Raw genomic sequence first — 57,671 nt, forward strand, 5'->3', positions numbered from 1 at the left:
AAACAGCGTTGATTCGATGCTGGGATCCGCGGACAGCTGGGTGATCTCCCAGAAGCCGCGCACTTCGTAGCAGAACGGTAGGCCCAGGCGCCGGGCGGCAATCAGCCCGGGCAGCGCGATCTGAAAATTTGAAGCCGCAATGACGATCTGAGGGCGCAGGGCGCGCAGGCGGGCCTCCAGAGTATGTGCGGCGGCGGTCAGATAGGCGGAGAACCCGGAAAACCCTTCCAGGACCGGCAGGGCTTCGTGCAGGTATTCGACGTTCGCCACCTGGTCTGCGGGGCGGAAAGCCCGTGGCGGGGAGCGGTCGAGGGGAAAGCCTGGCCGGGTCAAGCACACCAGATCAACCCCATGATTCTGCAGGGCGGTGGCGATGGCCTGGCTGCGCAGAGTGTAGCCGTTTGCCACTTGCGGCAGGGCGTAATTCAACAGGTAGACTGCCCGGCCGGGAATGGAATTCAGCGGCGCGGGGGCCGGGGGGGGAGGCTTTCCGCCATGAGCAGGGCGGCAACCGGCTCTTGAGCCAGATAGCTGAGTGCTTCGGCAGCCGCCGCCCCTTGCTGAGGTTCCAGGACCGCGATGAGATCCCGGTAGACTGCGAGCGCGCTGCCGGTGTCGCCCGCGTCTTGGGCTTGGTGAAGAAGGCGCCACATGCTGGCGGCATCAGCGGCAGATTGAAAGGCCTGCCGCTGCAGCTGCTGCTCTGATGCAGCCCGGCCGCAGGCCCGCAGAGCCTGTGCGGCAGCCAGCAAACCGGAACGGAAACTTTCCGGGCTGCGGCTCACCCGGCCTCTGCGACCGTCTGCGCCACGTTGGTCACCACTTTCTGCAGCAGCGCCTCATCCGGACTTTCGCCCATCACCCGGATCAGCGGCTCGGTGCCGGATTTGCGGATCAGCAGGCGGCCGCTGCCGTTCAGGTCGGCCTCGCCGCGGCGGATCGCCTCCTGTACCGCGGCCTGGTCCAGCGGGTTCCGGCCCGGCGTGTAGCGGATGTTCTGCAACAGCTGCGGCACCGGTGTGAATTGACGGGTCAGGCGGCTGGCTTTCTCGCCGGTTTCCTTCAGGAGCGCCAGCACCTGAAGACCGGCCAGCAGCCCGTCGCCGGTGGTGGTGTTGTCGGTGATCACGATGTGCCCGGATTGCTCGCCGCCCATGTTGAAACCGTTGCGGCGCATTTCCTCGACCACATAGCGGTCGCCGACCGCGGTGCGGCGCAGGGTGACGCCCTGGTCCGCCAGATAGGTCTCCAGGCCGAGGTTCGACATCACCGTGGCCACCAGCGTATTGTGGTTGAGCTGGCCCTTGCGGGCCCAGTAAGAGGCCAGCAGCGCCATGATCTGGTCTCCGTCCACCACCGTGCCGGTCTCATCCAGCATAATGATGCGGTCGGCGTCGCCGTCCAGGCAGATGGCTAGATCGGCGCCGGTTTCCAGCACCGTCCTGGCTGCCAAGCCGGGATTGGTAGAGCCGCAGCCATCGTTGATGTTGTAGCCGTTCGGGGCCACGCCGACCGGAATGACCTCGGCGCCCAGTTCCCAGAGCACTTCCGGGGCGGCTTTGTAGGCGGCGCCATTGGCGCAGTCGATCACGATTTTCAAACCGTCCAGCCGGGTCCGGCCCGAGAGAGTGGTTTTGGCATATTCGACATAGCGTGCCGCGGAGTCGTTCAGCCGGGTGACTTGGCCGAGATGGTCCGTGTCCGCGGTACTGGTCCCGGCGTCCAGGATGGCTTCGATCTCCTGCTCGGCCGCATCAGACAGTTTGAAGCCGTCGGGGCCGAAGAATTTGATGCCGTTGTCGTGGTGCGGGTTGTGGCTGGCCGAGATCATCACCCCCAGATCCGCGCGCATCGAGCGGGTCAGCAGGCCCACGGCCGGGGTCGGCAGCGGCCCCAGGGCGAAGACGTCCATGCCGGCCGCGGTGAAGCCGGCCGTGAGAGCATTTTCCAGCATGTAGCAGGAGCGCCGGGTGTCTTTGCCGATCACGACGCGGCGGGTTCGAGAAGTGGCGTTGAAATACTGGCCGACGGCGGCGGCGAGCTGGACCATGAAGGGGGCGGTCATAGGACCTGTGTTGGCCCGGCCACGGATGCCGTCGGTGCCGAAATACTGTCTTGTCATCGCTGCTGATCCTCTGTATCCGCTTGCCTGCAGTCCGGTTCCGGGCCGGGTATTCCGGCTTTACTAGCGGCAGGGCAAGCGCTCCGCAATCCGCTGGGCTTGCTTTTGCGCAAATCTCCGCCAAAAAATGGCTGGTTGTAATTCAAACCAGAGTTGCTAAAAAATGCGCGTTTCCAACGCGTTTCAAAGAGGGTCTTAAGTTGAAAATTCTCATGGTGTTTGGCACCCGTCCGGAAGCCATCAAAATGGCGCCTGTTGTGAAAAAACTGCAGGCAACTGAAGGGCTTCAGGTGGACGTGTGCGTGACCGCACAGCACCGTGAAATGCTGGACCAGGTGTTGCAGCTTTTTGGCATCACACCGCGATTCGACCTGAACGTGATGAAACCGGGTCAGGATCTGACCGATATCACGTCCAGAATCATCCTGGCGTTGCGTGATCTTCTGAAGGAATATCATTACGACCGGCTGCTGGTTCACGGTGATACCACCACCACGATGGCAGCAGCCATGGCGGCGTTTTACGCGCAGGTGAGCGTTGGCCATGTCGAAGCCGGGCTGCGCACCGGGAACATCTATGCGCCCTGGCCGGAAGAGATGAACCGCATGCTGGTGGGCCGGATGGCAGACCTGCATTTTGCCCCCACCGAAACCGCCCGCCAGAGCCTGCTGGCCGAGAATGTGGCGGATGAGAACATCGTGGTTACCGGCAACACGGTGATTGACGCGCTGCAGCAGGTGGTGGCCCAGTTCGACAATGATACGGCGCTGAATGAGGAGATGCAGGCCCGCTTCCCCTTCCTGGAAGAGGGCAAGCGGATGGTCCTGGTGACCGGCCACCGGCGGGAAAACTTCGGCCAGGGGTTTGAGAACATCTGCCATGCGCTGCGCGGGATCAGCGAAGAGAGCGATGTGCAGATCGTCTATCCGGTGCATCTGAATCCCAATGTGCAGGAGCCGGTGAAGCGGATCCTCGGAGATGCCACGGCGGTGCATCTGATCGCGCCGCAGGATTACCTGCCTTTTGTCTGGCTGATGCAGCGGTCGCATTTCCTGATTACCGACTCCGGCGGGGTGCAGGAAGAGGCTCCGAGTCTCGGCAAACCGGTTCTGGTCATGCGCGACACCACCGAACGCCCGGAAGCGGTCGATGCAGGCACCGTGCGCCTGGTCGGAACCGACCCGGAGAAGATCCGCAGCGAAGCACTGCGGCTGCTGACGGATCCGCAGGCCTATGACGAGATGGCCCGCGCGATGAACCCCTATGGCGATGGCAAGGCCTCCGAACGGATTGCCGCAGCACTGACCCGCGGCTGAGCAGAATTTCAGATCTCTGGATAATGAGGATAAGATGTTTAACCGTATCTCTATGATTGGTTTGGGCTATATCGGCCTGCCGACTGCAGCCCTGTTTGCCGCCCGGGGCATTGAAGTCATCGGCGTTGATGTCTCCCCCAAAGTGGTGGAGACGATCAATGCAGGCAAAATCCACATTGTTGAGCCGGAGCTGGACGGGATCGTGCACAAGGCGGTCACCGACGGCAATCTGCGCGCCACCCTAACGGCAGAGCCGGCCGAGGCCTTTGTCATTGCGGTGCCGACCCCCTTCAAGGAAGACTATGAGCCGGATCTGAGCTATATTCAGTCGGCGGCCAATATGATTGCCCCGGTGCTGAAGGTGGGCGATCTGGTGGTGCTGGAAAGCACCTCGCCGATTGGCGCTACCGAGCAGATGGCCGTCTGGCTGGCCGAGGCGCGCCCGGACCTGAGCTTCCCGCAGGATGCCGGCAATGAGGCGGATGTGCAGGTGGCCCATTGCCCCGAGCGGGTGCTGCCCGGTCACGTGGTGCGCGAACTGGTGGAGAATGACCGCATTATCGGCGGCATGACCGAACGTGCCAGCGAAATGGCAATTGCCATGTACAAGAAGGTGGTGCAGGGCGACTGCATCGTCACCGACGCCAAGACGGCGGAGATGTGCAAGCTGACCGAGAACAGCTCGCGCGATGTGCAGATCGCCTTTGCCAACGAGCTGTCGGTGATCTGCGACAAGTTCGGCATTGACGTCTGGGAGCTGATCTCGCTGGCCAACCGCCACCCCCGCGTCAATATCCTGCAGCCGGGCGCCGGTGTCGGCGGCCACTGCATCGCTGTGGACCCCTGGTTCATCGTGGCGTCGGCGCCTGAGGAAGCCAAGCTGATCCGTGCCGCCCGCGACGGCAATGACGGCAAGCCCAAATGGGTGATGCAGAAGGTGCGCGATGCAGTTATGGATGTGCTGGCGGCGGAACCGTCCCGGTCCATGGAGGACATCAAGGTTGCCTGTCTGGGCCTGGCGTTCAAACCGGATATCGACGACCTGCGTGAAAGCCCCGCCCTGGGGGTTACCTCGGAACTCAGCAAGCTGGGCTGCCAGGTGCTGGCGGTGGAGCCGCATATTGATGCGCTGCCGCCCAAGTTGGGCGAAGGCAGTATCGTGCTTTCGGACCTGAAAGAGGCGCTGGCTGTTGCCGATGTGGCCTGCGTGCTGGTCAAGCATTCTGCCTTTGACAGTCTCAAAGACAAACTGCCAGAGGGGCTGAAGCTGATCGACGTGGTGGGGCTGGCGTAACCTGCATGGGCTTGCGGCGGCTGGCTGAGCCGCCGTAGCGCACGCGGTGATTGCGCGCCTGCCTTGGACCTGCGAACCTGCGGCAAAGAACAGGCACAGGCAATCGCAGAGGCAGCGCAATGATACATCCCATCCTTCTTTGCGGCGGTTCCGGCACCCGGCTGTGGCCCCTGTCGCGCAAGAGCTACCCCAAGCAGTTTGTGCCGCTGACCGGGGAGCAGACCCTGTTTCAGGCCTCGGCGGCGCGGTTGTCGGGGGAAGGCTTTGCGCCGCCCCTGGTGCTGACCAATTCCGATTTCCGTTTCATTGTCACCGAGCAGCTGGCCGGTGCCGGCATTGACCCCGGTGCCGTCCTGATTGAGCCTGCAGGGCGCAACACGGCGCCTGCGGTGCTGGCGGCGGCCTTGTGGCTGGAGAAACAGGATCCAGACGCGTTGATGCTGGTGGCGCCCTCGGATCATGTGGTGCCGGATGCGGCGGCGTTCCGCGCGGCTGTCACGGCAGGCGAGGCAGCCGCACGTGCCGGGCAGCTGGTCACCTTCGGCATCAAGCCGGACCGGGCGGAAACCGGTTACGGCTATCTGGAACTGGTGACGGATCCCGGCGATTTCACCCCGCGCCCGATCGGGCTGAAACGGTTTGTCGAAAAGCCGGATGCACAGACTGCGGCGCAGATGCTGGCCTCGGGGCAGTACCTGTGGAATGCGGGGATTTTCCTGTTTTCGGTGAAAACCATTCTGGCGGCGTTCCGCGCCCATGCGCCGGATCTGCTGGCGCCGGTGCAGGCTGCGGTGGATCAGGGCCAGCCGGATCTGGGCTTTTTGCGGCTGGACCCGGCGGCCTGGCAGGGGGCGGCGGATATCTCGATCGACTATGCGGTGATGGAGAAGGCAGCCAATCTCAGCGTTGTTCCCTTTGCGGGCGGCTGGTCCGATCTGGGCGGCTGGGATGCGGTCTGGCGCGAGAGCGGTCCGGATGCGGCGGGCGTGGTGACGTCCGGGCCTGCCACCGCGATCGACTGTGCGGACAGCCTGTTGCGGTCCGAAGGCGAAGGGCTGGAGCTGGTCGGTATCGGGCTGGAAAACATCATTGCCGTGGCGATGCCGGATGCGGTGCTGGTGGCGGCGGCAGACCGCGCCCAGGATGTGAAGCAGGCTGTGGCGGCGCTGAAGGAAAAACGGGCCAAGCAGGCCACAGAATTCCCCATGGATCACCGCCCCTGGGGTTGGTTTGAAAGCCTGGCCGTGGGCGATCGCTTTCAGGTCAAGCGTATCCATGTGCACCCCGGTGCGGCGTTGTCCTTGCAAAGCCATCACCACCGCTCGGAGCATTGGATTGTGGTCGAAGGCACCGCCAAGGTGACGGTGGATGGCAGCGAACAGCTGGTGACCGAGAACCAGTCGGTCTACATTCCGCTGGGCGCGGTGCACCGGATGGAGAACCCGGGCAAGGTGCCGATGGTGCTGATCGAGGTGCAGACCGGCAGCTATCTGGGTGAGGATGACATCATCCGCTACGAAGATGTCTATGCCCGCGGCCAGGGCGCCAAAGGGTAGGGCGGCAAAGGGCAAAGGGTAAAAGGCGGGGGCTCCCGCGCCAGCGGCGCCGGGCCCAACGGGGAGGATCAATCTGTGATTGATCCGGGACGGGCGGGAGCCTGCCGCCCAAAGAGGCGCTCGAAAGAGAGGCCGGAAGATCCCGCCGGTTTTCAGCGGACCAGCCATTCCTCGACCTCTGCCGAGACCTGCCGCATTCGGATCCAGTCCGGCGCCACGGGCTGGCCTGTCCTCAGCCGCAGCTTGCCGGTCAGTCCCAGCAGCGCCCATTCCGGGCGGGCGGCGCGCGGCAGGTAAGGCTGTGATGGATTATAGGCGGGGTTTTCCTGCGGGCGGCCTGAGGCATCGCGCAGCAGGCTGCCATAGGCGTCGCGCAGCCAGCGGTGTTTCCACTCCCCCATGTCGCCATCGCCGATCACCGCCGGATTGCCGCTGATCACGCCGATGGGGGCCTCATTGGGCTGTGCAGGGCGGATTTTTGCGCCTTCCAGCACTACCGAGACCCCGCGGCGGTCCTCGGCCTTTGGGTTGCCATCCGCCCATTCGAACCATTCGGCGTAATCGGCGCCGCCGCCGGACCAGGCGCCGGAGCAGCTGCCGTTGCCGTCCGATCCCAGCCGGAATTCGGCGCTGCCGTCGCCTGCCAGCAGGTAATCGGCGCTGCCGCCCAGGATTTCCAGATGCGCCGCCGGGCTGGCGGTGCCGAAGCCTGCGCGCCCGTCTGCGGTCAGCGCCAGCGCGGTGCTCCAGGCGCTGCCGTCGGCGGAGATCTTGATGGAGAAATCGTCAGAGCCCGCCAGCCCCATTTCGGCCCGGCCGCTCCAGTTCGACTGAAACAGCAGCGCGGCGGTGTCGGCGGCGGCGGCCTTGTTCACCTTGAGCTGATGGCCCGCGCCGCCATGGGTCAGCAGCGTCGCAGGCCCCGCAACCGACAGCGGATTGGCGGCATCCGCGGCGGTGCCCACCCCGAGGCGGCCGAGATTCTGGGTTTCAGCGGGCGGCAGGATCCAGCTGCTGCCGTCCCAGACCCTCAGCTCTGCGTCCGCCAGGCTCCAGGCGCGCCAGCCGGGGAGGGCGCCAGGAACAGCCAGCCCTCGCCCTGCCAGACTGCAATCTCGGCCCCGTGGCCGGCCCAGGCGCCGGTTGGCGCTGCCGCCAGCGCATGGGTCTCGCCCACGGCGGGGCCGGCGGGCGGGGCGGCGGCATCGAACCCTTCGACGCGGAGCTGCACCAGCGCATCCAGCATCTGCAGCGCCTCGTTATGGGTCACATGTTTCTGCGCCTGGGCAGGCATCAGATAGGGCAGGGCAAGGATCGGCGAGGTCTGGGTCATGAGCAGGGCTCCGGCAGCAGCAAAAAACGGGTTCCGCGCCAGAGTGCCAGAGCCGCGTCAAACTGCGGATAACGGGGCGTGCGCTGCTTGCGCAACGGCGGATCGGGGGGCGGGGAGCGGGCAAACAGGGCAGGAGGCATGACCGCAGCTGTTCCCGGCCCGTTTCGGGCCTGTTGCGGGTCTGTTCGTTCAATTGTCGTCAATCTGTAAACAATGTCCCTGATTTTGCCCGCTTTGCTTCCCGCTTTGCGCCCCGCCCCCGGCCAGTTTCAGCCCCGGGCCTCAAGCGCAAGGGAGCGGGTTATGGCACTGGCATTCACCGGACGGTTCGGCACGGACGACATGATTTTCGGCACTGACCTGCGTGATCTGGAAATCGCCGTGCAGGACGGCCAGGCGGTGCTGTATGCGGCCACCGGCATGAACGGCGGCATCAGCCGCTGGCAGCTGGATGGCACTGGCGCCCTGCCGCAGCTGGCGGGCCAGCAGCTGCATGGCCAGGCCGGGATCCGCACCGGGGATTTCCACCTGGCCGAGGCCGGCGGCGGGCTGCGGCTGCTGCAGGGCGGAACCGGCCAAAGCGCGCTGACTTTTTATGAGCTGGCGGAGGATGGCAGCCTGGGCAGCCAGGACAGCGATGCGCTGGCAGGCGCTGATGCGGGCGGCTTTGGCGCGGTGGCGGTGCTGCAGCTGGCAGATGGCAAATCCGCGTTTTATGCGGTGGGGGCGGCCAGCGGCGGTCTGCAGGGCTGGCAGCTGGATGCGGCGGGGGATGTGCAGGGCCAGGCCGGTGCTGCGGGCGGCCATGCGGCTTATGGCCTGGATCCGGCGGCGCTTTTGGCGTTGGTGCAGACGGCGGGCGGCCCGGTGCTGCTGGCGGCGGATGCGCGGGGGCTGCACAGCTTCCGGGCCGATGCCGCCACCGGCGCGCTGAGCCCCGGCAGCGACCTGGGGGCGGACCAGGGGCTGGCGGTCTCCGGCGTTACCGTGCTGGAAGGGTTTGAGGCCGGCGGCAAGGCCTGGGCGCTGCTGGGGGCGGCGGGCAGCAGCTCGCTTACGCTGATGCAGGTGGGCGCGGATGGCGGGCTGCAGGTCTCAGCCCAGCTGCAGGATACCGCGATGACCCGTTTCGGCGGCCTTAGCGCGCTGGAGGTGGTGGAGGCAGAGGGCCATGTGCTGGTGCTGGCGGCGGGCAATGACGGCGGCCTCAGCCTGTTCACCCTGACCCCGGGCGGCGCGCTGATCCATCTGCAAAGCCTGGAGCACACACCGGGGCTGGGCTTGCAGAATGTGACCGCGCTGGAGGCGGCGGCGGTTGGCGGCCAGCTGCAGATTTTTGCCGCCTCGGGCGCGGCCGGCGGCATCAGCCGGTTCACCCTGCCGCTTGACAGCCTGGGCGAGTTGCAGCTGGCGGCGGCGGGCGCGGCGCGGCTGGACGGCAGTGCCGGCAATGACGTGCTGGAGGGCGGCCGGAGCGGTGCAAACCTCTATGGCCAGGCCGGCGATGATGTGCTGATTGCGGGGGCGGAAGGCGGCTGGCTGACCGGCGGCAGCGGCGCCGATACCTTTGTCATCAACCCGGCGGCCGGGGCGGTGACGGTGCGCGATTTCACCCCCGGCGAGGACCAGCTGGACCTGTCGCTGTTCGAAGGGCTCTACAGCACCGGCCAGCTGGATGCGCAGGCGCGCAGCAGCGGCATGGTGATGGAAGCGGGGGGCACCCGGATCGTGCTGATCAGCGATGCGGGCACGCCGCTGGAGCTGGCGGATGTGTTCGGCCCGGATCTGCGGTTTTCCTTTCCGCAGCGGCAGGAGGCGGGGGAGACCCTGCCGGGCGGCAGTTTCTACGGCGGCAGCGGCGCCGACCGGCTGGACGGCACCGGCGGCGATGACCTGCTGAGCGGCGAGGGCGGCAATGACCGGCTGGACGGGGGGCGCGGCAATGACAGTCTTGAAGGCGGCAGCGGCGCCGACAGCCTGAAGGGCGGCAGCGGTGATGATCTGCTCGACGGCGGCACCGGCAACGACCGGCTTTATGGCGGCGGCGGCAGCGACAGGCTGAAGGGCAGCAGCGGCAACGACCTGCTGAAAGGCGGATCCGGCGATGACCGGCTTTATGGCGGCAGCGGCGCTGACAGTCTCAAGGGCGGCGGCGGTCAGGACCTGCTGTCCGGGCAGGGCGGCCGCGATCTGCTGCAGGGCGGCGGCGGCAGCGACACCCTGTCCGGCGGCGGCGGCAAGGACCAGCTCAAGGGCCAGGGCGGGCATGATGATTTGAAGGGCGGCGGCGGCAATGACAGCCTGAAGGGCGGGGCGGGGCGCGATACGCTGGACGGCGGCAAGGGCCGCGACCAGCTGTCCGGCCAGGGCGGCGATGACCGGCTGGAGGGCGGCAAGGGGCATGATCTGCTCAGCGGCGGCGGCGGCGAGGATGTCTTTGTCTTTGCCCGCGGCCACGGGCGCGACACCATTTCCGACTTCCGCCCGGGCCGCGACCTGATTGATCTTGAGGGGGCCGCGGCGGACGGGTTTGCGGATCTGGACATCAGCCGCCAGGACGGCGGAGCGCTGATCCTCACCGGCTCGGGCAGGATCTTTCTGGAAGACCTGAACCCGGGCCGGCTGGATGCGGATGACTTTTTGTTTTGAGGATGGCCGGGGCTGAATGTGACACTGGCAGGATATGCCGAACGTATACACTTTTGACATTGGGGGTCCTGCGGCGGCGGAACCTGGCGCCGGGCCAGCTGCCGGCGCGCTTTCTTGGGGCAGATCAGTTGTGTGATGCAAGGAGAAGCAGGGGCAGTCGTTTGCCGGGCTGTTGGCGGCAGCCCTTTAGCGGCATCAGGTGATGCTGCACTTGCGCCGGGTTTCCGTTTTTAGGAGGCGCAATTGAGGTTATATTACATAATACGCATTACGCTTCAGCGTAAGTTCACAGCGGACACATTCTAGATTGGGTTGTGACAATTCCCCTATCTTGCTGGAAAGCAAGGAGAATGGAAGATGGCCCACATAGAGCTGGATTTGCGTGAACGGCGCGCAATTGAGGATATGCTGAACGCAAAGACGCCCGTGAGCAAGATTGCGACTGCGCTCGGCAGGTATCGCTCTACTGTCTACCGCGAGATCAAGCGCAACCGTTTTGAAGACCGTGAACTGCCATATCTGAACGGCTACTACGGTGTGAACGCACAGAGAACCGCGGCTGCCAGACGCATGCGCCGCCGCAAACTCGTGCGATTGAAAGAACTGCGCAAAGCAGTGATCACCCAATTGAAGGAAGGCTGGTCACCAGAGCAGATTGCCGGTCGTCTTTGGTTTGAAGGCCAACCGGTGTGCGTGAGACACGAGACCATTTACGCTTACGTCTATGGCCCCGATGGCCAATCCGAAGAACTGGCGGGCCACCTGCCGAGCGGGCGCAAGAATCGGCAGCCGCGCTATGCGCGCAGGCGGCGCGGCCTTGTTTTTCCGCCGGAGCGCTCCATTCATCAGCGCCCGGAGTACGTGAAGTCCCGCGAGACATTCGGAGAATGGGAAGGCGATCTGATGATCTTCGAACGCGCCCAGGGCAATGCCAACGTGGCCACGCTTGTAGAGCGAAAGACGCGGTTTGCCGTCTTGTTCAGAAACCAAGACAGAAGCACCACACACCTGATGAACCGGCTGATGGACGTCATGGAACCCCTGCCCCAGCCGGCGCGGCGGTCCATCACCTTCGACAGAGGGATCGAGTTCCGAAACTGACGCAAGCTCAAGCCTGGGATCGGAACGGAGGCGTGGTTCTGCGATCCCCAGGCGCCCTGGCAGGAAGGATCCGTCGAGAACACGAACAACAGGCTGCGAAAGTACCTGCCCCGCTCGACAGAACTGACGGCACTGACAAATCGATTTTTGAGGTCGATTTGCCACCGCCTCAATTCCACGCCGCGCAAATGCCTCGGCTACCGAACGCCCGCCGAGGTCTTCTGGGAAAAGATGCTGGAGGAAATGAGGTGAGCCACCTACCCTGAAGCCAGACAAGAGTCGCGGTTCAGGTATCGCTCACATGCCGTAACGACCCTTGAGTCTTCGACAAAAAGAAAAAACGTGCCGCTCCGCGCCATCGCCCCATGTTGCTAATGAGGTTTAAGGGATTTTACAGTGCGGAGACCGCAATCGGGCCGGACGCTGTAGTGCAAGTGGTGAAAGTCGGTGAAAAACATCTCGGGGTATTGGGACCAAAACGTTTCGAACTGGAAAGTGGCCAATCATCTGCAGATTGGGACGCAGGCCTTCTTTGAGGAGGTTGAGCGCTATCGCTTCGAGAAACTTGACTATTTGCCTGCCGCGGCGGGATTTGATCGCTATTGCGGCCGGAAAGTGCTGGATATCGGGTGCGGCCTTGGAACCGATACATCGCGCTTTGCATCCCATGGCGCCGATGTCACCGGCATAGATATCTCACCGCAGGCAATTGCATTGGCAAAAGAAAACTTCGGATGGCGGAGGGTTCCGGGGCAGCTCCTGATCATGAACGGTGAAACGCTGGATCTGCCAAGCAATGAATTCGATTTCGTGTACTGCCACACGGTGCTGCATTTCACGCCGTCGCCCGGGAAAATGGTGCGCGAGATTCACCGGGTTCTGAAACCTGGCGGCACAGCGCTCCTCATGGCAATCAACAGGCGCTCGTGGCTGTATTTCCTGCACCGCATTGCCGGTGTGAAAATCGACTACATGGATGCGCCGGTCTTTCACAAAATGGACCTGAGGGATTTCACGGAACTGACCGCCCCGTTTCCTGATAAAGAAATAAAACTATACCGTTTTCCAAAAAGAACCGAGGTGCATAAAGGCTGGAAGGCCGCCGTCTATAACACTCTTTTTGTCGACCTGTTTCACGCTCTTCCAGCGCGCATGACCCGGAATACCGGGTATCACATGCTGGCCTTTGTGCGGAAAACGGACAGTGTTGGGTAATCTATGAGGCGCGACTTATCCCTTTTGCAGAACCGCCGTTTTGATGTGGTGGTGGTCGGCGGCGGCATCCAGGGGCCTGTGTGGCACGGGACGCGGCCTTGCGGGGCCTGAGTACCGCGCTGATCGAGCAGGCGGATTTTTGCAGCGCGACCAGCCATAATTCCTTGAAGACCATTCACGGTGGCATCCGCTACCTCCAGCATCTGAACTTCAGGCGCGCCATTGACTCCATCCGCGAGCAGCAGATTTTCCTGAGGACCGCCCCGCATCTTGTTCAGCCTTTGAATTTCCTGATGCCCGCCTACGGATACGGCATGAGAGGGCCGCTGGCACTGGGGGCCGGGATCGGCCTTTTCGAACTGCTGAACGCGCTTGTGTCGCTCCGGGACGGCAACAGGCCGGGATGGCCGAAGGGCAGGCTGATGCGGGCCGCCGCCTGCCGGGCGCTTGCCCCGGCATTGACCGGCACGGCCTGAGCGGCGGCGCGGTCTGGGCCGACGCTCAGGTTGGTTTCGCTGACAAGGCTGTTCTGCAGATCCTGCAGCAGGCGGTGGATCACGGGGCTTGCGCCGCCAACCGCGTGCAGGCTGAGCAGCTGTGTTTCAGCGCGCCGGACCGCGGTTCCGTTTGCGGTCTCAAGGCAAAAGACATGCGCACGGGCAACCGGTTCGAAATACAGGCGCGGTCGGTGGTAAATGCAACAGGGCCCTGGGCCGCGGATTGGATCAAACAGGCCGGAGGCGCCAGGCTGTCGCTGAAGGTTGGACTGGTTAAGAGCATGAACCTTGTCACCAGCAAACCCGCATTGCCCTATGCCCTTGCCGTAAAGAGCGCCCGCGCCTCCGATTCCCGGGTCGACAGGGCCAAGCGGATGTTCTTCGTGGTGCCCTGGCAGGGCAAGGCGGTTATCGGAACGACCCATTTCACATACCGCGGCAGCTCCAGCGGCATGGAAACCGACCCGGAGGAAATCGCCGCATTTGTCGATGAATTCAATACCGCCTGCCCGGCGATGGGCCTGACGCTTGACGACATCCTGTATTGCTACCAGGGGCTTACCCCGGGCGACGGCAAGGCGGCCGAAGACGGTGCGAAACTGCATGAAAGCAAGATCGTCGATCATGCCGCCACGGATGGTATCGGCGGAATGTTCAGCATCGTCAGTATCAAATGGACAACCGCCCGGCTGACCGCGGAACAAACCGTTGACCGGCTGCTGCGCCAATGGAATGAGCACCGCAGCTGCCGGACGCGTCAGACACCTCTCCCGGATTATCCGGATATGCCGCATGACATATGCGGATTGTCCGGCGCGCAGCTGCGCGGTTTCGTGGCGGCGCATATCGAACACACCCAGGCATTCCGCTTCAGCGACATCGTCCTGCGCAGAACAAACGACCTCGTGCTGGGCAAAATGCGCGCGGAACAGTTTGCTGTGATTCTGCAAACGCTGGCGGATCATTTCGATTGGCCGGCCGAACGGCGGCGCGAAGAGGCGCAGCAGGTCTTGGACCGCCTGTCCTCTTCGGCCTTCAAAAGAACATTGATCAACGGGTTGGAGACGGTGCGATTATGAGTATTGGCAGGGGCGATATTGTATTGGTTACCGGCGCGACCGGGTTCACCGGCAAGCATCTGGTCAGGGCATTATGCGCCACCGGCGCCACAGTGCGCGCGATTGTCCGCAAATCCTCGCAGCGCGATGGCATCAACGATCTGCCGGTCGAGATCTTTCAGGGCGATGTGTTTGATGCGGATACCGCAGTCCGCGCCGCTGAGGGCGCGCATTATGTCTTCCATGTCGCAGCGGCATACCGGGAAGCCCGGATCAGCGACGATGTCTACTGGAAAGTGCATGTGCAAAGCACGCAGCATCTGGCCAGAGCGGCGATGCGGAATCCCGGCTTCAAGCGGTTTGTCCACGTGTCAACCATCGGCGTTCACGGCCATATAGAAAATCCGCCCGCAAACGAAGACTGCCGCTTTGCGCCCGGGGATCTGTATCAGGATACCAAAGTCGAAGCGGAACTGTGGATCAGGGATTTCGCGCAGACCGAAGGATTGCCGCTCACGGTGGTCCGGCCCGCCGCCATCTACGGCCCCGGAGACCGGCGTTTGCTGAAGGTCTTCAAGATGGCGAAGAAACCGGTGGTGCCGATCCTGGGATACGGGTGCAAGGGATTGTACCATCTGATCCATGTGACCGATCTGGTGCGGTTCATGATCCTGTCGGCAACCCATGAAAGGACCCTCGGCGAGGTCTATATCTGCGGTGCCCGGGATCCCATCAGCATCGAGCAGATGATCCGCGTCATTGCCGGGAATCTGCAAACGGCGCCCAAGATCCTGCGCTTGCCCGTCACCCCGTTTTTCATCGCCGGCGATCTGTGCGAATGGATTTGCAAGCCTCTGGGCATCGAGCCGCCGATTTACCGGCGGCGTGTCGCCTTCTTCACCAAGGACCGCGCGTTTGATACGTCGAAACTGCGGCAGCATACCGGGTATGAGTATCTTCACACCAACGAAAGCGGGCTGGCGGACACTGCGGACTGGTATGTCAGAGAGGGGTGGCTCTGATGGCGGACCGGCAGACAGGGCAGACAGGGGCGCGCGCGGATATGCTTGTCGTGGCGCCGCACCCGTTCTTCACCCCCCGCGGCACCCCGTTCAGCGTCTATTACCGGACCCTTGTTCTTGCCCAGGAAGGCGTCAGGATCGATCTGCTGACCTACCATCCCGGACAGGATGTGGATATTCCGGGCGTCCGTATCGTGCGGATCCCGCGCATTGCGTTTCTCGAACCTGTGCCGGTCGGCCCGTCCGTCAAGAAGCTGTTTCTGGACATCTTTGTTCTGATCTGGACCATCGGGATGCTCATCCGGCACCGCTACGGGCTGGTGCATGCCCATGAGGAAGCGGTGTTCTGGTGCCGCGCCCTGAAGCCCGTCTTCCGGTTCCGCCTGATCTACGACATGCATTCCAGCCTGCCCCAGCAGCTGGAGAATTTCGGATTTACAAAATCAAAGATACTGATCGGGATCTTCCGCTTTCTGGAAGACAGCTGCCTGAAGGCGGCTGATGCGGTGATCACCATCTGCCCGGACCTGCGGGACTATGCGCTGCAGCAGGGTGTCCGGAAGGATAAGCATTTTCTGATCGAGAACTCGATCTTCGACGATGTCAGGCTGGCGGCGCCCGCCAACGCGCCCGCGGCCGTGGATCCGGATGCGGAGGATGTCGTGTTTTCCCCCCGGAACCCGACGATGGTCTATGCCGGAACATTTGAAAAATACCAGGGCATCGACCGCGTCATCAAGGCGTTTGCCCGGATCACCGGCCAATACCCGGCTGCCCGGCTGGTGCTGGCCGGCGGCACCCCGGAGCAGGTTGCGGCCATGAAGGCGGTGGCGGCCGGCGCAGGCTTGTCCGGTCAATGCGTGTTCACGGGAAGGGTTTCGAAAAAGACGGCGCTGCGGCTGAACCGGGAGGCGGATGTGCTGCTGTCCCCCCGCATTGACGGCACCAACACCCCGTTGAAAGTCTACGAGCAGCTGGCAAGCGGAAAGCCTTTGATTGCGACCAGGATCTGGTCGCACACGCAGGTGCTGGATGATGAATGCTGTTTTCTGGCCGCGCCGTCACCGGACTCGATTGCTGACAGCATGCGCGACGTGCTGAGCAACCCGGAGGAGGCCAAGCGGCGGGCTGAAAATGCGCGCAAGCTCTATGACCGGGCCTATGCCCGCCCGATCTATGAGGCCAAAATACGGGCGCTGCTGGCGGAAGTCGGCTTCAAGGGCGCCGGACCCGCGCCCTGCGCTCCGGGAAAGCGCCGGGCAGGGCCGGCCTCTTCCGGTCCGGTTTGAGTGCTGACGGCCATATAATCCGGCCTGCGGCCCGCCGGTTCCGTCACTGGGAGCCAGCTTCGCCTTGCGGCGTTTTCGGCCTTTTTGCGCCGCCGCTGCGCGTCCACCCGCCTTCCTTTAGAAGCTCCTGGAACCGGGTTTGGTCCTCTTGCAGCAGAGCGGCCATTGTCTCCTTTAGACCAGCGGTGAAGGGTTCGGCCTGACGTGACTTTGCCCCTTTGCTTATCAGCTTCTTCAGAAGGCCGAAGGCCGGACGTGACAGCAAACGCTTCAGCAAAGAAGCCAGCCGGGTTTCACGGAACGCAAAAACCCAGAGCGGCAAACGCGCCAGGGTCTCGGAAGAATTGGCGGCAATGGTTCCGGCCTCGTGCCATTCATCGCGGATGCCGAGGAACCCGGCCACGGTGCTCAGCAATTGCCTTGGCTCGCGCACAAGGTCCTCAAAATGCAGGAACAGGAAATTTTGACGCGGAAATAGCGCAAGATATGGCTCGATCTGTGTCGCATAGCTGCTGGTCTCCAGCAAATGCTGCATCGTGCGAGAGCCTGGCAGATCTGCGACGGCCGGCACATCCGCGCCGCTCAGTACCGCATGGCGGTAGTGGCTCTCGGCGCGCTTGACCGGGTCGCGGACCAGAAAGATGAACTTGCAATCCGGGATCATCTCCGCGATCCGCTCGGGTACCCCAGGGAAAAGCTCCCGTTTGGTGTAGTTGGGCGAGGCTTCCGCATAGACGCTGTATCCAGGCGAAAACTGGCTGTGGTACCAGCCCGGGCCGCGTGTCCAGTTCTTGCTGGACACAAAGAAATCCAATTCCTTCTCTGCCGAAACCCCGATCTGGCTGTGTCCGGCCATGTATTCATAAAGGCTGGTTGTCCCGGCCTTCATTGCGCCGATGACAATCACATCGGGAATGATCTTTCTGCTCATCGGTGCGTCCCCTAAGCGGTTCTCTCCGGGTGGTCCAGGTTGAAAGCTAGTGCATGGGCGGCCTTCGATCCACTGGGATGAGTGCCGCTTGCTCAGCTGGGCGGCAGCCCGGGGGAGGGTCTTGGCGTTTCCCGGCTGAATGGGGGCTGGTTCTGGCATCTGCGTCGGTGGAGGCTACCGGGCCAGGGGCGTGTTTTTCCATTCGTCCATGGAGATCTTCAAGGCGGACAATGCTCCGATCCAGAAAAGCATGTGAAAGATGATGAAGGGCAGGAAGAAGTCCGCTTCAGTGGCGGTGCGGACCAATACAGCCAAGGACTGCGACAGGAAATAGATCTGCGGCATCGCCGCTGCACCCAAGGCGCCCCGGAAGACCCGGGCGAGCGCCCAAAGCGCCGAGAGAATCACAAGCCCCAATCCAATCAGGCCCTGATGCACGGCGATTTCGTAAAAGCTGCTGTGAAAATTAAAGACGTCCCGCGGCCCCTTGTAATATTCCTCGTAGATCCGCTTCACCAGAGGGGAAGAGTGATAGCGCCAGAAACCGCCGGCCCCGACTCCAAGCAGCGGTTCTTTGGCAATCTGTTGTTCTGCATAGGACCAAAGGCCCGTGCGTCCGGTTAAACTGCGGTCCTTGCCGAAGGCGTCCAGCACTTTTTCAACCGGGTCGATGCGGGAATAAGGCACCACCAGACTGAGGGTGCCGAGGCTGGTGCCGAGCATCAGGCACAGAGCCGCCATCCGCCCGGCCCGCATCACTCCGCCCCGCAGAATGACAGCGCCGAACAGATTAGCCAGCCCCGTCCCGGTAAGCAGAAGAACGGCGGTGGCGGAACTGCTGAGAAGGGTCGTATAGGCGGCCAGGGCCGCGGCCCCTGCGGCGGCCCAGCGGTACCGGCGGAGCGACCCCGGATCCAGTGCTACAGCCGAGGCCACCACCCAGGCCACCACCATGTTCTTGCCCATTGTGTTCTTCTGAGCAAAGATCCCGTTCGGGTTGCCGCCTGGCCCATAGATGTTCAGGAAGTTGATCACCACGATGAAAGAAGTGGCCAGCAGCACCGCATGCATAATCTGCCTCGGCGACAACCGGGTTGCGGCTTGGAAGCAGATCAGCATCGTCAGCGTCACATAAAGCGCTAGTTTGAATGCGGTGACCGGTTCCGCGGCCCAGAGCGGTGATATCAGGCACCAAAGCGGGAAGCTCAGCAGGATCCAGGCTTTGCGCAGAAGATTAATGATCTGCCTTTGGTTCTTCCAGGCCGACCATGTGAAGTAGAGTGTGAGCGGGTACAGCAGCAGTTCGTCGAAGCGAAACTGTACAAATGTCACGAACACCCATAGGGTGAAAGCCACAAAATCCCGCGGGACTGCTGCGGCAGATGCGGGGCCGTTGCGAATTTTGGCGGTGGCAATCGTGGCGGACATCGGCAGGCTGCCTTTCATGAACTGCCGCCATTTGAACACGACCCGCCTGCCGCAATCCAGTTCCCGTATGACAAGAGAATGCAGAGTGTGGCGGCATTGACGGCTTTCCTTGCCGGGGGAAATTCTGGGGTGCGGACCCCGGCAACTGGCCGGGGCGGGGGTGTTGAGGGAATTGCATGAGTGAATGGATTTTAGCCGATGGCCATGTGCACCTTTATGCCTGCGCTGACCGGGACCTGTTCCTGGAGGCCGCCTGGCGGAATTTATCGGCGGGAGCACGCGGCTTGGACGCGGCGCGGTGGGACGCCTGCTTGTTCTTCACCGAAACGGCCCGGGACAATGCCTTTGACACGCTTTGCACGGCAGAGGCGGCGGCACTGCCTGCGGGCTGGAGGCTGCGGCGGCTGCCGGAGGATTCGGCCGCGGCGGTTCTGCTGAGAGAACAGGATGGCGCTGCCTTGACAGTGATTGCAGGGCGCCAGGTGATTTCTTCCGAAGGGATCGAGGTGCTGGCGCTGGCAACGGTGCGGCGCTTTTGCGACGGTCGGCCGGCCGCCGCGCTGCTGGGGGAGCTGCAGGCTGCGGGCATTCCGGCTGTGCTGCCTTGGGGGGTTGGTAAATGGCTGGGCCGCCGCGGTCGGCTGGTGGCGGAGCTGCTGCAGACGCAGGCTGCGCCGGGCCTGTTTCTGGGGGACAATGCCGGCCGCCCCCGGGCTGGCCAGTGCCACCCCTGTTCCGGCGCTGGCCGGCGATTCTTCCGGGAACCGACCCGCTGCCCCTGCCGGGGGCAGAAGCGGGTGTCGGACGTTATGGTTTTGCCCTGGAGGGCGCACTCAGCCCGGACCGGCCGGCCGCAGATATGGCAGCGCGGCTCATGACGCTTGCAGACCAGCCGCTTACCATCGGCCGCCGCCGCAGCCTGGCCGCTGTGCTGGCTGAGCAACTTGCGTTGCGTCGCAGCAAACGCCGCCGCGGGCTTGGCAGAGCCGCCGTATGAAGCGGGCTGGCGGCAAGCCAGTGAGAGGGGTGTTTACTTTTAATGTGCCTGCGGTAGGCTGAAGTAAGAAATTTTTGCTTTTGTCCAGCATGTTGAAGGGTTTTGTCCGGTGCGTGGTTTCTGGAAGGGGATGGAACAAGCGGCTCTGAGCCTATTCTGGAGAGGGCTGGCTTGGAAGGCGAAGGATAGGACAGCGGCAGCATCCGGACGGTCCTGCCTGGTGCTGGCGCCGCATCCCGATGATGAAACCCTCGGCTGCGGCGGCATGATCATGCAAAAACTGGCGGCAGGCGCGCGTGTCGGTGTGGTGGTGGCGACCGACGGGGGCGCCTCTCATCTCGATGACCCTGCCCGCAAGACATCGCGGCATGCTTTGGTGGAGATGCGGGAGCAGGAAACTCTTTTGGCCTGTGCCGCATTAGGGCTTGGGGCGGAGCATGTGTCTTTCCTGGGGTTCCCCGACGGAGCTTTGATGCAGCATGCTGAAGCTCTGCGCGAGCGGCTGGCCGCAGTGATCGCGTGCCATCGCCCCAGCGAAGTCTATGTCTGCGCCCTGGGCGACGGGCACCGGGATCACGTAGCGCTTGCGCAGGCGGTGCAGGAGCTGGCTGCAGCCGGGCGGATGGGCGATGCTGAGCATTGGGAGTACCCGGTCTGGAGCTTCGATTTCCGGTCCTGGCGGCCGCCAGGCCGGACTAACAAGGCGGGTTATGTGCTGGGCGTGATGGGGATGCTGCACACATTGCACAAAGCCCGGGTCTCGTCTGTGTCGCTCAGAGGGCTGCAGGACCGCAAGCGCAGGGCGCTCGACTGCCACCGCTCGCAGCTCGGGCTGTTGGAGAATGAGCCGGACTGGCCTGGCCTGCCTGAGCAGTTCCTGTCTTTTTTCTTCCGCGACCGCGAATTGTTCTTTCACATCCCACCGGGCCGGATCCTTCGGTGACGGGGGTTGTTTTGATCACCCGCGAGACTCCGTTCGGACATCACATGGCCGCGCGCATGGCCGCAGCGCTGGCCGGGGGGGACAGCCCGCTCTTGGCGGTGATGGTTCTGAGCGGGCCTCCCGCACCGGCGCCGCGCCAATCCAGTCTCGTCCGGGCGCTGCGCCTGAATACGTTCAAGCGCCTGGTCTCGCGGCAGGCGCGGCAGTCCTACCGGCTGTGGCACCTGCAGCAGGAGGCTAATGCGGAATTCGCACGCGGCGCCGGGCCGGTGCCGGACTGGCCGGCGGAGGTGGAACGGCATCATATCCCCGAAGACCAGATCAACGCTGCCGGCACCGCAGCCTGGCTGCGCGCCCGGGCGCCGCGGCTGCTGGCGGTGGCTGGCAGCCCGATCCTAGGCGCTGCTCTGTTGAGCGTGCCCTGCGATGGCACGCTCAACATGCACAGCTCGCTGCTGCCGCGTTACCGCGGCACGCGGGCCGAGTTCTGGCAGGTGCATAACGGAGACTTGGATTGCGCCGGGATCACCATCCATTTCGTCGATACCAGCGTTGATAGCGGCGATATCCTCCGCCGCCATCCGCTGAACCCCGCGCCGGGTGACAGCCCTTGGCTGATGCGGGCCCGCAACCAGCTGGGCGGGCTGGCAGTCTATCCCGAAACCGTATGCGCGGTGCTGGAGGGACGGGCCGCACGCCAGCCGCAACCGCCCGTGCGCGAACGCGCCTACCGCTATGCCGACATCACCCCCGAGGCCACCCGCACCGTGTTGCGGGTGCTGCGGCAGGCCCGGCAGCGTCCGGCATGAAAGCAAAGGAGTATATTTGACATTTGATCTGGCGGCGGTGTGCCCCAGTTCATTTCCCCAGATACGGCAAGCCTAAGAACGGGAAGTTTTGCATGAGACTTAAATCTGCCATCGAGTCGATCCTCCGGGTGTCACCGCCGCTCTATCGGCTCGGGTCGCATGTCTATCACCGGTTCAATTCCGGTTTCAGGACGCTGAGCCCAGGTGCCCCCGGAGCGATCCGGCTGGCCTTCGAGACCAGTCGGCAGGACGCGGATGCAAAGCGGTTTGACGGTGACTATTATGAGTTCGGTGTCTTTCGCGGCGGAACGTTTCTGGCAGCCAGCCGGGTGCTGGGCGATCTGGGCCTGTCCGGTACAACCCTTTACGGATTCGACAGTTTCGAAGGCTTGCCGGAACCGGAAGGCATAGATTCAACTGACACCCGGTTTTTTGAAGGCCAATTCGCCTGCTCGCGGGCCGAAGTGGAAAGGAACCTGTCCGGGAACGGCATGAATATGGACAGGGCGGTCCTGATCGAAGGGTTTTACGAGGAGTCTCTGACCGAAAGTCTCCGGCAGGCGCATCCGTTCAGGCCCGTCGCTGTCGCCCTGCTGGACTGCGATTACTATTCTTCGACCAAAGTCGCCCTGGACTGGCTGCTGCCGTGTGTGCGGGCCGGTTCGGTGCTCTTGTTCGATGATTGGTACAGCTATGGCAAGACCGATGAGCTGGGCCAGCCCAAGGCCTATACGGACTGGCTGGCCGAAAATTCGCAGTTCCGGTCCGAGGATTTTTGCGAATTTCAACACAACGGGCGCGGTTTTATTCTCAGAAACGCCTGATAGCCCCAAAACCCAGCAGAAAAGCCGGCATGAAACCCGAACCGTCCCCGATCAAGAAGCAGCGCATTATTTCCGACATTTCCGCGGATGGCTCGCCGTTGCAGAAATATTCCGGCTTCTTTGTGGGAAAGCCGGGTCTGGGAGCGCTGCTGTATTACGAGCTGGTGGCATTTGCGGCAGCGGGCACCCGGGGGGCGCTTGGCTATGCGCTGCGCAAGGCTCTGTTTCCCGGCCTGTTCGGGGCGGTGGGCGGTGGCGCGAATTTCGGTCGCAATATTGCGCTGCGCTGCCCGTCCCGAATCGAACTGGGCGCGCGCGTCGCCATCGACGACAATTGCATGCTGGATGCCCGCGGCATCCGGGCGGGCGAACATTTCAGGATCGGTGCCGGATCGCTGGTGGCCCGGGACAGCATCCTGCTGACCAAAAGCGGGTCAGTCGCCATTGGAGAGAACTGTTCGATCGGAGCGCAATGCTTCATCGGAAGCGTCAACGGGATCAGCCTGGGCGACGATGTTCTGATGGGCGGGCAATGCTATGTGGGCGGCGGAAGGTATTTGACGGCCCGCGATGGGACACCGATGGCGATGCAGGGTATGGTCAGCAAAGGGCCGATCGAAATCGGAGATGATGTCTGGATCGGGGCCGGCGCCAAAATTCTCGATGGTGCAATGATCGGCAAGGGGGCCATTGTCGGCGCCGGGGCGGTTGTGACTGGCATTGTGCCGCCATATGCGATCGCTGCCGGGATACCGGCCCGGGAAATCGGTCAGAGATCGTGAGGCCATGGCCGGGTACGCAGGGCCATGCTGCGGGCGGGCGGTCCCGGGGAGGCACCGCTGGGGTGGAATCGGACTGGTAATTTTTGAGAGGGTTCTGTGGCGCATGTAACGAAGCAATGCCTTGAATTTCTGCGGCGCCCGCGCACGCTGAAATTCCTTGTGACCCTCGTACTGCTTACCGCTTTGGGAAGCCTGGTGGACTGGCGCAAGGTTGCGGCCACCGTGACGCAGGCGTGGCCGGAATGGCTGCTGGCCGCTGCTGGATGCCTCCTCCTGGCGTATATGGTCATCGCCTGGCGTTGGATGCTGCTCATGCGTGTCTCGGCCAATGCGCCGGATCAGGCCCGTCGGTACTGGCCGGTTTTTGTGATGGTGTCAGCCGGAATTGGATTTGGCGCCATCCTACCCACCTCTATGGGGGCCGATGTGGCCCGGGGTGTGCTGCTGCACACGCATTCGGATGGACGCGAACGGGCGGGTGCGGGATTCATCGTATCCTCGCTGCTGCTGGACCGTTATACTTCGGTGCTGGGCACGGTTATGGTCGGCGTGGCCGGGTCGGCGGCCGTTGGGCAATGGGCGGTTGCAGCGGTGCTGAGCCTGACTTTGATCGCGGCTGGGGGGATTTCTGCGGCAGTCCTGATGCAATTGGACCGGTTGCTGGACCTGCTAATGCGCGGCCCGCTGCGGCGGTTCCGGTCCAAGCTGGACGCGCTGGCCGCGGAATTGCGTGCCCCGGGCATGTTGCGCCGGGGGTGGTGCCCGCAATTCTGATTTCCGTGCTGCTGGCGGTGGTGCGCACGGGAATTTTCGTTTGCATGTACCGGGCTTTTGACGCTCCCGTGCCGCTGGCGCTGGCGCTGTTTGCCATTCCGGTTCTGCTCATTGCCTTGATGGCGCCGGTTACGATTGGCGGCTTCGGCCTGCGTGAATGGCTGCTGGTGGTCAGTTTTACCGAAGCGGGCATTCCCGCCGCGGTCAGCATATCCGTTGGGCTGGTGTTCTTTGGCCTGCAGCTTCTGGTCAGCCTCCCGATGATGTTCATCGCCATACTGGCCCGCCCAGGGCCCGCCTCAGCGTCGGCAAAGGAAGACGTCCGATGAAACCAGGCGTGCTCGGCATCGGCGCACAGAAATGCGCTTCGTCCTGGATCCATGCTGTGGCCGGATCGCATCCCGGGATTGGCCTTTCTGAACCCAAGGAGGTCGATTTCTTTTCCTATTACTTTGACCGCGGGTACCGTTGGTATGAAAGCCATTTTCCGGAAACCGGTGGGGCAGAGGTCTATTTCGAATGCTCGCCCTCCTATTTTCACGACCCACGGGCCCCGGACCGCGCCGCCGCCTACCGCCCGGAACTGAAAGTGCTGGCGCTGCTGCGCGACCCGGTGAAACGGGCGTTCTCAAACCACATGCATGAAATCATCAAGGGCCATATCCCGCCCTGCACTTTCGAGGACGGGCTGGAGAATAACCCGGCTTACCTGGAGCAAGGCCTTTATGCCACGCATCTGAAGCGCTGGCTTTCAGCCTTCCCGGCGGAACAGGTCAAAGTGCTCTTTGCGGAGGACGTTGCAGCCAGCCCGACCGGTGCGGCTACCGCGGTTTTTTCCTTTTTCGGGGTCGATCCGGGCTTTGACAGCGCAATCCTGCATGAGCGGCGCAATGAAAGCGACCGGGCCCGGAGCGCAGCCTTGCGGGCCGGGCTGCGGGCCGGTGGCAGATGGATGCGCCAGCAGGGGTTGGAGGGGGCTCTGGCACGGATCAAGGCGGTGTCGCCAGTGGCAGGCTTGCTGCGGGCCAACAGTGTCCAGATCCGCGACGAGATTCCGCCGATGCAGCCGGAAACAGCCCATCGGCTGGAGGCGGTCTTTGCCCCGGAGATGGAGGCGCTACAGGCGCTTTTAAACCGCCCGGCCCTGCCTTGGCAGACGGCGGCCAGGGAGGCGGCCGGATGAAAGGCAGCGGCAGGCCGCTCAGGCTCCTCGTGTTTGGTTTCGATGCGGCCGAGGCTGCGCAAATCCGGCGCATCCGCAGCTATATGGAATGCGGCTTTGAGGTGCGCGCCTTCACGATGCGGCGCGACAACATGAATGCAGGGTTTGAGCCGTTCTGGGAGAATGTTCACCTCAGTCATATCCGGAACGAGAACTTTTCCGGGCGGGTAAGAGCCATCATCAGCTCTGTGGGCAAAGTGGCCCGCAACTGGCCGGTGCTGCAGGGCACCGATGTGATTGTGGCCCGCAACCTGGACATGCTGGCAATTGCAGCGGCGGCACAGATGATGATCACACCGCGCCCGCCCCTGATTTACGAATGCCTCGATATTCACGGGCTGATGACCAGCGGCGGTGCCAAAGGGCGTCTGTTCCGTGCTGCGGAGAGACGGCTGCTGGCGCGCTGCGCGTCCCTGATTGTTTCCTCACCCGCTTTCCTGCGGAACTACTTCGAGCCGGTTCAGGGCTGGACCGGAGCCAGCGCGCTGATCGAGAACAAGCTTTGGGCCGGGCCGGACGGCCCGGCCCGGCCGACGGTTTCCGGACCCGGCGGCAGGGATAAAGAGGATGCCGTGCCCCTGGTGCTGGGCTGGGTTGGCACGTTGCGATGCAGCCGCAGCCTTGCCCTGCTGGCGGCCGCGGCGCGACAGCTTGGGCTCCGGCTGCGGGTGGTGATGCATGGTGCCGTCCACCATCACGCCCTGCCCGAATTTGATGCCGTGCTGGCGGCCCATCCAAACATGAGCTACGCGGGCCCTTACGATTATCCCAGCGGGCTGGCCAGGATCTATGAGGACTGCGATCTGGTCTGGTCGCAGGACCTTTGGCAATGGGGGACCAATTCCACCTGGCTGCTGCCGAACCGGATTTACGAGGCGAGCTACTTTGGCTGTCCTTCTATCGCGGTGGCGGGCACCGAAACCGGGCAGCGAGTCGCCAGAGGGCTGGGCTGGTGTATTCCGGCTCCCTCTGAAGAGGCGCTGGTGGCATTTCTGAGAGGCCTGCGCCCCGCAGCGGTGGCGGAGCGGCGCCGTGCGCTTCTGGAGATGCCCGCCAGCCTGTTCCGCCAGACCCCAGAGGAAATCCGTGATGCCATTTTGCTGCCGCTTGGCGGGGGAAATGGGTGACTTGAGCCGCAGCCCCGGCTAGAGGGGAAGGCCGGTGCAGTTGCTGCGCCGGCGGCTGGGGTCGGACCAGCGCACTGCCAGTACCGGCCCCTTGCGGCGGGTTTCGATTTGCAGTCCGGCTGCCTCGAATTGAGACTGCATGGCAACGGCTTCGCTCCCGGCGGACCACCATTTGGCCCCGGCCACCAGCAGCCCCTCCCGCTTGCAGGCCAAGAGCCGGGCGATTGCCGCAGGGCTGCCCGCGATCGGGCGCCCGGTCCGGGGATCTATGCCGAACTCTTGCGGGGATGGCAGCTCGGTGATGCGGCTGGAGTTGATCAGCAGGTCGTAGGGTCCCACATAGGCCAGCATGTGCAGCTCTCGGGTGGTTGCTGTAAACGGTGCGTCGAGCCAGTTGCCGACCGCTTCACCGGCCTGCCGCCAGTCGCCGCGTGGCGCGATGCCCTCGCCGCGTGCGACCTGCAGGCTGCGCTGAACAAAACCGCTTGCGGTGAGGACAGCTGCCAGCAGGAAGACGGCGGTCAGCCCGGTCAGAACAGGCCGCCGGTCCGGACGGCGCTTTGACAAGATCTTTCCGGTCAGGGCGGTTCCGCCAGCCATGGCAATAGCCCAGAGTGCAAAAAGCAATGGCACGGCGCAAGACAGGTAGCGGAACGCCTTCATGCCTCCGAAGCTCAGGGTCAGAAAAAAGGCGGCAAAAAGGGTGAGGCAGTAACTGGCGGGTTTCGGCCGCAGCCAGAGCGCCAAGGCGGCGAGCAAAGGTGTCCCGTACCAAAGGATCCCATGGTACTTCCGCAGATTCGCGTGATAGAAGCCCGGATAATCCCGCAGCGCTGCATTATGATCCGGTGTCCAGCGGTAGAAGGCCCATGCCTTTTCAAGCAAATCTGCGAAAGCCGCTGCAGCCAGGGCCAAGGCGAGCAGGGCGGCCGCTGCAGCTATCGCAGTTATCCGCCCGCGCCAGTTTGCAATCAGCGCGAAAATCGAAACGGTACAACCCCAAACCAGGGCGGCACTGATGCCGATGACGCTGCTGATCTGGAGCTTGACCGCCAGGCCCCAGGCCGCTGCTGCCGCGGCGGCCCAGGCAAAGCGCTGAAAGCCGTGGCCTGTGAGCACGTTGTAGAAAGCAGCGGCTCCGATGAAAAAACACAACACATGCAGAGCATAGAAGCGCAAAAGCTGCGCTTCGATCTGGCTTTGCGGCCAGAAGATGGTAAGGGCCGCCGCGGTCAGCCCGATAGCCAGCCCGGCACTGTAAGCCAGCCAGAGGAACAGCACGGCGGGCAGCAGGCTGCCTGCGGCCAGCGAGATCAGGCGGCCGGTTTCAAGGCTGTCCGTGCCGGTGGAGGCAAACAACTGCGCCACTGCGCGGGTGAACAAAAGCCCCCTGCCGTACTGCCCGTCCAGAATAGCCGGCGTGCCCGTTTTCAGCCAACCGCGGGCCGCGAGAAGGTGGTAAAGCTCATCGAATTCCGGCGGCGCCTCCAGCAGCCCGGTTCGCAGCAGGGCTGCGGCGGCAGAAATCAGCACAGCCAAAGCAGCGGCCAGGGCCGGGTGCAAAGAGCGGGTAGCGGCGGTTGAGCTCATTGCCATATCCTTCGAAACGGCTTCGAGCCGTGTTGCTGGCCCCGGCCGCATGCGCTAATTCTGAAACAGCCGGGTGCTCCGGTGCCCGCACCAGTGAACGGTGCCAGAAAACGAGTACGCAAGCCATGCCCAATGCACTGGCCCATATCGGTGCCCATGCTCTGATAACCCGGGGCATAATCCCGAGGGCCAGCATGGGCTGGATCCTGACAGGCTGCCTTGTGCCGGATCTGCCCTGGATCCTGCAGCGTCTCGTGCGGGCGCTGCCGCTGGAGATTTCCCCCTATGACCTGAGGATTTACGCGGTGGTGCAAAGTGCGCTTGTTCTTTGCCTGGTTGCAACTGCCGCGCTGGCCTGCCTGTCGGCGCGGCCGCTGCGGGCCGGGCTGGTGATGGGGCTGGGCTGCCTTTTGCATCTTCTGCTGGACGCAACCCAGACCAAATGGGCCAATGGGGTGATGCTCTTTGCCCCCTTCGACTGGCGGCTGCTGAACTTCGGCCTCTACTGGCCGGAAGACTGGCCGGCTCTGGCCATGACCGGCTTCGGGCTGGGGTATTTCATATGGGCTTGGCTGCGTGAGCGCCCCTGGGCCGGCCCGGCGCTTGCAGCCAAACCGCTGCCGCGAAAACGCTATGCCGCCGCGACTGTACTGGCGGCGAGTTATGCCCTGTTGCCCCTGGCTTTGATGGCGCCGGCTTTGCAAGCGGATCTGCATTATGCCGCGAGCTTGCGCCAAGTTGAAGCCCGGCCTGGCCGCTTGGCCGGTTTCGACCGCAGTCCGGTGATCTGGGATGCGGCTGGGGCGCCGTTGCTGCAGGCTTGGACCGGCGAACAGCTGCCGCTGACGGGGCTGCAACTGCCTGAGAGCGCCCGGCTGGTGTCGGTCACCGGGCAATTTACGCCGGAGGGAGCCTTTATGGTGGAGGCGCTGCATGTGCATCCGCCAGGTCGGCGCGATGTCTTTTCCTACCTGGGCTTGCTGGCACTGGCGGCGTGGGCTGCGGCGTGTCTTCGAGCAAAAGGAAATCTTCCTTAGATTGCTTGTGATTTTCATGTAATCAGCCTATGAAAGTTCCTCTTGAATCCTGCAATATAAGCTGAGTTTTGCCTATTCCGCCACTCCAAGAGAATAATTTCGCCGCTTTGCACAGCATTGATTGTGTTTGACATGCCTAGTATATATGCTCATGGTCATCTTAAGGGGTACCCCTTAAGTTGTAGAAGCCGTATAGATATGAGGCTGAAAATTGCAGCTTTGGCCTGAACCGGGCTTGCAGCTTTTGGAGGCATATAGAGGCAAAATGCTTGCGACACTGGCCAAAGGTTATGGTACGGCTCTGCTAATGGGCCTTGCCGGTTATGCAGCTCTCGGAGGAGAGGCCTGGGCCTGGGGACTGTTCATCTGGGTTGCGGGAGCACCTATGACCTTTTTTTTTGCTGGTCCGTCTGCCCGCCGAGATGCGGCTGGAAATCGTCCCGCGCACCGCGTGCAGCGGGGGGTAAGGACTCTTTCAAGCGGACTGATCAAAGCCCGCTTGAACCGTTCCAGCAGCAGTTCATGAGCAGCAGCGCCTTCGTCAGAAGGCGCCAGGAGAACGGCCTTTCAGTACCATAAGTGCGGTTTTTGCCGTAATCTGGATGTCCTGCACAAAACTCCAGCTGCGGAAATATTCCACATCCATCCGGATCCTGGCTTCATAGGAGGCCTCAGACCGGCCTCCAACCTGCCAAGGCCCGGTGAGCCCCGGGCGCATCTGCATGTAGAGCTGTCCTGCGAGCCCGTAGCGCACCAACTCGTCCCGGGTGACCGGGCGGGAGCCAACGATGCTCATGTCGCCGCGGATGACGTTCCAGATCTGCGGTAACTCATCCAGGCTTGACTGGCGTAGGCGGTGGCCAATGCCGGAAATGATCCTCGGATCGTTGCGCAGCTTTTGGCAGGCCGCCCATTCCTTGCGCGCCACCGGATCGGTTGCGAGGATCTGCGCCAGACGCTGATCGGCATCCTTCACCATGGTGCGGAATTTGATGCAGCCGAAGGTCTGGCCGTTCCGGCCAATCCGTTTGTGCACGTAGAATACACCCCACCCATCCCGGCGCACAATCAGCGCCGAAATTAAAAGCATCAAAGGGGCGAACAGAAGCAGCATGGTGCAGCCTGCTGCAATATCAAATGCCCGTTTGGCTGCGAACCTCCAGCGCCCCCGCCGGTGTATGATGCATTCTTCTGAAATAACTGCGTTATTCTCTTGATTTAACACTCTTTAACTCCCCCCCGTCGAAATACTGCCCGACATCGGGAACCCAGCAACAAAATTGCCCGCACTCAACCTCTTGGCCCTTGGTTTCGCCTTATTGGCTCTGGCCTGGCCTTATATGTATATTGACTATTGTTTTAGGCAACTTTACGGGGCTTTATTCACGTTTTGCAAGGATTAAAGTCTCCTGGTTTTAACCTGAGACATATCCGGCATCCTTGACGCTGCTTCAGCACGTCTTGGAAGAGAAAAGACCGCGAGTATTGGCGCTTGTATCGAACATCAGCACGGAACAGTGCGCAAGCGGAGAGCCAGGGACAAACCCTGACGGCACCTGCACTCAGCCTGTCTTTATTGACGGTGCGGCCAGTCCGCTGATGGAGCTTGGTTTTATGCTGTCCGGGAACATCTTCCGTTCTTTCGAGGTCGATGAGGCAATGCGAATTGAACCGGATCAGTCAGATCAGCACCTTAGGGTCTGGACCATAAACGTATCGCTTCTCCGTTGGGCGGATGAACCTGGGCTCGGCTAGTCGCCAAGCCGAGCCCTCTGATCACCTCAGCCGGTCATCCTTGGCACGGCTCCTCTGGAAGGGCTCCGCGCGCCTAGAACAGGAAGAGCGTGTCAGTTACGTCAGCAAGTGCGACGCCCTCTAAGATGATCACGCCTTGGGTGGTGTCGACCACTGCCCCGCTTGCCCCGTCTGTGATCGTAAGAGCGCTGAACCCTCCGGCGAGCGAGAGCGCGACCAGGTCGATCACGTCGAGACCCGTTTCAAAATCGGTGATCGTGTCGGTGCCGAAGCTCTCCTCGAACCGGAACGTGTCAGCGTCAGCTCCTCCGGTCAGCAGATCCGAAGCGCCGCGCCCTGCCTCCAGAACATCCTCTCCGGCCCCGCCGATCAGCGTATCTGCGCTGCCCTGGCCCTGGATCAGGTCATTGCCTTCGCCGCCGTCCATCAGGTCACGGCCGCCGCCGCCGATCAGCGTGTCATTGCCGCCAAGGGCCACGAACACATCGTCGCCGGGGGTGCCGCTCAACAGATCATCGCCGGCGGTGCCCACAATGTTGTCAGGAAAGATGAAGTCGGCATCAGACAGGTCTGCAGCCGCCACGCCTTCCAGAACGATGAGGCCTTGGGTGGTGTCGACCACTGCCCCGCTTGCCCCGTCTGTGATCGTAAGAGCGCTGAACCCGCCGATGAGTGAGAGCGCGCCCAGGTCGACCACGTCAACGCCCCTTTCAAAATCGGTGATCGTGTCGGTGCCGAAGCTGTCCTCGAACCGGAACGTGTCAGCATCAGCTCCTCCGGTCAGCAGATCCGAAGCGCCGCGCCCTGCCTCCAGAACATCCTCTCCGGCCCCGCCGATCAGCGTATCTGCGCTGCCCTGGCCCTGGATCAGGTCATTGCCTTCGCCGCCGTCCATCAGGTCACGGCCGCCGCCGCCGATCAGCGTGTCATTGCCGCCAAGGGCCACGAACACATCGTCGCCGGGGGTGCCGCTCAACAGATCATCGCCGGCGGTGCCCACAATGTTGTCAGGAAAGATGAAGTCGGCATCAGACAGGTCTGCAGCCGCCACGCCTTCCAGAACGATGAGGCCTTGGGTGGTGTCGACCACTGCCCCGCTTGCCCCGTCTGTGATCGTAAGAGCGCTGAACCCGCCGATGAGTGAGAGCGCGCCCAGGTCGACCACGTCAACGCCCCTTTCAAAATCGGTGATCGTGTCGGTGCCGAAGCTGTCCTCGAACCGGAACGTGTCAGCATCAGCTCCTCCGGTCAGCAGATCCGAAGCGCCGCGCCCTGCCTCCAGAACATCCTCTCCGGCCCCGCCGATCAGCGTATCTGCGCTGCCCTGGCCCTGGATCAGGTCATTGCCTCCTGCTCCGTCCAGAAAATCGCGGCCGCCGCCACCCACGATGGTATCGTCACCGGAAAAGCCGGTCAACGTATCATCGCCGCTGGTGCCAACGATGAGTTCTCCCGGCACGACGACCTCACCGGCACCAAGTTTGTCATATCTGACCCAGCTGCCGAAGACGTTGCAGGATCCGCCTACCGTGAGGACAGCGCCTGCTGGCGGCGGCCCGGAGCGTGACAGAAATGTATAGTAGTTTTCGCCGGACCCTTCCTGTTCGATCTCGACCATAATGTAACGGTTGCCGTTCTCGTCTCTGACGAAGAAGAACTTCTCGGCATATATCTGGCCGCCGTTGCCGACTTCGGCCTCGTCCTCGATTATTGATGAGGTCTGGAAAGAACGGTCAATTGCGTTGTCATTCCGGTAGAAGAACCTGTCCCCAGAAAGCGAACTGTCGTTATCGGTCACGTTGAATGTGAGCGAAGCACTGCCCGGCATTGTGAAGGTGTCACCCCTTGAAACCTGGCCTGTGAGGCCTGCGTCCTGAAGGTCATCCAACCCAAAAGCCGTAAATTCGTATTGGATGGGATCAGCCTTGGGTGGGTAATTCCAATAGTGGTAGGTCATTCACTCATTCCTCGAAACTATTTACGTAACACACCGCCGCATGAAAAACGCCGCATGAACACCATGATTTAGGCGGTGGTGGCAGAATTTCGCATGGTTTTTTTCGACATCTTAGCGTCGAGCAAAAGCAATATAATTTAAATACCTATCGTTAGGGGCTGTCAATCAATTGATAAAACGGGAATTTATAGCCGTATCGTTGACATGTCCTGCAGCCCGAAACCACCGGTTATCCTCGTTTAGAGTGTTTCAGGTCCAAGTAAAGCGGCTTTGTTGCACAAATCGGGGTTTGAGCACACTTCGCCTTTCCCCAGACGGACTTATCCTACGGGCTCTGTGAGGGGGATGCCAAGAGCGGTGTAGCGGTTCAGCACCGCGATCCGGATCTGGAGTTCAGCGACCTGTCGGTCGAAGTCCCGTGCCATGATGCCTTGGCCAAGGCGTTTGACGCAGTTCATCCACTGACCGGCAGTGCATTGCACAGCAATGTCACGAAAGGTTTCGTTTCGGCGCGGCTTCGGCGGTGATAGCCGGTCAACTTTCGCCAGAGTGCCCGTCCAAGATATTTGCAGGCCCTCACAGCTTCGTTTCGCGCGATAGCTCCTGCCGTGGCAGGCTTCCAAAGTTGGGCATTCTTACGCGGCGGGAGCGAGCCATTGATGCGCCATTGGTTCCAGCACAATGGCGAGCGGCGGCGGCTCCGCGAGCGGCAATCACATTGTGGCATCTGCGGGTGTCATAAGCCCCATCCACTGCCCGGCAGGCGCATCCGCAGGATGCTGCCGAGAGGGGGCGGTGACCGTGGCAATCTCCTGGCCGGGCGGGATCTGGTTCAGGAGGCCGGGCAGAATTGGAGCGTCCGTTGCCCGGCAGGCGATTTCTGCAGAAATCTGCCGAGAGGGGCCGACATTGCTTGCCGTGACGCCAACCGCGCGGATCTCCAGTGTTTCTTCATCCATACCGGGATGGAGCTTGCGCCAAAGGCGCTTCTTTGGCCCGCCCGCTGCCCGGCAGCACATGCATGGCATGCGCGAGAGGGGGCTTACGGGCGTTCCACTCTCCTTCACCTTCCGCTTTGATCCCGGTCGCGTCGATCAGCAGGTGCAAAGGACCCGTCCCTCCGCGATAGGGGATGGCGACGCTCAACGTCTTCTGGCCCCTCTCGGCAGATTTGCGATGCAATTCGCCTGCCGGGCAATGGACGGCACAGAGTGCTGAAGTTCGGTACTTTCCAGTCAAAGCCTGCCAGCCGCAACAAGCTTTCGACGAAGCCGCCTCGCCATGGTCTCTCGGACCAGTGGCGTTCCCATGGCTCGATCTGGCGAAGGGGCATGCCGAATAGTACCTTCATCGTGAGACAAACCTGGATTGCCGCGTCGCTGAACTCGCGCTGACGACCGCGCTTGCCGGTCGACGGGGCATACCATTCCATATCAGGATCAAACCAGACCGATAGCGAACCGCGCTGCCTCAGCGCCGTGTTGTACGAAGGCCAGTTCCTGGTCTTGTACGTCGTAGGGGACCAACTGCTCATGCGCCGTTGCTACTCCACTGGATTCAAACAGGGAATCCCTCACGCCGTTTGTGCAACAAAGCCAAGTAAAGCCATCAATCCGAAAGCGTGTATGAAGCCCGGATCAGAAACCGAGTGAGCACGGCCTTCAAAATCAGGCCTGCAGGTGGCAAAGCAGGTTAATAAGATCCATCGAACTGGGGGCAAAAAACAAGCTGAGACGCCAGACCTGCATGGCCGAAAACGGGTTGAGGCAATCGTTCATGCACTGCCGCATGCAGCCTTCTGTAACGTCTCCCTGCCGACGGGGAAGAAAACCGGCGCTATTTAATGGCATTGAAATGCAAACGAGTTTCCGCTCCGCCATACAGTTCCGCCAAAAGAGATCCGCAGCAACCGCTGGCCATGATGCCGTACTGCACCCGGTCAGCGGAGCCGCTGCCACAGAGCAGCGCCCAATTGGCTGAGAAAACGTGCGAAGGCCTGCGGACGGCGCATCAGTTCTGCAGCGGCGCGGTCAGGGCGCGCGGCACGCAGCGCCTGCATTGCGGCTTCGGTTGCTGCAAGATCGGCGATGCGCCGCTGGCGGCGGTGCATCAGCGCCACGCTTGCGGTGCTGAGCGCGGCGCCATGGCGGGCAAGGAATTCCGCATCCGCCTTGGATAGAGCCCGGGCATGCGCCGGGTCGAAGCGGTTGGAGACCGAACCGGCACGGATGGTGTAAAGATATCCAGGCTCGGGCTGGAACCAAAGCTGCGCACCTTTGGCCAACATGCCGAGCATAAGGTGGAAATCTTCTCCATTGCGCAGAGCAGGATTGTAGCGCATATTATGCATATCCATAAAGTCTTTCGATATCAGTGGCTTGAGGTATCCCAGGCTGAGACGGCCAGGGGTGACTTGATTGCCGGCCAGGAAAGTCTCAAGCGTCCAGGGAGCCGGCCCGGTGGCAGCAGGTGCGGCCAGCCGCGGCCGCCCGGCCGGGCGGCCGCCGGCCTCCGCGAACTGCAGGCCGTCGTAGATGGCATCGGCACCATGGTTTTTTGCCAGGGCGATCATGGCTGCCAGCCGCCCCGGCATCATTGCATCATCGGCATCAAGCACTGCAATCCATTTGCCGCAAGCTGCATCCAGCCCGGCATTGCGGGCGCCCGCCGGACCGGCGTTTTCTGTGAGTTGCAACACCGACACCCGCCTGTCCCGCGCGGCCAGTTCCTGTGCCTTGCGGGCAGTGCCATCAGGTGAGGCGTCGTCTATGATGATGACTTCCAGGTCCACATCCCGCTGCGCCAGTGCGCTTTCCACACTGCGCGCAAGATGCGCCTCCGCCTTCCAGGCCGCGATGATCACGGTTGCGTCAGTCATGTCAGCAAACTAACCTGCAAGGGCATTCAATGGAAAACTCCACAAAGACTTGTGCGGCCTTAGAAGGTTATATGGGTAGGGGGATTATTGCGCTATGAGTATTTACGGCGGATGGCGGCGCCCAGGCTTCGGAGCGCTGGCGGTTGCGCTGGCAGTGCTTCCGTCTTGGGCAGCATCTGAAATACAAGACAGCGGGTTCCTGTCCCGGATGGATGACCTGGACAGCGGCGGATGGTACATTTCCGATTTCTCGGTCAAGAAACCGAGCTTCCGTACCGGCTGGAGCCGGACTGCGGTGGAAACCGGCCCGGAAGACGGGGCGGTGCTGCTTTCGCTGGCACCGGCTCCGCCAGAGACGGGGAAAGATTTTCAGGGCGGTGAGTTGCAGTGGCGGCAGGCGACCCGCTACGGGCGTTACGAGGTGGTTATGACCGCAGCGCGGGGCGAAGGGGTGATTTCGTCCTTCTTCACCTATACCGGGCCCTACTTTGACGATCCGCACAATGAGATCGATTTCGAATTTCTGGGCCGCGATACCACAAAGGCCTGGGTCAACCGTTTCACCGACGGGAAAAAGCTACCGGGGCAATGGATCGGCCTTGGCTTCGACGCCGCAGCCGGGCCGCATGTTTATGCTTTCGAGTGGACGGAAGACAGCCTGGCCTGGTTTGCCGACGGCAAAGAGCTGCTGCGGATAACAGGGAAGGAAGCGGAGATTCCCAGCCGTCCGCAGAAGATCTATCTCAATATCTGGGGGGGCGCTGAGGCGCAGCGCGACTGGTCCGGCTTTGCCCCAAACGGCATCAGAGCTGTGGCACGCTACTATTGTGTTTCTTACCGCCCCTTGGGCGCGCTTGGCCAGCAATGCTCTGATCTGCCTGTTTCACAGTGAGTCCGCACATGCAAGACGCAACCGGCCCGCTGGTTACGGTGGTGATTGCCGCATGGAATGCTGCCGCAACGCTGGAGAGGGCTGTGCGCAGTGCGCTGGCACAAACAGTTCCGGTTGAAGTGGTGGTGGTGGATGATGCGTCCTCCGATGGCACCGCTGCCGCTGCCGGGCGGTTGGCTGCGGGGGACACACGGCTGAAACTGCTGCGCCAAAAGCAAAACCTCGGCCCCGCCGCGGCACGGAACCGGGCCATCGCAGCAAGCCACGCTCCTTGGATCGCGGTGCTGGATGCGGATGATTTCATGGAGCCGGGCCGGCTGGAGCGGCTGATAGCCATCGCCGGGGAGGAAGGCGCGGATTTCACCGCCGATGACATCTGGAAGGTGGAAGAGGGAAATCCGCAGGGGCCGCGGCGGCGGCTTTGCTCCGAAACCCCGATTGACCGGCAGAAGATCGATGCGGCGCTGTTTGTGGAATCCAATCTCTCGGCCAGGCGGGGCGGCCGGCACGAGATGGGCTTTCTGAAACCGCTCATGTCCCGGGCATTCCTCGAAGCGCAAAGGCTTTCCTATGATCCCGGTATCCGGCTGGGCGAGGATTATATCTTTTATGTCGAAGCGCTTTTGGCCGGTGCCCGCTTCATCCTCACCGACCCCGCGGGCTATGTGGCCGTAGTACGTCCGGACTCCTTGTCCGGGTCGCATCCGGTTGAGGCCCATGCGCATCTGATCGCGGCTGACACAGCGCTGCTTGCCCGGCCCGGGCTGGACCGGCGCACCCGCGCAGCGCTCCGGGCGCATCAGCTGGAGCAGCGCAAGAAGTGGGCCTGGCGGAGATTGATCGCCGCTAAACGCAACCGCGACCTGCTGGGAGCTGCCGCCTGTTTCCGGGCGCCGCTTCCCGTGATTTCCAGTTTGGCGGGACAGCTGGCCGGCGAAGTGCGGAAACGTCTGCGGCGGCGGCCTTTACCGCAGGAATTCGATGTGCTGGTGGTGGCAGATGGCCGCTTTTCCGGCGGCAGCACCGCGGCGCTGGCCACCGATGTTGCCACTTTGGCGGGGCTTGGGCTGAAAATCGGGCTGCTGTTTGTGCGGTCGGCCTATTTGCAGGATTCCCGCGATCCTATGAACCCGGCAGCCCTGGCGCTGTGCGATCTTGATGGGGTGGCACGGCTGCAGCCGGGAACCGCGGCACGGGCCCCCCTGGCCTTTCTGCACCATCCGCTGGTGTTCTTTCACGGCATTGAGGAACGGGCGCAGCTATCAGCCGGCCGCGCAATGATCGTGGCCCATCATGCGCCCTTTCGCAGCGATGGCTCGCTGGAATACGATCCAGTCGCCACAGCGCGCCGCGCACGCCGCAGCTTGGGCTTGCGCTGCACGCCCTGGTTTGCGCCGGTGTCCGGCGTCGTGCGGCGGCAACTAGCCAGTTTTGCCCCGCTGCTGCGGATGAGCTTGGAAGACTGGCCCAATGTCTTTGACCCGGCTGGTTTTCCGGTGCAGCGGCCGCTCCTGCAAGGGCCGCAGATCATTATTGGCCGCCACGGCCGTGCCGATGCGCTGAAATTTCCTGCCACAGGCAGCGCGATTGATGCCTCTCTGCCCGCCGGGGCAGATGTCGCGGTGCGGGTGCTGGGCTGCCCGGCCGCCGCGCTGGCCGCCAAAGGGGCGCATCCGGAGCGCTGGGAGGTGCTGAAATTCGGCGCCGAGCCGGTGGCTGCCTTTCTCAACTCGCTGGATGCCTTTGTGTATCACTATCATCCGAATCTGACCGAGGCCTTTGGCCGTACAGCGGTCGAAGCAGCTTTTTGCGGGCGGATCTGCCTGCTGGACCCCCGGCTGCAGGCGACCTTCGGGGATATGGCTGAGTACTGCAGACCAGAAGACACGGCCGCTGTGCTGGCGCGCATTGCGGCCGACCCTGCCGCCGCCCGGGCGCGGGCAGCGCGGGCGCGGGAAATTGCGGTCGAGAAATACGGCAGCGGGTCGCTGGGGCCGCGCTGGGAGCGGTTCTGCACGGATCCTGGCGTGAGCGCCCGCGATACGGCAGCGGTACCGCCGCTGACGGCCTTGCGTAAACTTGCCGGGCTCTACCGGCGCCGCGCGGCCGGAGCAACAGGCTGAAGAAAGGGATATATGCGTCTGCAGGCCAAGATCATCCGCCGGAGGCATACGCTGGCTCAGCCTCTGCTGCGGCTGTCAGGGACCCGTCCGGCAAATGCGGAACCGCTGTTTGTAATTGGCTCCGGCCGCAGCGGAAATACGCTGGTCCGGCGCGTCTTGCTGGCATCTCAGCAGATCCATATTCCGCCCGAAACCTACGTTTTGGGCGACATTATAGAAGGCTGGCCGCAAATGCTGCTATTGCCTTGGCGGCAGCGGGTCTGGCTGTTTTGCGCCCACTTCGAGAAACATTACCACTTTCCAACCTTTGGCCTGGACAGCCTCGGCGAGTTTGCCGCCGAGGCAGAACAGCTCGAACCCCGCAGCTTGCGCGCACTGATTGAGGCCTTTTATGCTTATCTGACTCGTAAATCCGGAAGCCCTGCGGCGCGGTGGGGTGATAAAACCCCGTGGAACACCTATCATTTGCCAGCCATTGGCGCCGTGTTCCCGCAGGCGCGTTATGTCTGGCTGATGCGCGATGGCCGTGACGTGGCGCTCTCCTATGTCAATGCAGGCCTTCACGGCAGTTTATCCGAGGCGGGTCAACGCTGGGCCGAAGCCAACCGGGCCTGCGGGCGCTTTGCGCGCTGGTGCCCGCATTTATACCTGCTGCGCTATGAGGATTTGGTGACGGCCCCCGAAGCGGCCTTCGGCGCCTTGTTTGCCTGGGCCGGGCTGGCCTTTCAGCCGGAGATGCTGAAGACCCAGCCCGGCGCGATGGGCGACGTCGAACTGGAAGGGCATCATGCCCAGGTGCGCCAGGAGATTTCTCCCCGTTCAGTAGGAACATGGCGGGAACAGCTCACCGGCGCGGAGCTGGACGCCCTGCCCGCCCCGTTCTGGGACCAGATGCGCGCGCTTGGCTACAGCGGCGGCAGCCCTCAGCCCGGCGGCCGGGTGGCCACGTAGATCATGTCACCGCGGATGGTGGCATAGCGCGCCGCCATTGCCCCGTCCGCGCATACCGTTTCCAGCTGGAAACCTGCGGCCCTGATCCGGTCTTCCAGATCGGCGCCGAAGATGCGCACATGGTCGCCCTGACCGAAATGCAGATGCTGCTGGCTGGTTCCGTGGACCGCGGCATTCTCGTAACTTTCTGCCCAGGCATAGATCACCGGCGTGGTCAGGATGGCAAAGCCGCCTGGGCGCAGCACCCGCAGCAACTCAGGCAACGCCTTGCCGTCATTCACATGTTCCAGCACATGATTGGCCATGACCGCGTCGACACTTTGGCTTTCCAGCGCCAGCTCCTCTATGTTCAGCACCAGATCAGCACGGCCAGGTTCAATGTCAGCGGTCTGATACTGACGGCATTTCGGGATCAGCTCCTTGCTCAGGACCGGTTCCGGAGCAAAATGCAAAAACCGGCCGAAACTCTGGCAGCGCGGATCACCGTCCATCCAGAGTTTCAGAAACCGGTGGCGCTCGCGGGAGTGGCATTCCGGGCATTCGGAGGAGAAGCGTATCGCATCGGATCCGAAGATCGGGGCGAAGCGCCCCTGGTAGTTGCAGAGCGGGCAGCGGAAATCATGCTGCTCTGAATCCGGGCGTGCCCGGTCCACCAGCGTTTTAGTCAAGCGTTGCATGTCATACGGCCTGAGATTGCGGGTTAGCGCACCGGCGGTGCGGCGGGCGATTTTACTCAGAAACCTCATGCGTCCTTCCTCTCCTTGGGCAAGGCTGCCGCTGCATTGCCCCCTTTGTCAGCCGGCAGCGGGCACTGGCTCGATCCTCTCTGTCATGAAACGGGCCGGTTTGCGGGCATAAGCCCGAAAGCGGAACTCCAGCCTCACCCGGTTCTGCAGCGTCCGGCAACAGGTGAACTTGCCGTTCATCTGCCCGGGGATCGGGCTGACCACGCCACAGGTATAAGGAACCCGGAAGAAAGGCTTCAGTGCCGGTGCAACAAGGGCGGCTTCCTCGGCTGCGGTCGCCGGATCATATTTGCCGCGCAGCCGCCGCCAGGCGGCCATAGGCAGTATGACCGCGCCGCAAAGCACCTTCTGCAACGTAAATACCGGCGGCATGCACCGCAACCGGGGGGCCGCGCGGCACAAAAAAGGGCTGCGGCGCAAGGACAAAGAACGCATCCGTCAGCGCCCCGCCCGGCCTGGCCCTGGCGGAACGGCACTGACAGGGATTGCGTTGCGGGAAAAGGGATCATCAACAAACATTTTACATCGCTCAAAGCACAACTGGCTTCAAGGTAGTGCGGGTTTGCAATAAAGAAAACCGACTTGCCGACGGGCATATCCGGGCGCTTTGGAAACCGCGGAGCACACCCGCGCAGGCCTGGGAACCGGGTCTGTGCCCAATACCCGGAAAATACTCTCCACCTGGAACTGCCCGGCCTGCGGCCGCAACCATGGTCTTTGCGGCCACTCAGGCCTAGGCACATCGCATCTGGCATTTTGCCTCTGCCCGGTTTTGAGGCATCGCATCAATCAATCTGGTGCCCTTGCCGCATGAAAAACGCCACGGGGCGGCAGTGGGCCCAGGCAGCCTGCCTGTTTTCCGGTCCAAGCGGGCTTGATGCCGCGCGGAGGGTGGTATGTATTCGGAGTATTCGCCTCCTTTATTGAGCAGGAGACTATTTTGCGCATTCAGTTTGCAGAGGGCGCCTTGCTTCAGCAGCCCAGCCGCCCGCAGTGCCGGTGACCCGCATGACATGCGGCGCCCGGTTGCGGCCCGCGCAGAGACTGGGCACCGGGTAATGGCAAAGCATTTCCTCGTCAGCACTGGCGCTCTGAGCGCTGCACGGCTGATTACAGCTTTTTCCCAGTTGTTGATCCTGCCGGTGATCTCTCGTTTCCTGACGGTGGAGGAATTCGGCCTTGTCTCGCTGGCAATGGTCGTGGTCCTTTTCGCCCAGCTGTTCAGCGACGCAGGACTTGGGCGCTCGCTTATCCGGCAGCAGCACGTTGATGCGCAAGAGTGGGGGGCCGTGTTCTGGCTCCTGTTCTGCGTCGGGCCGGCGCTGGCTTTGACAGCGCTGGCGGCGGCGCCGGCCTGGGCCTGGCTGCACGGAGCGCCGGAATTATTCGGGCTTGTTGCCGCCCTCTCGGTGACGCCAATGTTCCTGTCGTGGGCTGCGGTCCCCAATGCCCGACTGGAGCGCGATGGCCGCTTTCCCGGGCTGGCACTGATCCGCACCAGTGCAGCCCTGGCCGGCATGGTTGCTGCCGTTGCGCTTGCGGTGTCCGGCGCCGGTGTCTGGGCCTTGGTGGCCCAGCAAATCCTGCTGGCGGCAATACAATGCGGCGGCGCCTTTGCGCTCAGCGGCTTCCGGCCAGCGCCGCTGCGCCGCGGGGTCCGGCTGCGGGAGCACCTTTCCTTTGCCCGGGATTCTCTGGGCGTTTCCTTGCTGCAGACCGTGCAACGGCAGGCGCCTGTGGCATTGATTGGCCATCAGCTCGGGCCGGCGCCCCTTGGGCTGTTCACGATGTCATCCCGGCTGCTCAACCAGCCGGTCATGGCGCTGGCCGGACCGATGGCCCAAGTCACCTATGTGCGCATGGCTGCCGCCCAGTCCGACACCGGGCATGTTGCGGCACTGTATATTGGCAGTGTCCGGCTGCTGGCGCTGGCAATCTTCCCGCCGATGGCAGTTCTGGCCGGCGCGGGCGGCGATCTGTTTGCTCTCATCTTCTCGGACCCCTGGCGTAACGCCGGGCTGCTGTTCGCCTTGGCGGCACCGGGCATCGCTCTGGAGAGCGCCGCAGGGGGACGGCTGGTGTCATGTTCCAGGCTATGAATCGGACAGGCCTGCGACTCCGGATGGTCACGGAGCGCACGGTGCTGCGGCTGGCGGCGATTTCTTTGGCTTTGCCCTTCGGAATTGAGGCCGTCTCAGCGATGATCACCCTGTTCGCCCTGGCTTACTTACCCGCTACTGGTCATACACCCATCAAGCGGTTCCGTTCAGCAGACTGGCTGCGCTCCGGGCGATGGCGGTGACGGCAGGCATCTCAGCTTTGGCCTGGACGGGGATGCATGTTCTGGCAGGGCAGGCAGAAGGCTGGGCCGTGCCGGGGTATGCCGCCGCCGTGCTGGCGGCGGCCTGGGCAGTAGCTGCAAGCCTGCAGTGGCGCAGTTTGCGCGCTTGTCTTGAGGAGTTTGGGCGCTGACTTTCCGGATTTCCACAAAGGGCAGATTTCGTTGAAAAAGTCGTTTGGTTTTGTGCGTTGGGGATGGGTACGGCGCATATTTTTCTGGACAATCTGAGGCGGTACCGCCTTGTTACCCTGCGGCGGGTGCCATCGGCTTGAGTTTTGCCAATTTCCGAAGGTTTTGGGCGGTAGCTGCGTGGGTAAATTCGTCTTGGACGCCGCAAGGCCCCCGCAGTCTGAGCCGTCCCAGACCGAGGATGCGTTTGAGATGGGCAAACAGCATTTCGACCTTCTTTCCTCTTCTCTGAGCCACCGGGTTGAACTCGGATGCTGTGCATTGACGGACGAAGTCTCTGACGATCTCGTATTTCTCACGGTGGATCGCGCGGGCCTCGGAGTTCGGACAGCACTTGGCCTTTGACGGGCCGTTCCTGCCATCGGCGGTCAGGGTCCGGTATTTGCGTGAGCACCAGCTCGGCGCGTTCCGGGCGGGATCTGAGTAGGTTCGCCACGTGTGTCGCATCTCCTTCCCCTCCGGACAGATGTAGCGGTTCTCTGTTTGCGGGACTGTCAAGTGCGGGTTCCATTGGCGTTCGGGGCCTTGGTTCTCTACGAAGCCGGAGTTTCCGCTTCCTGATGGCGTCCGGGAGCTGACCGGCCAGAATGTCATTCGCGAAGTGAGCGTTGGCTCCTTCAACCGCTTTAGACTGGCTTGATCCGCCGCCGTCCCGAAGGACGCTGAACCCGCCCTGTCTCTGGTGGGCGGGGTGTCGGTTGGTTGTCAGGTGATGAGCTCCTTTTCCGGTTCGAAATCTGTCCGTCGCGCCAGATGCACATCATGACGACAGCGAGTTTTCGGGATGCCGCCACCGCAGCTTTCTTGAAGCCCTTCCGGTCTTGCAGCTTCTTGGCCCACACGCGCAGTTTTGACAGCTTTCTGACCTGGGTGATCAAGCTGGTTGCAGCGGAGTAGAGCAGTTTGCGCAGATCACGGTCTCCGCATTTCGATATCCGGCCGGACCAGCCCATGCCGCCGGATTGATGCCGCCGCGGCGGGAGGCCGAGGAAAGCTCCGACGTCCCGCGATCTCCGGAAGCGGTTTGCGTTGTCGAGGGGGGCGATAAAGGACAGCGCCACGACAGGCCCAACGCCCGGGACGGTCATGAGGCGGCGGGCAAGGCCGCTTTGGCGCGCGATGAGCCTGAGATCGCCGTCCACCGCTTCCGCAGCCGCGCACAGGGCCCTGTGGACCGGGATGAACATGCCGGCCATCACGCCGGGTGCCGGGTTGGTCTGACCTGCCTCAGCGAACTGATCGCGGAAGCCCTGCCGCAGGCTGGCACGGCCAACTGAACCCATACAGATCCCGAAAACCTTCAGCACACCGCGAACATGCGCTTCCAGGTCCTTGCGCATCCGGATCAGGCGCTCCCGAGCGCCAATGAGCACGAGAACCCGCTCCGACGCCTCGCTTCTGATGTGAACCCGGCTGAACCAGCCGGTGCGGGCCAGCTGCGCCAGTCCCTCGGCATCACCGGGACCGGACTTGTTGATCCGCCCCGACAGCGCCTTGGGCGCCAGGCGGGCATCAATGCAGATGACCGGAAGGCCGCGCTTCTCCAACTCGCGGGTGAGCCAGATGGCCAGGATGCCGCTCTCATGCACAATCCGCTCGGGCCCAGCGGCATGCTCCGAAATGAAGGATGCGATTGCGTCCGGATCCGAGCTGGTTTCGCCACGCGCAAGCACCTTCCCCTCTCCATCAACAACACAGATCGACACGGATTTGACGGACACGTCCAGACCAACATAATACGGCATGGTCGTTCTCCTTCACGGCTGGTTTTGCTGAGGCCGATCTTATCGGACCTCGTTCGCCCTGGGAGAGCGGCCGCCGAAAACACACCATGTCATTCTCATCGTCCCAGGTGAAGTCGGATCGAGAGAACGTTCCGTCCTTGCGCTCGCCTTTGTCAAAGACGGGAATGAACGGGAAGATTTTTCGCCTGAGCGTAAACCAGACGAGATTTTCCGAAGAGCCGTAGGCCGTATCTGCGGCGAGCCAATCCGGCTTCAGACCAAAACGCTCCTCGGTCCGGTCGATCATCTTGCGCATAGCCCCAACCTCGGCAGTCTTGTTTGATCGACTGGCATCCACATCCACGATGATACCGTGATCGGTATCGATCAGGTAATTGTCTGAGTAAGCAAAGAAAGCTGGGCCCTTGCGTGCGGCGGTCCATTGACTGGCTGGATCGGCATGAGCGGTGAATTTGGGCCTAACCGCCGTGGCTGCGCCAAAAGCCTCGTCATCCAAGGTGTCGAGATACTCACGCACTGCGCGGCGCATCATGGGGATCAACATCGCGAGCCGCCCAATCATCGGGATTGCTGGAGTTCTGTTTCTGTACGTCAGCGCTGATCAGGCTGGCATCGACGGTGAAGCCCTGACCACCAGCAAGCCCTTCCTCCATGCAGCGTGCCACGGTTGTCTCGAAGAAATGGCGCAGCAGATCGCTCTCGCGGAAGCGACCATGGCGGTTCTTGAAAAGGTGGAGTGATCAGGCACACGGTCGGTCAGATCGAGACGGCAGAACCACCTGTACGCCAGGTTCAGATGGACCTCTTCGCACAGTCGGCGTTCGGACCGGATGCCAAAACAATATCCCACCAACAGCATTCGGATAAGCAACTCCGGGTCGATGGATGGGCGACCAGTATGGCTGTAAAAATCCGCAAGATGAGCCCGGATGCTGCCCAGATCAACAAACCGGTCAACCGACCGCAGCAGATGATCTTGCGGCACATGGTTCTCCAGCGAGAACTCGTAGAACAGCGCCGCCTGCGCTTCCTGCTTCGGTCCCAGCATCGCAAATCCTCCCGCTCACCAACGGAATTGAATCAGCGACGCACCCCGCAATCAAGTAAGAGTTTTTCAACAAAATCGGCGCAATGTGCCTTCCGGGACCCATAATCGTTCTGCAAGCGGGAACAGTGTCCCGCGCGCCTTTTGCGCCAAAAAGCTGTTCTCCTTGCCTGACCGGGGTGCTTTTCGTAAACTTTGCACCAAATTGCAGGTGGGGAGGTCCTGAAAGGTCGGCGGTTTCCCCTCCAAAAAGACCATAAATACTGAAGCGCACTGGTTATTTGAAAAGCAGCCCGGCAGGCAGGAGACCGGGGCAGATGTTGGGGACCGGGCAGCCGCGGGTTTTGATTTACAGGTTCTGAGTTATGAGTATGTGGGGGTCACTTTGCTTAACGAAACTTTTGATCAGCTGGACGAGAGCGAACGCTGGTATATCTCTGACTTTGCTGTTGCCGCCAGCTGGAACCACACAGCTTGGGATGCGGAATATCTGCTGACACCGCCTGGAGAAGCCGTGTTGACTCTCGACGGTACCGACACTGAGGGGAAGGATTTCACTGGATCGGAGCTGCAGTCGCAGGATTTCTACGGTTACGGCAGCTATGAAGTCGAGATGACCGCCTCGGATGTCTCAGGTGTGGTCTCGTCCTTCTTCCTGTTCTCCAACACCTTCTTTGGAGCCGCCAGGCATAATGAGATCGATTTTGAGTTCTTGGGCAATGACACTACCAAGGTCAATATCAACTATTACTACGGCAACCAAAAGCTGGGGGACAACGGCAGCGTGCAGGTCGATCTGGGCTTCGACGCGGCCGCAGGGATGCACAGCTACCGTATCGAGTGGCACCCGGATGGCATCCGCTGGTATGCGGACGGCACTCTCCTGTATGAAGTGACCGGTGAAACGGCGCCGCTGCCGGTGCCCGACGAACCGATGAAAATCTACATGAATATCTGGACCGGCGGCGCGGGGCTGGAGAATTGGCATGGGCCGGTGGCTCCGGATGCCGAGGCTGAAGCAAGCTATACTTCGGTGACCTATACCCCTATGTGCCCGAAGCTCCCACCGATACCGGCGGCGCGATCTCCTTTGCCGGCGAGGACCAGGCTTATGTGGTCAATCTTGCGGACGACAGTTTTTCCCGCGCCGCCCGGATCATGGCGCTTGGCGACTCGCTCACTGTTGGGCATGTCAATGCCAATGACCCCAGCGAAGTGCCCGAAGAACGGGACGGCTACCGACAGGATCTGTTTGCCCACATCACCGCCGGCGGCGGCTGGGTAGACTATGTCGGCGGCATGCAGAACGGCCCTGTAGATATGCTGGATCGCGATCACGCTGCGGTGAGCGGTGAAGCCTTGCGCAACATGGTCAAGAACAATGACAGCAGCCTCGCCGACATTTCGGTAAATCTGGCAGCGCACACCCCGGACATCATGCTGCTGATGGCGGGCACCAATGACTACAATGCCAATAATTTCTTCACCAACCGCTTTCCCAACTTGATGTCGAATATGCAGGAGGCGATTGACCAGTTCTACGCCTATGCGGGCAACGCTGGAAAATACCTGGTCATTTCGACACTGGCACCGAAAACGAGCTCGGGAACTCCGGAGGAATACACTTACTTTATCAATGAAGGCTATTCGATCATAAACGGCACTGAGGTGGCTGGCGATGCGGGCAATGGCACCTATGTGCCGGGATTGCGCGCACTGATCACCTCGCAGCAAGGCCAACATCCGACACTGCTTCTGTTCGACAATCCGGTTGGCGTGAGCGGCCTGTCCTCTGACCAGGTTCACTTTAAAAACGAAAGCTACGCGGAATATGCCAGCGACATGTATGATCTGCTGCTGGCTCAGATCGGCCAGCAGGCCGGCTCCTTTGGAACGCTGGCCGGCACGCTTCCAGCTGCCACCGATGTTATTGGCGGCAATGCCGGCGACCGGATCACTGGCGATGCCGCGGACAACACCATCATGGGCGGCGGCGGCGCGGATTATCTCACGGGCAGCGGCGGCAGCGATACCTTCGCCTACGAGGCGGCAGCGCTGGATGGCAAGCGCGATTACGTCGCGGACCTCTCGGTTGCGGATGGCGACACAGTGGATCTGTCGGGCATTATCGCCCATTATGGCTGGACAGCTACGGAGTTCGAAGCAGCCGTCCGGTTCACGGAGGATGCTTCCGGGGCAGAGCTGAGCATCGACGGGCCGGACGGGCTGCTGCCGCTGGCCTATTTTAACAATGTGTCCGCAGCCGAACTCGCCGGTTTGCTGAATGTCGATCCTGGCGGCGGCCCCGATCCTGATCCTGATCCTGATCCGGTCGGGCTTCTGATCGGAACTGAAGGCAAGGACACACTGAGCGACACAGTTGCCGCCACCGAGATCCTCGGTCTTGGCGGCCGGGACCTTCTGATAGGCAATGGCGGCAACGACACGCTGGATGGCGGCGCCGGGCGCGACAACCTCTATGGGGGCACCGGGGAAGATGTATTCCGCTTCACCACCGAAACCCTTGACGGAAACCGCGACGAGGTGCGGGACTTCTCGATTGCTGAAGACGACAAAATCGACCTTTCCCCAATCGCGCAGCATTATGGCTGGAGCGAGGCCGAGCTGCTGAATGCCCTCTCATTCACGAATATCAACGCCGGCCTGCGGATCACCATCAGCACCCCGGACGGGGGCTATAACATGGCCGCCGTGCATGGCGTCAGCGTAGCGGAATTCCTGGCTGCGGATACAATGATCCTGCAAGCGGGGCCGCCGCCGGACACAGGCGACGATGACGGCAACCTTGCTCTGGCAGCGCCTGACAGCAACATCGATGCGGATGAGGCCGGCACGGTCCAGATCCTCCTCTCCGGGGTGGATTCCGATGCCACTGCCGTGGTGACCGTCAGCGGCGGCGGCATCGACCTGATGCAGAACGCCAGCGCCGACGGCAGGCTGGTCTTCGACCTGACCAGCCTGCCGGACGGTCCGGTCACCACCTCGGTGACCGCCACCGATGGCGGCGGCAATGCCAGCACCGTGGCCGGCCCCGCCCTGACGCTGGACACCGCCCCGGACCTGTCGGCGGATAAGGATGGCAACCTGGCTGTCAGTGCGCCGGACACTGATATCACCGCGTCTGAAGCCGGATCGGTGGCGTTCACGGTCTCTGGTCTCGATACTGATGCCACAGCGGTGGTGACAGTAAGCGATGGCACCGCAAGCGTCTCCTCGGGACCCGTTGCAGCCGACGGCAGCGTACTGCTGGACCTCACGGGGCTGGAAGACGGCCCCCTGACCCTGTCGGTGACCGCAACCGATGACGAGGGCAATATGGCCAGCGAGGACGGCCCGGGCCTGACCCTGGACAGCACGGTGGTGGAACTGCCGGTGCTGAGCGGGAGCAGCCAAAATGACACACTGACGGACGGGGACGGGGCCACAGAGATCCTTGGTCTTGCCGGGCGTGACAAGCTTTACGGCAATGGCGGCAGCGATATCCTGGACGGCGGCGCCGGGCGCGACAATCTCTACGGCGGCGGTGATGCCGATGTGTTCCGCTTTTCCTTCGAGACCCTGGATGGGAACCGCGACGAGGTGCGAGATTTCTCGGCTGCGGAAGGCGATAAGATCGACCTTTCGCTGATTGCCGATCATTACGGATGGGACGAGACCCAGACACAAGAGGCGCTGCTGTTCAAAGATCTCAGCGCCGGCTTGCGGATCACCATCGGCACTCCGGACGGCGGTTATAACCTGACCCTCGTGCACGGCATCACCGAAGCGGAGTTCCTGGCCGGAGACAACCTGCTGTTCTGAGCCTCCGGCCTTGATTCTCCTCCCCCAGGCCCGGGGGACCCCGCTTGCCGGGCGAATCCTCTGCCGCTCCCCGGGGCGGCAGACCCGTTTCAGCCGCAGCAACGGCATCTTTCCTCTCAAAACAGACTCTGACCGGCACCAGACGGGCTGTGCTGGCAGCCCGCCACGGCTGAATGTCAGATTCCCGCCTATTGGCTTTCCGCAGATCGGCACATTTGCGCCTGCCTTTTGCGCTCTAGTTGACCGCATGAGAGGGGAGCGGTTTTAAGGCCCCGCACAGCCCCCCTGGGTAAGAACAGCAACCACAGGCCTATCAGAGCAACACAGACAGCTATCAGAGGACGCCGGCGCAAGCCGCAAGTTTCTCAGCAGAGCACAGGTATCCAAGCAGCCAGGCATTTGCCCGGACGCGCCGTCAGGTGTGCGCTATGGGCACGGCCGGCAGGCTGACCTTGATCTGCCCTGAAGAGCACCTCCGTCTGCGCGCTGATAGGCAGCACTGCGGCAACGCGTGTGAATTTAGCGAGTAGTGCACCGGCCGGGCGCGCCGGGCAAAAAGGACGGAACGATGGAAATGCATATGACCCATTCGGCGCACATGGCCCAGGCCGATGCGCTGTTCGAAGCGGCAGAAGCCACCCATGTGGCGGTGCGGGACGGCGACTGGTCCGACCCCGCGACCTGGAACGGCGGCAAGGTGCCGGGGAAAGACGCCAAAGTCCTGGTCCCCGAGGACAAGACCGTCACCTATGACTCCGGCAGCAGCGCCGAATTGAACATGGTGCGGGTCGACGGCACCCTGTCCTGGTCGCGGAGCCAGGACACTTCGATGCATGTCGAGACCATCATCACCAGCCCCGGGTCGCAAATCGACATCGGTTCGATGGCCGATCCGATGCCGGCCGGTGTCTCTGCCACCATCACCTTCACCGACGGGCCCATCAACCTGGCCAAGGACCCAGGCCAGCTCAGCCATGGGCTGGTCGCCTTCGGCGAGGTCGACATTCAGGGCGCCGCCAAGGAAAGCCACCTGAAGATAACGGGCGGCGCCAAGGCCGGCGACACCGCCATCACCGTCGAGGGCAGCACCGCCAACTGGCAGCCCGGCGACCAGATCCTGCTGGTCGGCACCGAATACCTGGGCGAGGACGGCAATGGCGTTCTGAAAACCCAGGACGAAACCCGCACCATCGTATCGGTCGAGGGCAGCAAGATCACCTTCGACAAGCCGCTGGCCTATGATCACCAGCCGCCCGGGGGCACAGCTTTGACACTTTCGTGGGCAACCTCTCGCGTAATGTGGTGTTCCAATCCGAGAACCCGGAAGGCACCCGCGGCCATGTGATGATGCACAACAGCACGCCCGATCACGAGGACGGCTCGACCAACTGCGTGCGCTACGCCGAATTCCGCGACCTGGGCCGCACCGACCACAGCCAGGAGGTGGGAACCGAACCCGGCGAGGCCAACCCGCAGGGCCGCTACCCGGTCCATCTGCATATGACCGGCACCGAGCCGAACGGGCCAACCTCGATGATCGAGGGCAACGCAGTGACCGGCAGCCCCGGCTGGGGCATCGTGCAGCATTCCAGCCAGGCGATGATCAACAGCAATATCGTCTATGACGTCACCGGCGCCGGGATCGTGTCGGAGATGGGCGACGAGACCGGCGCCTGGATGAACAACCTGGTCTCCTCGGTGACCGGTTCCAAGATGTCCGGCCAGACCGGCTCGGAAGGGGCGGCCTACGAGAATCAGTCCCGCGTCATCGTCCAGCAGGACAATATAGCCGCGAACTCGAAAATCGCCTGGAACTATTCCGGCCGCGAAAGCTTCCCGGAAGATGCGGACAACCCCAACGCCCCCAATGACGGCATTCACCGCAAGATGTTCGAGCGTGAACAGGTGCCCTTCGACCCCTCGCCCTTCGATGTGGCGCTGGACCATGAAGAACCGCCGATCATCGATTTCGATGACAATACCTCAATCGCCTCGGGCACCGGCCTGCGGGTGTTCCACCGCCAGTTCTCGGATGACACCGACACCATGAGCGTGTTCCGGAACTTCACCATCTGGGCGGCGAGGACGCGGTGAACCTGGACAATTACGCGTCGAATTACGAGTTCATCGACTCCACCTGGCAGGGTGAAGGCACCGGTTTCCGGATTGAGCGCAAGACCTCCTCGGTGGTGTTCAACGATGTCGACATGCATGATTTCGGCACCGGCTACCGCAGCTATGGCGTGAACCACGAGGTGGTGCTGATCGACACCGAGTTCCACGATGTCGGCAAAGAGTTTGCGCTCGAAGACCTGATGAAGAACGTGGACAGTGCCTCCCAGCGCAAGGAGCTGATCGCCTTCTTCAAGAACGAGCACGGCATCAACTATGAGAACCCGATGCCGCAGATCGTGGACAGCCGCCGCCTCACCCAGACGGAGGCGGTGACCTTCACCCCGGACGCGGGCGCCGACCTGGTGCTGGGCCCCGGCGACCGCAGCCTGAGCATCACCGGCACGATCACTGATTCGGTCGGCACCCGCACCTTCAATGAATATGTGATCGCCAAGCCGCCCAGCGGCTCGGGAACCAGCAAGGATTTTGACGGGATCAAGCTGACCCTTGCCGGCAGCGCGGGCAGCGGGCAGCGGGAGTTCACCCTGGACCAGTTCCTGGAGCTGCACGGCACCTTCCAAAAGGCGGATGGCAGCTGGGTCGCGCCTGTGGTCAACTGGATCACCGACCGGCTGACCGGCGAGCAGCACCCGGTGGTCATCGAGATCAAGCTCAAGGGGTTTGATGATGGCAAGCTGGACGCCTATGCGCTCTCCCAGTATCCCGATCCCGGCATTGGCAACCCCGCTTTCACCTACGACTTCCCCTTCCCGGCAGGCAACGGCGATACAGGTGGTGACACCGGAGGCGATACGGGTGGCGACACCGGGGGCGGCGGCGGCAACGGCGATGATGACGGCAACCTGGCGCTGGCCGCGCCGGACAGCAGCATTGACGCCGATGAGGCCGACGCGGTCCAGGTCGTTCTCTCGGGCCTGGATGCCGATGCCACTGCCGTGGTGACCGTCAGCGGCGACGGCATCGACCTGATGCAGAACGCCAGCGCCGACGGCACGCTGGTCTTCGACCTGACCAGCCTGCCGGACGGTCCGGTCACCACCTCGGTGACCGCCACCGACGGCAGCGGCAATGCCAGCACCGTGGCCGGCCCCGCGCTGGCGCTGGACACCGCCCCGGATCTGCCGCTGGATGAGGACGGCGGTGATGGCCCAGCCGGTGACCTGCCGGTGCTGAGCGGGAGCAGCCAAAATGACACACTGACGGACGGGGACGGGGCCACAGAGATCCTTGGTCTTGCCGGGCGTGACAAGCTTTACGGCAATGGCGGCGGCGATATCCTGGATGGCGGCGCCGGGCGCGACAATCTCTACGGCGGCGGTGGAGATGACATTTTCCGGTTCTCGGCGGAGACCCTGGACGGCTACCGCGACGAGGTGCGAGATTTCTCGGCTGCGGAAGGCGATAAGATCGACCTTTCGCTGATTGCCGATCATTACGGATGGGACGAGACCCAGACACAAGAGGCGTTGTCGTTCAAGGATATCAGCGTCGGCGTGCGGATCACTCTCAGTACCCCGGACGGCAGCTATAATCTGGCCGCTGTGCACGGCACCACCGAAGCGGAGTTCCTGGCCGGAGACAACCTGCTGTTCTGAGTTCTCCCCTCCCCCGGGCGTTGGGGAGGGAAACCCGCTCACCGGGCGCCGCCAAACGTCGGAACGACGGAACCAGAGTCCGAAGCAGTATCTTTCCTCTCAAAACAGACTCTGACCGGCACCAGGTGAGCCGTCCCGGCAGGCCGCCGCAGCCGAAGACCAAATTTCTGCCTATTGATGGCCTGCAGATCGGCACATTTGCGCCTACCTTTTGCGCTCTAGTTGACCGCATGAGGGAGGACCGGTTTTAAGTCTCTGAAAGCCCCCCCTGGGTAAGAACAGCAACCACAGGCCTATCAGAGCAACACAGACAGCTATCAGAGGACGCCGGCGCAAGCCGCAAGTTTCTCAGCAGAGCACAGGTATCCAAGCAGCCAGGCATTTGCCCGGACGCGCCGTCAGGTGTGCGCTATGGGCACGGCCGGCAGGCTGACCTTGATCTGCCCTGAAGAGCACCTCCGTCTGCGCGCTGATAGGCAGCACTGCGGCAACGCGTGTGAATTTAGCGAGTAGTGCACCGGCCGGGCGCGCCGGGCAAAAAGGACGGAACGATGGAAATGCATATGACCCATTCGGCGCACATGGCCCAGGCCGATGCGCTGTTCGAAGCGGCAGAAGCCACCCATGTGGCGGTGCGGGACGGCGACTGGTCCGACCCCGCGACCTGGAACGGCGGCAAGGTGCCGGGGAAAGACGCCAAAGTCCTGGTCCCCGAGGACAAGACCGTCACCTATGACTCCGGCAGCAGCGCCGAATTGAACATGGTGCGGGTCGACGGCACCCTGTCCTGGTCGCGGAGCCAGGACACTTCGATGCATGTCGAGACCATCATCACCAGCCCCGGGTCGCAAATCGACATCGGTTCGATGGCCGATCCGATGCCGGCCGGTGTCTCTGCCACCATCACCTTCACCGACGGGCCCATCAACCTGGCCAAGGACCCAGGCCAGCTCAGCCATGGGCTGGTCGCCTTCGGCGAGGTCGACATTCAGGGCGCCGCCAAGGAAAGCCACCTGAAGATAACGGGCGGCGCCAAGGCCGGCGACACCGCCATCACCGTCGAGGGCAGCACCGCCAACTGGCAGCCCGGCGACCAGATCCTGCTGGTCGGCACCGAATACCTGGGCGAGGACGGCAATGGCGTTCTGAAAACCCAGGACGAAACCCGCACCATCGTATCGGTCGAGGGCAGCAAGATCACCTTCGACAAGCCGCTGGCCTATGATCACCAGCCGCCCGGGGGCACAGCTTTGACACTTTCGTGGGCAACCTCTCGCGTAATGTGGTGTTCCAATCCGAGAACCCGGAAGGCACCCGCGGCCATGTGATGATGCACAACAGCACGCCCGATCACGAGGACGGCTCGACCAACTGCGTGCGCTACGCCGAATTCCGCGACCTGGGCCGCACCGACCACAGCCAGGAGGTGGGAACCGAACCCGGCGAGGCCAACCCGCAGGGCCGCTACCCGGTCCATCTGCATATGACCGGCACCGAGCCGAACGGGCCAACCTCGATGATCGAGGGCAACGCAGTGACCGGCAGCCCCGGCTGGGGCATCGTGCAGCATTCCAGCCAGGCGATGATCAACAGCAATATCGTCTATGACGTCACCGGCGCCGGGATCGTGTCGGAGATGGGCGACGAGACCGGCGCCTGGATGAACAACCTGGTCTCCTCGGTGACCGGTTCCAAGATGTCCGGCCAGACCGGCTCGGAAGGGGCGGCCTACGAGAATCAGTCCCGCGTCATCGTCCAGCAGGACAATATAGCCGCGAACTCGAAAATCGCCTGGAACTATTCCGGCCGCGAAAGCTTCCCGGAAGATGCGGACAACCCCAACGCCCCCAATGACGGCATTCACCGCAAGATGTTCGAGCGTGAACAGGTGCCCTTCGACCCCTCGCCCTTCGATGTGGCGCTGGACCATGAAGAACCGCCGATCATCGATTTCGATGACAATACCTCAATCGCCTCGGGCACCGGCCTGCGGGTGTTCCACCGCCAGTTCTCGGATGACACCGACACCATGAGCGTGTTCCGGAACTTCACCATCTGGGGCGGCGAGGACGCGGTGAACCTGGACAATTACGCGTCGAATTACGAGTTCATCGACTCCACCTGGCAGGGTGAAGGCACCGGTTTCCGGATTGAGCGCAAGACCTCCTCGGTGGTGTTCAACGATGTCGACATGCATGATTTCGGCACCGGCTACCGCAGCTATGGCGTGAACCACGAGGTGGTGCTGATCGACACCGAGTTCCACGATGTCGGCAAAGAGTTTGCGCTCGAAGACCTGATGAAGAACGTGGACAGTGCCTCCCAGCGCAAGGAGCTGATCGCCTTCTTCAAGAACGAGCACGGCATCAACTATGAGAACCCGATGCCGCAGATCGTGGACAGCCGCCGCCTCACCCAGACGGAGGCGGTGACCTTCACCCCGGACGCGGGCGCCGACCTGGTGCTGGGCCCCGGCGACCGCAGCCTGAGCATCACCGGCACGATCACTGATTCGGTCGGCACCCGCACCTTCAATGAATATGTGATCGCCAAGCCGCCCAGCGGCTCGGGAACCAGCAAGGATTTTGACGGGATCAAGCTGACCCTTGCCGGCAGCGCGGGCAGCGGGCAGCGGGAGTTCACCCTGGACCAGTTCCTGGAGCTGCACGGCACCTTCCAAAAGGCGGATGGCAGCTGGGTCGCGCCTGTGGTCAACTGGATCACCGACCGGCTGACCGGCGAGCAGCACCCGGTGGTCATCGAGATCAAGCTCAAGGGGTTTGATGATGGCAAGCTGGACGCCTATGCGCTCTCCCAGTATCCCGATCCCGGCATTGGCAACCCCGCTTTCACCTACGACTTCCCCTTCCCGGCAGGCAACGGCGATACAGGTGGTGACACCGGAGGCGATACGGGTGGCGACACCGGGGGCGGCGGCGGCAACGGAGGCCTCTCGGTTACTGGCAGTACGGACGATGAGGTCATCTCGGGATCAAGCGGGGATGACACATTGTCGGGAAAAGGCGGCAGCGACACATTGAGCGGTCAAGCCGGCGATGACACGCTCCGGGGCGGAAACGGTAAGGATATTCTGCACGGCTCCGGCGGTTCCGACAGCCTCAAGGGCGGCCCCGGCGGCGACTACGTGACGGGCGGCGGCGGCAAAGACAAAATCGGCGGCGCCAAAGGCCATGACACGCTTATGGGCGGAAACGGCAATGACACGCTCATCGGTGGCAATGGCAGGGATCAGCTCAACGGCGGGCTTGGGAACGACGTTCTTTCTCTGGGCGGGGGCGCGGATGAGCTGCTGTTTTCAGCGGGCCGTGACAAGGTGAAGAAGTTCACCGTCGGCGATGACGTCGTCATCTTGTCGGCTGCCGAGGGGATCACCAGCTATGCCGACCTGCAGGCCAATCACCTGACCACCGCCGACGGGAATGCGGTGATCACCGACGACGCAGGCAGCAGCCTCACGATCATCGGGGTTGATGCCTCTGCGCTGTCAGCAGGCGACTTCCTCTTCTGAGTGCCAATACCAGGGTCAGGCCGGCACCGGCCTGCCCCCCCTTCCGGGTAATCGCAGCGTTCCGCAAGACGCCCCGCCGCCAAACGCGGCCGGCGCTGCCTGCCAGCCACCAGAAGGCGGCTGGCAAAGCCTAACAAGGCCGCCGCCACCCGCAGATCCCCGCCGCGCACTGCCGCGCGCAGCCGCCATCCGGTGCCGCGCGCCAGCGCTGCCGCAATTTCCGCACCCAACGGCGATCCGGCAGCCAGACCTGCCAGAGCACCGCGCACATCTGGCCTCAGGGCCTCGGCGCAGCCATGTTTCCCCGCCAGCGCGCGGCGGCAGATGGTCTTCTCAACCGGCGACAGCGCCATCCCGGGCACCAGCGCAGCGGCGGCGCGAAATTCTTGCAGCGCCACCTGCCAATCCGTGCGCCGGGCAAAAACACAGCCACGCTGTAACCGGCCCGCGCGCGCTGCATGGCCCGGCACTGCTGCCTCGAACATGTTCGTGAATAAGTCTGGCTGTAATGCCTCCAGCAAACCCTCGAAAACCAGCTTGTCAGCCCCTTTCCACACTTCCTCGGAGCGAGAGGCTGCATGGCGCGCTGCGGCCGGGCCGCGGGCGCCACTGTGTTTTCTCTGATGGAACAAGGGAGTTTCAATAACTGCAGCAGGGAAGCGGGCGGCCAGTCGGACGATCATGTCATAATCAATCGAACGGGCCAGATCCTCCCGAAACGGGCCCACCGCCTCATAGCAGCTCCGGCGCACCAAAGTGGCATTCTGAAACAGGAAGATATCCTCAAGCAGGTGCCGCAGCACCGAGCCTTCGCTCAGGTCCGGCCAGTATCCTGGCCCCGACAGCACCGGTTCCCCGGTCTCCGGTGCGTTGGAAAAGCGCTTGTAACCGCCGGCAGCGAAGCCGGCCGAAGGGTTGGCCAGCAGCAGGGCTGAAAGGGTTTCAGCAGCATGAGGCAGGGCGATATCGTCATCGTCGCAAATCCAGATCCAATCGCCGCGCGCCTGAGCTATCGCGGCATTCAGTGCCCGCGACTTGCCGCCGTTTTCCG

At 62.6% G+C, this 57,671-nt stretch carries 47 protein-coding genes and 3 pseudogenes (2 of these 50 cut by a window edge); 33 read left to right on the plus strand and 17 right to left on the minus strand.

The window, feature by feature from the left end; translation table 11 throughout:
• A protein-coding gene (locus ETW23_RS21855; protein WP_167738182.1) for a glycosyltransferase family 4 protein crosses the window boundary here: on the minus strand, positions 1-429 show its start. It extends 780 nt beyond the left edge of the window; only the first 429 of its 1,209 coding nucleotides appear in the window; its start codon is at positions 427-429; its stop codon lies beyond the left edge, outside the window.
• Positions 430-518: 89 nt separating this feature from the next.
• Between ETW23_RS21855 and ETW23_RS25285 the strand changes: the two genes are divergently transcribed.
• Complete coding sequence (locus ETW23_RS25285) at positions 519-707, plus strand: hypothetical protein (RefSeq protein ID WP_167738183.1); 189 nt, start codon at positions 519-521, stop codon at positions 705-707.
• 74 nt (positions 708-781) lie between these two features.
• Here ETW23_RS25285 and glmM read toward each other — a convergent pair whose 3' ends face one another.
• Entirely contained in the window at positions 782-2,122 is a 1,341-nt protein-coding gene (gene glmM / locus ETW23_RS21860; RefSeq protein WP_134831410.1) for a phosphoglucosamine mutase, read from the minus strand.
• A 200-nt stretch (positions 2,123-2,322) separates the two neighbouring features.
• Between glmM and wecB the strand changes: the two genes are divergently transcribed.
• From wecB to ETW23_RS21875, 3 genes are all read left to right on the plus strand, one after another.
• Positions 2,323-3,438, plus strand: a complete 1,116-nt coding sequence (wecB, locus tag ETW23_RS21865; protein WP_167738184.1) for a non-hydrolyzing UDP-N-acetylglucosamine 2-epimerase — start codon at positions 2,323-2,325, stop codon at positions 3,436-3,438.
• Between the two features lie 34 nt (positions 3,439-3,472).
• A complete protein-coding gene (wecC, locus tag ETW23_RS21870) occupies positions 3,473-4,732 on the plus strand; it encodes a UDP-N-acetyl-D-mannosamine dehydrogenase (protein WP_134831411.1) in 1,260 nt (419 codons plus the stop codon).
• Positions 4,733-4,851: 119 nt separating this feature from the next.
• The gene (locus ETW23_RS21875; protein WP_134831412.1) at positions 4,852-6,288 is read left to right on the plus strand and encodes a mannose-1-phosphate guanylyltransferase/mannose-6-phosphate isomerase; all 1,437 of its coding nucleotides are present in this window, start codon (positions 4,852-4,854) and stop codon (positions 6,286-6,288) included.
• Positions 6,289-6,440: 152 nt separating this feature from the next.
• Here ETW23_RS21875 and ETW23_RS21880 read toward each other — a convergent pair whose 3' ends face one another.
• A complete protein-coding gene (locus ETW23_RS21880) occupies positions 6,441-7,253 on the minus strand; it encodes a peptidase G2 autoproteolytic cleavage domain-containing protein (RefSeq protein ID WP_254695220.1) in 813 nt (270 codons plus the stop codon).
• Between the two features lie 65 nt (positions 7,254-7,318).
• The gene (locus tag ETW23_RS26315) at positions 7,319-7,621 is read right to left on the minus strand and encodes a DUF2793 domain-containing protein (RefSeq protein WP_254695221.1); all 303 of its coding nucleotides are present in this window, start codon (positions 7,619-7,621) and stop codon (positions 7,319-7,321) included.
• Between the two features lie 303 nt (positions 7,622-7,924).
• On the opposite strand from ETW23_RS26315, the gene ETW23_RS21885 reads away from it, so the two are divergent.
• From ETW23_RS21885 to ETW23_RS21915, 7 genes and pseudogenes are all read left to right on the plus strand, one after another.
• Positions 7,925-10,270 (plus strand): calcium-binding protein, encoded by a 2,346-nt coding sequence (locus ETW23_RS21885; protein WP_134831413.1) that lies wholly within the window; start codon positions 7,925-7,927, stop codon positions 10,268-10,270.
• A gap of 357 nt (positions 10,271-10,627) precedes the next feature.
• Positions 10,628-11,623 (plus strand): annotated as a pseudogene (locus tag ETW23_RS21890) (IS30 family transposase).
• 195 nt (positions 11,624-11,818) lie between these two features.
• Positions 11,819-12,586, plus strand: coding sequence for a class I SAM-dependent methyltransferase (locus ETW23_RS21895; protein WP_134831414.1), 768 nt, complete (start codon positions 11,819-11,821; stop codon positions 12,584-12,586).
• A gap of 80 nt (positions 12,587-12,666) precedes the next feature.
• Positions 12,667-13,062: an FAD-dependent oxidoreductase gene (locus ETW23_RS21900; RefSeq protein WP_134831415.1), complete on the plus strand. Its 396-nt coding sequence runs from the start codon at positions 12,667-12,669 to the stop codon at positions 13,060-13,062.
• Entirely contained in the window at positions 12,990-14,162 is a 1,173-nt protein-coding gene (locus tag ETW23_RS21905; RefSeq protein ID WP_134831416.1) for an FAD-dependent oxidoreductase, read from the plus strand. The genes ETW23_RS21900 and ETW23_RS21905 overlap by 73 nt, the downstream gene beginning before the upstream one ends.
• Positions 14,159-15,163 carry an NAD(P)-dependent oxidoreductase gene (locus ETW23_RS21910; protein WP_134831417.1) on the plus strand — a complete coding sequence of 335 codons (1,005 nt, stop codon included), beginning with the start codon at positions 14,159-14,161 and terminating at the stop codon, positions 15,161-15,163. The genes ETW23_RS21905 and ETW23_RS21910 overlap by 4 nt, the downstream gene beginning before the upstream one ends.
• Positions 15,163-16,452, plus strand: a complete 1,290-nt coding sequence (locus ETW23_RS21915) for a glycosyltransferase family 4 protein (RefSeq protein ID WP_134831418.1) — start codon at positions 15,163-15,165, stop codon at positions 16,450-16,452. The genes ETW23_RS21910 and ETW23_RS21915 overlap by 1 nt, the downstream gene beginning before the upstream one ends.
• Before the next feature lie 43 nt (positions 16,453-16,495).
• On the opposite strand, the gene ETW23_RS21920 is transcribed toward ETW23_RS21915, so the two are convergent.
• Positions 16,496-17,383 carry a sulfotransferase domain-containing protein gene (locus ETW23_RS21920; protein WP_167738185.1) on the minus strand — a complete coding sequence of 296 codons (888 nt, stop codon included), beginning with the start codon at positions 17,381-17,383 and terminating at the stop codon, positions 16,496-16,498.
• A gap of 174 nt (positions 17,384-17,557) precedes the next feature.
• Complete coding sequence (locus tag ETW23_RS21925; protein ID WP_254695222.1) at positions 17,558-18,829, minus strand: O-antigen ligase; 1,272 nt, start codon at positions 18,827-18,829, stop codon at positions 17,558-17,560.
• A 158-nt stretch (positions 18,830-18,987) separates the two neighbouring features.
• Here ETW23_RS21925 and ETW23_RS21930 point away from each other — a divergent pair, with 158 nt between their 5' ends.
• From ETW23_RS21930 to ETW23_RS21970, 10 genes are all read left to right on the plus strand, one after another.
• Positions 18,988-19,689: a hypothetical protein gene (locus ETW23_RS21930; RefSeq protein ID WP_134831420.1), complete on the plus strand. Its 702-nt coding sequence runs from the start codon at positions 18,988-18,990 to the stop codon at positions 19,687-19,689.
• Positions 19,686-19,808, plus strand: a complete 123-nt coding sequence (locus ETW23_RS26610; protein ID WP_302658552.1) for a hypothetical protein — start codon at positions 19,686-19,688, stop codon at positions 19,806-19,808. The genes ETW23_RS21930 and ETW23_RS26610 overlap by 4 nt, the downstream gene beginning before the upstream one ends.
• 220 nt (positions 19,809-20,028) lie before the next feature.
• The gene (locus tag ETW23_RS21935) at positions 20,029-20,751 is read left to right on the plus strand and encodes a PIG-L deacetylase family protein (protein WP_167738186.1); all 723 of its coding nucleotides are present in this window, start codon (positions 20,029-20,031) and stop codon (positions 20,749-20,751) included.
• Positions 20,748-21,560 (plus strand): formyltransferase family protein, encoded by an 813-nt coding sequence (locus tag ETW23_RS21940; protein ID WP_134831422.1) that lies wholly within the window; start codon positions 20,748-20,750, stop codon positions 21,558-21,560. Before ETW23_RS21935 ends, ETW23_RS21940 begins: the two co-directional genes overlap by 4 nt.
• A 92-nt stretch (positions 21,561-21,652) precedes the next feature.
• A complete protein-coding gene (locus tag ETW23_RS21945) occupies positions 21,653-22,384 on the plus strand; it encodes a TylF/MycF/NovP-related O-methyltransferase (protein ID WP_134831423.1) in 732 nt (243 codons plus the stop codon).
• Between the two features lie 29 nt (positions 22,385-22,413).
• Positions 22,414-23,166 carry a DapH/DapD/GlmU-related protein gene (locus ETW23_RS21950; protein ID WP_134831424.1) on the plus strand — a complete coding sequence of 251 codons (753 nt, stop codon included), beginning with the start codon at positions 22,414-22,416 and terminating at the stop codon, positions 23,164-23,166.
• Between the two features lie 159 nt (positions 23,167-23,325).
• Complete coding sequence (locus ETW23_RS21955; protein WP_167738187.1) at positions 23,326-23,940, plus strand: lysylphosphatidylglycerol synthase domain-containing protein; 615 nt, start codon at positions 23,326-23,328, stop codon at positions 23,938-23,940.
• Positions 23,925-24,269 (plus strand): lysylphosphatidylglycerol synthase domain-containing protein, encoded by a 345-nt coding sequence (locus tag ETW23_RS21960; RefSeq protein WP_167738188.1) that lies wholly within the window; start codon positions 23,925-23,927, stop codon positions 24,267-24,269. The genes ETW23_RS21955 and ETW23_RS21960 overlap by 16 nt, the downstream gene beginning before the upstream one ends.
• On the plus strand, positions 24,266-25,123 hold the full coding sequence (locus ETW23_RS21965) for a sulfotransferase domain-containing protein (protein WP_134831427.1): 858 nt from the start codon (positions 24,266-24,268) through the stop codon (positions 25,121-25,123). Before ETW23_RS21960 ends, ETW23_RS21965 begins: the two co-directional genes overlap by 4 nt.
• Complete coding sequence (locus tag ETW23_RS21970; protein WP_134831428.1) at positions 25,120-26,289, plus strand: glycosyltransferase; 1,170 nt, start codon at positions 25,120-25,122, stop codon at positions 26,287-26,289. The genes ETW23_RS21965 and ETW23_RS21970 overlap by 4 nt, the downstream gene beginning before the upstream one ends.
• Positions 26,290-26,307: 18 nt before the next feature.
• Here the strand turns inward: ETW23_RS21970 and ETW23_RS21975 are convergent, their stop codons facing one another.
• Complete coding sequence (locus tag ETW23_RS21975; protein WP_134831429.1) at positions 26,308-27,879, minus strand: hypothetical protein; 1,572 nt, start codon at positions 27,877-27,879, stop codon at positions 26,308-26,310.
• Positions 27,880-28,004: 125 nt separating this feature from the next.
• Here ETW23_RS21975 and ETW23_RS21980 point away from each other — a divergent pair, with 125 nt between their 5' ends.
• A complete protein-coding gene (locus tag ETW23_RS21980) occupies positions 28,005-28,916 on the plus strand; it encodes a hypothetical protein (RefSeq protein WP_134831430.1) in 912 nt (303 codons plus the stop codon).
• Between the two features lie 541 nt (positions 28,917-29,457).
• Here the strand turns inward: ETW23_RS21980 and ETW23_RS21985 are convergent.
• The 4 genes and pseudogenes from ETW23_RS21985 to ETW23_RS22000 form a co-directional block, all read right to left on the minus strand.
• Positions 29,458-30,030 (minus strand): sugar transferase, encoded by a 573-nt coding sequence (locus tag ETW23_RS21985; protein ID WP_134831431.1) that lies wholly within the window; start codon positions 30,028-30,030, stop codon positions 29,458-29,460.
• Between the two features lie 714 nt (positions 30,031-30,744).
• Positions 30,745-32,628 (minus strand): calcium-binding protein, encoded by a 1,884-nt coding sequence (locus tag ETW23_RS26615; protein WP_134831432.1) that lies wholly within the window; start codon positions 32,626-32,628, stop codon positions 30,745-30,747.
• A gap of 320 nt (positions 32,629-32,948) precedes the next feature.
• Positions 32,949-34,162, minus strand: a pseudogene (locus ETW23_RS21995) (IS5 family transposase).
• A gap of 405 nt (positions 34,163-34,567) precedes the next feature.
• Positions 34,568-35,506, minus strand: a complete 939-nt coding sequence (locus ETW23_RS22000; RefSeq protein WP_134831433.1) for a glycosyltransferase family 2 protein — start codon at positions 35,504-35,506, stop codon at positions 34,568-34,570.
• 94 nt (positions 35,507-35,600) lie between these two features.
• On the opposite strand from ETW23_RS22000, the gene ETW23_RS22005 reads away from it, so the two are divergent.
• From ETW23_RS22005 to ETW23_RS22015, 3 genes are all read left to right on the plus strand, one after another.
• Positions 35,601-36,398, plus strand: a complete 798-nt coding sequence (locus tag ETW23_RS22005; RefSeq protein WP_134831434.1) for a family 16 glycosylhydrolase — start codon at positions 35,601-35,603, stop codon at positions 36,396-36,398.
• 8 nt (positions 36,399-36,406) lie between these two features.
• Positions 36,407-38,521, plus strand: coding sequence for a glycosyltransferase family 2 protein (locus ETW23_RS22010; RefSeq protein ID WP_134831435.1), 2,115 nt, complete (start codon positions 36,407-36,409; stop codon positions 38,519-38,521).
• A gap of 105 nt (positions 38,522-38,626) precedes the next feature.
• Positions 38,627-39,472 (plus strand): sulfotransferase, encoded by an 846-nt coding sequence (locus ETW23_RS22015; RefSeq protein WP_254695236.1) that lies wholly within the window; start codon positions 38,627-38,629, stop codon positions 39,470-39,472.
• Here the strand turns inward: ETW23_RS22015 and ETW23_RS22020 are convergent.
• Positions 39,445-40,218 (minus strand): class I SAM-dependent methyltransferase, encoded by a 774-nt coding sequence (locus ETW23_RS22020; protein WP_134831437.1) that lies wholly within the window; start codon positions 40,216-40,218, stop codon positions 39,445-39,447. The genes ETW23_RS22015 and ETW23_RS22020 overlap by 28 nt on opposite strands.
• A gap of 48 nt (positions 40,219-40,266) precedes the next feature.
• Entirely contained in the window at positions 40,267-40,590 is a 324-nt protein-coding gene (locus tag ETW23_RS22025) for a hypothetical protein (protein ID WP_134831438.1), read from the minus strand.
• Between the two features lie 686 nt (positions 40,591-41,276).
• On the opposite strand from ETW23_RS22025, the gene ETW23_RS22030 reads away from it, so the two are divergent.
• The gene (locus tag ETW23_RS22030; RefSeq protein ID WP_167738189.1) at positions 41,277-42,317 is read left to right on the plus strand and encodes an oligosaccharide flippase family protein; all 1,041 of its coding nucleotides are present in this window, start codon (positions 41,277-41,279) and stop codon (positions 42,315-42,317) included.
• 485 nt (positions 42,318-42,802) lie between these two features.
• Here the strand turns inward: ETW23_RS22030 and ETW23_RS22035 are convergent, their stop codons facing one another.
• From ETW23_RS22035 to ETW23_RS22045, 3 genes and pseudogenes are all read right to left on the minus strand, one after another.
• Positions 42,803-43,342 (minus strand): transposase, encoded by a 540-nt coding sequence (locus ETW23_RS22035; protein ID WP_368075906.1) that lies wholly within the window; start codon positions 43,340-43,342, stop codon positions 42,803-42,805.
• A gap of 32 nt (positions 43,343-43,374) precedes the next feature.
• Entirely contained in the window at positions 43,375-44,493 is a 1,119-nt protein-coding gene (locus ETW23_RS22040; RefSeq protein WP_254695223.1) for an IS110 family transposase, read from the minus strand.
• An 88-nt stretch (positions 44,494-44,581) separates the two neighbouring features.
• Positions 44,582-45,541: pseudogene (locus ETW23_RS22045) on the minus strand (transposase); the annotation flags it as partial.
• 382 nt (positions 45,542-45,923) lie between these two features.
• Between ETW23_RS22045 and ETW23_RS26335 the strand changes: the two are divergent.
• From ETW23_RS26335 to ETW23_RS22080, 7 genes are all read left to right on the plus strand, one after another.
• Positions 45,924-46,823, plus strand: coding sequence for a family 16 glycosylhydrolase (locus tag ETW23_RS26335; protein ID WP_134831440.1), 900 nt, complete (start codon positions 45,924-45,926; stop codon positions 46,821-46,823).
• Positions 46,754-49,360: a hypothetical protein gene (locus ETW23_RS22055; RefSeq protein WP_368075907.1), complete on the plus strand. Its 2,607-nt coding sequence runs from the start codon at positions 46,754-46,756 to the stop codon at positions 49,358-49,360. Before ETW23_RS26335 ends, ETW23_RS22055 begins: the two co-directional genes overlap by 70 nt.
• 568 nt (positions 49,361-49,928) lie before the next feature.
• Positions 49,929-50,705 (plus strand): G8 domain-containing protein, encoded by a 777-nt coding sequence (locus tag ETW23_RS22060; RefSeq protein ID WP_134831442.1) that lies wholly within the window; start codon positions 49,929-49,931, stop codon positions 50,703-50,705.
• Positions 50,639-51,454: a hypothetical protein gene (locus tag ETW23_RS22065; RefSeq protein ID WP_134831443.1), complete on the plus strand. Its 816-nt coding sequence runs from the start codon at positions 50,639-50,641 to the stop codon at positions 51,452-51,454. The genes ETW23_RS22060 and ETW23_RS22065 overlap by 67 nt, the downstream gene beginning before the upstream one ends.
• Positions 51,451-53,091 carry a calcium-binding protein gene (locus tag ETW23_RS26620; RefSeq protein ID WP_134831444.1) on the plus strand — a complete coding sequence of 547 codons (1,641 nt, stop codon included), beginning with the start codon at positions 51,451-51,453 and terminating at the stop codon, positions 53,089-53,091. Before ETW23_RS22065 ends, ETW23_RS26620 begins: the two co-directional genes overlap by 4 nt.
• A 551-nt stretch (positions 53,092-53,642) precedes the next feature.
• Positions 53,643-54,419 carry a G8 domain-containing protein gene (locus tag ETW23_RS22075; RefSeq protein ID WP_134831442.1) on the plus strand — a complete coding sequence of 259 codons (777 nt, stop codon included), beginning with the start codon at positions 53,643-53,645 and terminating at the stop codon, positions 54,417-54,419.
• Entirely contained in the window at positions 54,353-56,620 is a 2,268-nt protein-coding gene (locus ETW23_RS22080) for a calcium-binding protein (protein WP_134831445.1), read from the plus strand. Before ETW23_RS22075 ends, ETW23_RS22080 begins: the two co-directional genes overlap by 67 nt.
• On the opposite strand, the gene ETW23_RS22085 is transcribed toward ETW23_RS22080, so the two are convergent.
• Positions 56,509-57,671: the 3' portion of a glycosyltransferase gene (locus ETW23_RS22085; protein WP_254695224.1), read on the minus strand. 133 nt of this gene lie beyond the right edge of the window; 1,163 of the gene's 1,296 nt are visible here — the last part of the coding sequence; the start codon falls outside the window, past its right edge; it ends in the stop codon at positions 56,509-56,511. The two genes, ETW23_RS22080 and ETW23_RS22085, sit on opposite strands and share 112 nt — an antisense overlap.

Source organism: Leisingera sp. NJS201 (assembly GCF_004535885.1).
In the GTDB taxonomy this organism is placed as follows: Bacteria; Pseudomonadota; Alphaproteobacteria; order Rhodobacterales; family Rhodobacteraceae; genus Leisingera.

Bases quoted from the DNA above. Each gene is read 5' to 3' on its own strand.
- glmM (WP_134831410.1), bottom strand. From the start codon at position 2,122: ATGACAAGACAGTATTTCGGCACCGACGGCATCCGTGGCCGGGCCAAC.
- wecC (WP_134831411.1), top strand. From the start codon at position 3,473: ATGTTTAACCGTATCTCTATGATTGGTTTGGGCTATATCGGCCTGCCG.
- ETW23_RS21875 (WP_134831412.1), top strand. From the start codon at position 4,852: ATGATACATCCCATCCTTCTTTGCGGCGGTTCCGGCACCCGGCTGTGG.
- ETW23_RS26315 (WP_254695221.1), bottom strand. From the start codon at position 7,621: ATGACCCAGACCTCGCCGATCCTTGCCCTGCCCTATCTGATGCCTGCC.
- ETW23_RS21885 (WP_134831413.1), top strand. From the start codon at position 7,925: ATGGCACTGGCATTCACCGGACGGTTCGGCACGGACGACATGATTTTC.
- ETW23_RS21905 (WP_134831416.1), top strand. From the start codon at position 12,990: ATGGCCGAAGGGCAGGCTGATGCGGGCCGCCGCCTGCCGGGCGCTTGC.
- ETW23_RS21910 (WP_134831417.1), top strand. From the start codon at position 14,159: ATGAGTATTGGCAGGGGCGATATTGTATTGGTTACCGGCGCGACCGGG.
- ETW23_RS21915 (WP_134831418.1), top strand. From the start codon at position 15,163: ATGGCGGACCGGCAGACAGGGCAGACAGGGGCGCGCGCGGATATGCTT.
- ETW23_RS21920 (WP_167738185.1), bottom strand. From the start codon at position 17,383: ATGAGCAGAAAGATCATTCCCGATGTGATTGTCATCGGCGCAATGAAG.
- ETW23_RS21925 (WP_254695222.1), bottom strand. From the start codon at position 18,829: ATGAAAGGCAGCCTGCCGATGTCCGCCACGATTGCCACCGCCAAAATT.
- ETW23_RS21930 (WP_134831420.1), top strand. From the start codon at position 18,988: ATGAGTGAATGGATTTTAGCCGATGGCCATGTGCACCTTTATGCCTGC.
- ETW23_RS26610 (WP_302658552.1), top strand. From the start codon at position 19,686: ATGACGCTTGCAGACCAGCCGCTTACCATCGGCCGCCGCCGCAGCCTG.
- ETW23_RS21945 (WP_134831423.1), top strand. From the start codon at position 21,653: ATGAGACTTAAATCTGCCATCGAGTCGATCCTCCGGGTGTCACCGCCG.
- ETW23_RS21950 (WP_134831424.1), top strand. From the start codon at position 22,414: ATGAAACCCGAACCGTCCCCGATCAAGAAGCAGCGCATTATTTCCGAC.
- ETW23_RS21965 (WP_134831427.1), top strand. From the start codon at position 24,266: ATGAAACCAGGCGTGCTCGGCATCGGCGCACAGAAATGCGCTTCGTCC.
- ETW23_RS21970 (WP_134831428.1), top strand. From the start codon at position 25,120: ATGAAAGGCAGCGGCAGGCCGCTCAGGCTCCTCGTGTTTGGTTTCGAT.
- ETW23_RS21975 (WP_134831429.1), bottom strand. From the start codon at position 27,879: ATGAGCTCAACCGCCGCTACCCGCTCTTTGCACCCGGCCCTGGCCGCT.
- ETW23_RS21980 (WP_134831430.1), top strand. From the start codon at position 28,005: ATGCCCAATGCACTGGCCCATATCGGTGCCCATGCTCTGATAACCCGG.
- ETW23_RS21985 (WP_134831431.1), bottom strand. From the start codon at position 30,030: ATGCTGCTTCTGTTCGCCCCTTTGATGCTTTTAATTTCGGCGCTGATT.
- ETW23_RS26615 (WP_134831432.1), bottom strand. From the start codon at position 32,628: ATGACCTACCACTATTGGAATTACCCACCCAAGGCTGATCCCATCCAA.
- ETW23_RS22000 (WP_134831433.1), bottom strand. From the start codon at position 35,506: ATGACTGACGCAACCGTGATCATCGCGGCCTGGAAGGCGGAGGCGCAT.
- ETW23_RS22005 (WP_134831434.1), top strand. From the start codon at position 35,601: ATGAGTATTTACGGCGGATGGCGGCGCCCAGGCTTCGGAGCGCTGGCG.
- ETW23_RS22010 (WP_134831435.1), top strand. From the start codon at position 36,407: ATGCAAGACGCAACCGGCCCGCTGGTTACGGTGGTGATTGCCGCATGG.
- ETW23_RS22020 (WP_134831437.1), bottom strand. From the start codon at position 40,218: ATGAGGTTTCTGAGTAAAATCGCCCGCCGCACCGCCGGTGCGCTAACC.
- ETW23_RS22025 (WP_134831438.1), bottom strand. From the start codon at position 40,590: ATGCCGCCGGTATTTACGTTGCAGAAGGTGCTTTGCGGCGCGGTCATA.
- ETW23_RS22030 (WP_167738189.1), top strand. From the start codon at position 41,277: ATGGCAAAGCATTTCCTCGTCAGCACTGGCGCTCTGAGCGCTGCACGG.
- ETW23_RS22035 (WP_368075906.1), bottom strand. From the start codon at position 43,342: ATGACATTCTGGCCGGTCAGCTCCCGGACGCCATCAGGAAGCGGAAAC.
- ETW23_RS22040 (WP_254695223.1), bottom strand. From the start codon at position 44,493: ATGCCGTATTATGTTGGTCTGGACGTGTCCGTCAAATCCGTGTCGATC.
- ETW23_RS22060 (WP_134831442.1), top strand. From the start codon at position 49,929: ATGGAAATGCATATGACCCATTCGGCGCACATGGCCCAGGCCGATGCG.
- ETW23_RS22075 (WP_134831442.1), top strand. From the start codon at position 53,643: ATGGAAATGCATATGACCCATTCGGCGCACATGGCCCAGGCCGATGCG.